Annotated in this window: 53 protein-coding genes and 1 riboswitch (1 of these 54 only partly in view); of the genes, 24 read left to right on the top strand and 29 right to left on the bottom strand. The window is 59.9% G+C overall.

From position 1 onward, the window contains the following. Window positions 1-220: 220 nt before the first annotated feature. Window positions 221-1177, bottom strand: coding sequence for a LysR substrate-binding domain-containing protein (locus HNQ50_RS20635; protein ID WP_184103115.1), 957 nt, complete (start codon window positions 1175-1177; stop codon window positions 221-223). A gap of 115 nt (window positions 1178-1292) precedes the next feature. Between HNQ50_RS20635 and HNQ50_RS20630 the strand changes: the two genes are divergently transcribed. From HNQ50_RS20630 to HNQ50_RS20620, 3 genes are all read left to right on the top strand, one after another. Then, window positions 1293-1613: a DUF2917 domain-containing protein gene (locus HNQ50_RS20630; protein ID WP_184103114.1), complete on the top strand. Its 321-nt coding sequence runs from the start codon at window positions 1293-1295 to the stop codon at window positions 1611-1613. A gap of 21 nt (window positions 1614-1634) precedes the next feature. Beyond that, complete coding sequence (locus HNQ50_RS20625) at window positions 1635-2336, top strand: glutathione S-transferase (RefSeq protein ID WP_184103113.1); 702 nt, start codon at window positions 1635-1637, stop codon at window positions 2334-2336. Window positions 2337-2656: 320 nt separating this feature from the next. Then, window positions 2657-3862 (top strand): acetylornithine transaminase, encoded by a 1206-nt coding sequence (locus tag HNQ50_RS20620; protein ID WP_246428810.1) that lies wholly within the window; start codon window positions 2657-2659, stop codon window positions 3860-3862. 40 nt (window positions 3863-3902) lie between these two features. Here HNQ50_RS20620 and HNQ50_RS20615 read toward each other — a convergent pair whose 3' ends face one another. Next, window positions 3903-4973 (bottom strand): AI-2E family transporter, encoded by a 1071-nt coding sequence (locus HNQ50_RS20615; protein WP_221303296.1) that lies wholly within the window; start codon window positions 4971-4973, stop codon window positions 3903-3905. A 77-nt stretch (window positions 4974-5050) separates the two neighbouring features. On the opposite strand from HNQ50_RS20615, the gene HNQ50_RS20610 reads away from it, so the two are divergent. Next, the gene (locus tag HNQ50_RS20610) at window positions 5051-5602 is read left to right on the top strand and encodes a peroxiredoxin (protein WP_184103112.1); all 552 of its coding nucleotides are present in this window, start codon (window positions 5051-5053) and stop codon (window positions 5600-5602) included. Window positions 5603-5849: 247 nt separating this feature from the next. Here HNQ50_RS20610 and HNQ50_RS20605 read toward each other — a convergent pair whose 3' ends face one another. Genes HNQ50_RS20605 through HNQ50_RS20595 form a run of 3 tightly spaced genes read right to left on the bottom strand, consistent with a single transcriptional unit; the run spans window position 5850 to window position 11678 of the window. Next, on the bottom strand, window positions 5850-7325 hold the full coding sequence (locus HNQ50_RS20605) for an efflux transporter outer membrane subunit (protein WP_184103111.1): 1476 nt from the start codon (window positions 7323-7325) through the stop codon (window positions 5850-5852). After that, window positions 7318-10488 (bottom strand): efflux RND transporter permease subunit, encoded by a 3171-nt coding sequence (locus HNQ50_RS20600; protein WP_184103110.1) that lies wholly within the window; start codon window positions 10486-10488, stop codon window positions 7318-7320. Before HNQ50_RS20600 ends, HNQ50_RS20605 begins: the two co-directional genes overlap by 8 nt. Window positions 10489-10502: 14 nt before the next feature. After that, entirely contained in the window at window positions 10503-11678 is a 1176-nt protein-coding gene (locus HNQ50_RS20595) for an efflux RND transporter periplasmic adaptor subunit (protein ID WP_184103109.1), read from the bottom strand. Window positions 11679-11962: 284 nt separating this feature from the next. Here HNQ50_RS20595 and HNQ50_RS20590 point away from each other — a divergent pair, with 284 nt between their 5' ends. Beyond that, window positions 11963-12607, top strand: a complete 645-nt coding sequence (locus HNQ50_RS20590) for a TetR family transcriptional regulator (protein WP_184103108.1) — start codon at window positions 11963-11965, stop codon at window positions 12605-12607. Here HNQ50_RS20590 and HNQ50_RS20585 read toward each other — a convergent pair whose 3' ends face one another. Next, window positions 12608-12943, bottom strand: a complete 336-nt coding sequence (locus HNQ50_RS20585; RefSeq protein WP_246428809.1) for an antibiotic biosynthesis monooxygenase family protein — start codon at window positions 12941-12943, stop codon at window positions 12608-12610. Between the two features lie 33 nt (window positions 12944-12976). Continuing rightward, complete coding sequence (locus HNQ50_RS20580) at window positions 12977-13828, bottom strand: polysaccharide deacetylase family protein (protein ID WP_184103107.1); 852 nt, start codon at window positions 13826-13828, stop codon at window positions 12977-12979. A 757-nt stretch (window positions 13829-14585) separates the two neighbouring features. On the opposite strand from HNQ50_RS20580, the gene HNQ50_RS20575 reads away from it, so the two are divergent. The 3 genes from HNQ50_RS20575 (at window position 14586) to HNQ50_RS20565 (ending at window position 17105) form a co-directional block, all read left to right on the top strand. Next, entirely contained in the window at window positions 14586-15482 is an 897-nt protein-coding gene (locus HNQ50_RS20575) for a carbohydrate ABC transporter permease (RefSeq protein ID WP_184103106.1), read from the top strand. Beyond that, the gene (locus tag HNQ50_RS20570) at window positions 15479-16324 is read left to right on the top strand and encodes a carbohydrate ABC transporter permease (RefSeq protein ID WP_184103105.1); all 846 of its coding nucleotides are present in this window, start codon (window positions 15479-15481) and stop codon (window positions 16322-16324) included. The genes HNQ50_RS20575 and HNQ50_RS20570 overlap by 4 nt, the downstream gene beginning before the upstream one ends. Before the next feature lie 349 nt (window positions 16325-16673). Then, a complete protein-coding gene (locus HNQ50_RS20565) occupies window positions 16674-17105 on the top strand; it encodes a CHRD domain-containing protein (protein WP_184103104.1) in 432 nt (143 codons plus the stop codon). A 458-nt stretch (window positions 17106-17563) separates the two neighbouring features. Here HNQ50_RS20565 and HNQ50_RS20560 read toward each other — a convergent pair whose 3' ends face one another. After that, window positions 17564-18529, bottom strand: coding sequence for a LysR family transcriptional regulator (locus tag HNQ50_RS20560; RefSeq protein WP_184103103.1), 966 nt, complete (start codon window positions 18527-18529; stop codon window positions 17564-17566). A 180-nt stretch (window positions 18530-18709) separates the two neighbouring features. On the opposite strand from HNQ50_RS20560, the gene HNQ50_RS20555 reads away from it, so the two are divergent. Continuing rightward, entirely contained in the window at window positions 18710-18874 is a 165-nt protein-coding gene (locus HNQ50_RS20555) for a hypothetical protein (RefSeq protein WP_184103102.1), read from the top strand. A gap of 134 nt (window positions 18875-19008) precedes the next feature. Here HNQ50_RS20555 and cobU read toward each other — a convergent pair whose 3' ends face one another. The 7 genes from cobU to HNQ50_RS20520 all read right to left on the bottom strand — a co-directional run bounded on the left by cobU (window position 19009) and on the right by HNQ50_RS20520 (window position 25886). Beyond that, window positions 19009-19575 (bottom strand): bifunctional adenosylcobinamide kinase/adenosylcobinamide-phosphate guanylyltransferase, encoded by a 567-nt coding sequence (gene cobU, locus HNQ50_RS20550; RefSeq protein ID WP_184103101.1) that lies wholly within the window; start codon window positions 19573-19575, stop codon window positions 19009-19011. Continuing rightward, window positions 19572-20147 carry a histidine phosphatase family protein gene (locus HNQ50_RS20545; RefSeq protein ID WP_184103100.1) on the bottom strand — a complete coding sequence of 192 codons (576 nt, stop codon included), beginning with the start codon at window positions 20145-20147 and terminating at the stop codon, window positions 19572-19574. The genes cobU and HNQ50_RS20545 overlap by 4 nt, the downstream gene beginning before the upstream one ends. Continuing rightward, the gene (locus HNQ50_RS20540) at window positions 20111-20872 is read right to left on the bottom strand and encodes an adenosylcobinamide-GDP ribazoletransferase (RefSeq protein ID WP_184103099.1); all 762 of its coding nucleotides are present in this window, start codon (window positions 20870-20872) and stop codon (window positions 20111-20113) included. Before HNQ50_RS20540 ends, HNQ50_RS20545 begins: the two co-directional genes overlap by 37 nt. After that, window positions 20856-21911, bottom strand: coding sequence for a nicotinate-nucleotide--dimethylbenzimidazole phosphoribosyltransferase (gene cobT / locus HNQ50_RS20535; protein WP_184103098.1), 1056 nt, complete (start codon window positions 21909-21911; stop codon window positions 20856-20858). Before cobT ends, HNQ50_RS20540 begins: the two co-directional genes overlap by 17 nt. A gap of 133 nt (window positions 21912-22044) precedes the next feature. Continuing rightward, on the bottom strand, window positions 22045-23907 hold the full coding sequence (locus HNQ50_RS20530; protein ID WP_184103097.1) for a TonB-dependent receptor domain-containing protein: 1863 nt from the start codon (window positions 23905-23907) through the stop codon (window positions 22045-22047). Between the two features lie 171 nt (window positions 23908-24078). After that, window positions 24079-24286: riboswitch (cobalamin riboswitch) on the bottom strand. Between the two features lie 113 nt (window positions 24287-24399). Then, window positions 24400-25557 carry a DUF1700 domain-containing protein gene (locus HNQ50_RS20525; protein ID WP_184103096.1) on the bottom strand — a complete coding sequence of 386 codons (1158 nt, stop codon included), beginning with the start codon at window positions 25555-25557 and terminating at the stop codon, window positions 24400-24402. Further along, entirely contained in the window at window positions 25554-25886 is a 333-nt protein-coding gene (locus tag HNQ50_RS20520) for a PadR family transcriptional regulator (RefSeq protein WP_184103095.1), read from the bottom strand. The genes HNQ50_RS20525 and HNQ50_RS20520 overlap by 4 nt, the downstream gene beginning before the upstream one ends. Before the next feature lie 173 nt (window positions 25887-26059). Here HNQ50_RS20520 and HNQ50_RS20515 point away from each other — a divergent pair, with 173 nt between their 5' ends. Together HNQ50_RS20515 and HNQ50_RS20510 are read left to right on the top strand one after the other, a co-directional pair. Then, window positions 26060-26206: a DUF3096 domain-containing protein gene (locus HNQ50_RS20515; RefSeq protein WP_184103094.1), complete on the top strand. Its 147-nt coding sequence runs from the start codon at window positions 26060-26062 to the stop codon at window positions 26204-26206. 15 nt (window positions 26207-26221) lie between these two features. Continuing rightward, window positions 26222-26494 (top strand): acylphosphatase, encoded by a 273-nt coding sequence (locus HNQ50_RS20510; RefSeq protein WP_184103093.1) that lies wholly within the window; start codon window positions 26222-26224, stop codon window positions 26492-26494. Window positions 26495-26500: 6 nt separating this feature from the next. On the opposite strand, the gene HNQ50_RS20505 is transcribed toward HNQ50_RS20510, so the two are convergent. Further along, entirely contained in the window at window positions 26501-26977 is a 477-nt protein-coding gene (locus HNQ50_RS20505; protein WP_184103092.1) for a WbuC family cupin fold metalloprotein, read from the bottom strand. A 231-nt stretch (window positions 26978-27208) separates the two neighbouring features. Between HNQ50_RS20505 and HNQ50_RS20500 the strand changes: the two genes are divergently transcribed. Together HNQ50_RS20500 and HNQ50_RS20495 are read left to right on the top strand one after the other, a co-directional pair. Beyond that, window positions 27209-28300 (top strand): hypothetical protein, encoded by a 1092-nt coding sequence (locus tag HNQ50_RS20500; RefSeq protein ID WP_184103091.1) that lies wholly within the window; start codon window positions 27209-27211, stop codon window positions 28298-28300. A gap of 35 nt (window positions 28301-28335) precedes the next feature. Continuing rightward, the gene (locus HNQ50_RS20495) at window positions 28336-28644 is read left to right on the top strand and encodes a (2Fe-2S) ferredoxin domain-containing protein (RefSeq protein WP_184103090.1); all 309 of its coding nucleotides are present in this window, start codon (window positions 28336-28338) and stop codon (window positions 28642-28644) included. A gap of 20 nt (window positions 28645-28664) precedes the next feature. On the opposite strand, the gene HNQ50_RS20490 is transcribed toward HNQ50_RS20495, so the two are convergent. The 5 genes from HNQ50_RS20490 to HNQ50_RS20470 form a co-directional block, all read right to left on the bottom strand. Then, complete coding sequence (locus tag HNQ50_RS20490; RefSeq protein WP_184103089.1) at window positions 28665-29912, bottom strand: DUF1479 domain-containing protein; 1248 nt, start codon at window positions 29910-29912, stop codon at window positions 28665-28667. 88 nt (window positions 29913-30000) lie between these two features. Further along, entirely contained in the window at window positions 30001-31170 is a 1170-nt protein-coding gene (locus HNQ50_RS20485; RefSeq protein WP_221303295.1) for a cation diffusion facilitator family transporter, read from the bottom strand. Further along, window positions 31171-32502 carry an ABC transporter ATP-binding protein gene (locus HNQ50_RS20480; protein ID WP_184103088.1) on the bottom strand — a complete coding sequence of 444 codons (1332 nt, stop codon included), beginning with the start codon at window positions 32500-32502 and terminating at the stop codon, window positions 31171-31173. A gap of 80 nt (window positions 32503-32582) precedes the next feature. After that, a complete protein-coding gene (locus HNQ50_RS20475; protein ID WP_246428808.1) occupies window positions 32583-34316 on the bottom strand; it encodes an ABC transporter permease in 1734 nt (577 codons plus the stop codon). 70 nt (window positions 34317-34386) lie between these two features. Then, window positions 34387-34941 (bottom strand): DUF4337 domain-containing protein, encoded by a 555-nt coding sequence (locus HNQ50_RS20470; RefSeq protein WP_184103087.1) that lies wholly within the window; start codon window positions 34939-34941, stop codon window positions 34387-34389. A gap of 288 nt (window positions 34942-35229) precedes the next feature. Between HNQ50_RS20470 and HNQ50_RS20465 the strand changes: the two genes are divergently transcribed. The 4 genes from HNQ50_RS20465 (at window position 35230) to HNQ50_RS20450 (ending at window position 37987) form a co-directional block, all read left to right on the top strand. Next, window positions 35230-35691, top strand: a complete 462-nt coding sequence (locus HNQ50_RS20465; protein WP_184103086.1) for a hypothetical protein — start codon at window positions 35230-35232, stop codon at window positions 35689-35691. A gap of 31 nt (window positions 35692-35722) precedes the next feature. Further along, window positions 35723-36184: a c-type cytochrome gene (locus tag HNQ50_RS20460; protein ID WP_184103085.1), complete on the top strand. Its 462-nt coding sequence runs from the start codon at window positions 35723-35725 to the stop codon at window positions 36182-36184. 666 nt (window positions 36185-36850) lie between these two features. Next, the gene (locus HNQ50_RS20455) at window positions 36851-37381 is read left to right on the top strand and encodes a DUF4337 domain-containing protein (RefSeq protein ID WP_184103084.1); all 531 of its coding nucleotides are present in this window, start codon (window positions 36851-36853) and stop codon (window positions 37379-37381) included. A 144-nt stretch (window positions 37382-37525) separates the two neighbouring features. Then, window positions 37526-37987 carry an Mpo1 family 2-hydroxy fatty acid dioxygenase gene (locus tag HNQ50_RS20450; protein WP_184103083.1) on the top strand — a complete coding sequence of 154 codons (462 nt, stop codon included), beginning with the start codon at window positions 37526-37528 and terminating at the stop codon, window positions 37985-37987. Window positions 37988-38046: 59 nt separating this feature from the next. Here the strand turns inward: HNQ50_RS20450 and HNQ50_RS20445 are convergent, their stop codons facing one another. The 3 genes from HNQ50_RS20445 to ltaE form a co-directional block, all read right to left on the bottom strand. Then, window positions 38047-38379 carry a hypothetical protein gene (locus HNQ50_RS20445; protein WP_184103082.1) on the bottom strand — a complete coding sequence of 111 codons (333 nt, stop codon included), beginning with the start codon at window positions 38377-38379 and terminating at the stop codon, window positions 38047-38049. Window positions 38380-38441: 62 nt separating this feature from the next. Next, window positions 38442-38789, bottom strand: coding sequence for a hypothetical protein (locus HNQ50_RS20440; RefSeq protein ID WP_184103081.1), 348 nt, complete (start codon window positions 38787-38789; stop codon window positions 38442-38444). 117 nt (window positions 38790-38906) lie between these two features. Then, window positions 38907-39938, bottom strand: coding sequence for a low-specificity L-threonine aldolase (gene ltaE / locus HNQ50_RS20435; protein ID WP_184103080.1), 1032 nt, complete (start codon window positions 39936-39938; stop codon window positions 38907-38909). A 313-nt stretch (window positions 39939-40251) separates the two neighbouring features. Between ltaE and HNQ50_RS20430 the strand changes: the two genes are divergently transcribed. Then, window positions 40252-42909, top strand: coding sequence for a family 20 glycosylhydrolase (locus HNQ50_RS20430; protein WP_184103079.1), 2658 nt, complete (start codon window positions 40252-40254; stop codon window positions 42907-42909). A gap of 478 nt (window positions 42910-43387) precedes the next feature. Here the strand turns inward: HNQ50_RS20430 and HNQ50_RS20425 are convergent, their stop codons facing one another. Next, complete coding sequence (locus HNQ50_RS20425) at window positions 43388-44191, bottom strand: HAD-IIA family hydrolase (protein WP_246428807.1); 804 nt, start codon at window positions 44189-44191, stop codon at window positions 43388-43390. 125 nt (window positions 44192-44316) lie between these two features. Between HNQ50_RS20425 and HNQ50_RS20420 the strand changes: the two genes are divergently transcribed. Beyond that, the gene (locus tag HNQ50_RS20420) at window positions 44317-45315 is read left to right on the top strand and encodes a serine/threonine protein kinase (RefSeq protein ID WP_246428806.1); all 999 of its coding nucleotides are present in this window, start codon (window positions 44317-44319) and stop codon (window positions 45313-45315) included. A 338-nt stretch (window positions 45316-45653) separates the two neighbouring features. Continuing rightward, complete coding sequence (locus tag HNQ50_RS20415; RefSeq protein WP_184103077.1) at window positions 45654-48422, top strand: DUF1631 family protein; 2769 nt, start codon at window positions 45654-45656, stop codon at window positions 48420-48422. Window positions 48423-48485: 63 nt separating this feature from the next. On the opposite strand, the gene HNQ50_RS20410 is transcribed toward HNQ50_RS20415, so the two are convergent. The 3 genes from HNQ50_RS20410 to ada all read right to left on the bottom strand — a co-directional run bounded on the left by HNQ50_RS20410 (window position 48486) and on the right by ada (window position 51992). After that, a complete protein-coding gene (locus tag HNQ50_RS20410) occupies window positions 48486-49664 on the bottom strand; it encodes a benzoate/H(+) symporter BenE family transporter (protein ID WP_184103076.1) in 1179 nt (392 codons plus the stop codon). A 580-nt stretch (window positions 49665-50244) separates the two neighbouring features. Then, window positions 50245-50886, bottom strand: a complete 642-nt coding sequence (gene alkB, locus HNQ50_RS20405) for a DNA oxidative demethylase AlkB (RefSeq protein ID WP_184103203.1) — start codon at window positions 50884-50886, stop codon at window positions 50245-50247. 2 nt (window positions 50887-50888) lie between these two features. Then, on the bottom strand, window positions 50889-51992 hold the full coding sequence (gene ada, locus HNQ50_RS20400) for a bifunctional DNA-binding transcriptional regulator/O6-methylguanine-DNA methyltransferase Ada (RefSeq protein ID WP_246428805.1): 1104 nt from the start codon (window positions 51990-51992) through the stop codon (window positions 50889-50891). A 192-nt stretch (window positions 51993-52184) separates the two neighbouring features. Between ada and HNQ50_RS20395 the strand changes: the two genes are divergently transcribed. After that, entirely contained in the window at window positions 52185-52553 is a 369-nt protein-coding gene (locus tag HNQ50_RS20395; protein ID WP_184103075.1) for a hypothetical protein, read from the top strand. Between the two features lie 21 nt (window positions 52554-52574). Here the strand turns inward: HNQ50_RS20395 and HNQ50_RS20390 are convergent, their stop codons facing one another. Then, entirely contained in the window at window positions 52575-53963 is a 1389-nt protein-coding gene (locus HNQ50_RS20390; RefSeq protein ID WP_184103074.1) for an MFS transporter, read from the bottom strand. Between the two features lie 103 nt (window positions 53964-54066). On the opposite strand from HNQ50_RS20390, the gene HNQ50_RS20385 reads away from it, so the two are divergent. The 3 genes from HNQ50_RS20385 to dbpA form a co-directional block, all read left to right on the top strand. Then, window positions 54067-54987, top strand: coding sequence for a LysR family transcriptional regulator (locus HNQ50_RS20385; protein WP_221303294.1), 921 nt, complete (start codon window positions 54067-54069; stop codon window positions 54985-54987). Between the two features lie 108 nt (window positions 54988-55095). Then, on the top strand, window positions 55096-55875 hold the full coding sequence (map, locus tag HNQ50_RS20380; RefSeq protein WP_184103073.1) for a type I methionyl aminopeptidase: 780 nt from the start codon (window positions 55096-55098) through the stop codon (window positions 55873-55875). 50 nt (window positions 55876-55925) lie between these two features. After that, window positions 55926-56240, top strand: the beginning of a protein-coding gene (gene dbpA, locus HNQ50_RS20375; protein WP_184103072.1) for an ATP-dependent RNA helicase DbpA. The gene runs 1077 nt beyond the window's last position; 315 of the gene's 1392 nt are visible here — the first part of the coding sequence; the start codon lies at window positions 55926-55928; its stop codon lies off the right edge, out of view.

Raw genomic sequence — 56240 nt, 5'->3', positions numbered from 1 at the left:
CGCACCAACCGGGCCAAGCACTCAGCAACTGTTCAATAGTCGGGACAAACCCCCGGCTTTCAAGAGCACACAAGCACAAACAAAACGGCGCCCCAACCCCGGCGTTGACGGCAATGCAAGGGGATACACGAAGCTTCAGCAAGCCAGGCCGATAAAGAGAACAGCAAGCGCCTGAATAACAGCAAGACCCTGCGTTTCCAGCGCCCGCAATCCCCCTGAGTCAAGATGTGTTACGGGGGCTTGCGGGTATTTTTTTGTCTGCATCCAGGTCAAAACCACGCAGGACGCTCGCCGGGCAAGCCGCGTATTGCGCCACCTGCGTACTCAGCCAGCCGGAAAAATCCTTGAGTTTGCGCGTACCGTCAGTCCGCCCAGGCCAGGCCAGCCAGTAACCCCGGTTGGGATAGGGCACGACCAGATCGGTCAGTTGCACCAACTCGCCACGCTGCAATAGCCCCGCAACCAAAGACAGGCGGGTCATGGCCACGCCCTGCTCCAGTTTGACCGCCTCGATCAACAGGTTGGAATCATTGCAATGCAGGCCGTCGGGCTCGGCCGCACCGATCCCCGCAGCCTGAAACCATGGTCGCCAGTTTTCGACAGAGCGCAAAATGGTGCTACCCAGAATGGCCTGAGGCGTCTGCGGCAAGTCTCCGCCATTGAAATTGGGCGCGGCCACCGCCACCAGGTGATCCTTGAAGAGGAATTCCTGCTTGAGGTCAGGCCACTGACCATTACCCATGCGGATAGCGACATCGATCAAACCACCGCGCAGATCATCCACCGCCAGATTGGCCCGCAGGCGCACGCGATATTCCGGAAACCGCGCCTGAAAATCCGGCAAGCGCGGCAGCAGCCAGTGCGAGGCAAACGCCGGGATCACGGCAATAACCAACTCATTGGGGCGCGGGCCGGCTTGCACCCATTGCGTGGCCTCGTCGATTTCGGCCAGCGCATTGCGCACTTGCATGGCATAGACGCGGCCTTCGTCATTCAGCGTCAGCCGCTTGCCCTGGCGCGTGAACAGCGGCACGCCCAGAAAATCTTCCAGCGCGCGTAGCTGATGGCTGACCGCGCCGTGTGTCACACACAATTCGTCTGCCGCCTGCACCACAGAACCCAGGCGGGATACAGCTTCAAACGCCCGCAGTGCGGGCAATGGCGGCGATTGGGGCATGGTGCTCACATGTTAGTTTTGCTCACATAAACATCGAAAATATATCGATTTTTATGCCAACGTGCTGCGGATATAGTGACCTCCATGAAACCAATGCCTTTCCTGGAGGCCAGACATGGTGAGCGATACCCGACTGATCCTGCAAAACGGCGCCCTGATGCAGCTTGAACTGCGCAAGGGCTACCGCATCCATTGCGACGAGGGCGAGGCCTGGATTACCGTCACCGGCATCTCACGCGATTTTGTGCTGGCCGGCCACGAATCGCTGGAATTGCCGCCTGGCCGCGCACTGGTCGAGGGCCATGGCACGCTGCGGGTGATCCGCAACCGCCCGCTGCCCCTGCTGGCTACACTGTGGAGCATACGGCAGCTATCACGCCTGGCGCGTCGCTTGCGGCGAGCCCACAGCACGGCCCCGGTCGCGGCTTTGCATTAACCCACGGAGGATGTCCCACTAATGCTTACGCTTTACATCGGCAACAAAAATTACTCGTCCTGGTCGCTGCGCCCCTGGATTTTGCTCACACACCTGGGCGTAACGTTTCTGGAAGTCCCAGTCCAGGTCTGTGGTCGCGGCCCGAACGACACGCACCGCCCGTATTCCGACAATGGCCTGGTGCCCGCGTTGCATGATGGCGATATCCAGGTTTCAGAGAGTCTGGCCATTTGCGAATACGTGGCCGAGCAGTACCCGCAAGCGTGGCCGGCAGACCGGCACGCCCGCGCCGTTGCACGCAGTGTCGCCAGTGAGATGCATGCCGGTTTTGGCAGTTTGCGTGGTGCCATGCCCATGAATGTGAAAGCCCGCGCCCACGGTGGGCCACTGCCTGCGGCGGTCAAGGCGGACGTCGCCCGGATTTGTGAAATCTGGGAAGACTGCCGTAGCCGCTTTGCCGGCAACAAAGGCCCGTATTTGTTTGGCGATTTCAGTGTGGCCGATGCCATGTTTGCCCCGGTGGTGTGGCGTTTCTTTTGCTACAACGTGGACCTGCCGCCCCGTGCTGCGGCCTACCGCGACGCCATGCTGGACCACCCGGCCATGCAAGCCTGGGAGCGCGGCGCGCTGGAAGAAACCATTCATGTCGCACAAAGCGATGCCGCCCTGGCGCAATGGGGCGGCCCGCGTGAAGGTAATTACCTGGTACTGGCCGCAGCCTGAACACCGCCCAGGCGCATCCAGCGTCAGGCAATACTGCGGCACCGCCCCCTGTTTCAGGAGCACAGAAAAATTTGTAGCTACCCCGTTGACATAAACCGCCGTTGCCCGGCACGATAAAAAACATGACTACATTGATCGCCCTCAATCGACGCAACGCGGCCGCCCGAGCCTCCTCGGCCGGCCGTGGCGCGTTGCCATGGGCGAGTCGGATAGCCAGAGCGGTCTAGCACCGCCAACGCCATCACCGACTAGACCAGATCAACGGGCCGCGAGCTGAACAACTCGCGGCCCGTTTTGTTTTGCACTTGCCCACGGAGAAAATGATGCCCAGCCTGTACCGCAACACGTCGTACCTGATGCCCATTACCGAACGCCCACCCGTGATGTTTGTGCGCGGCGCCGGCTCGTATCTGTACGACGAAACCGGCCTTGCCTATCTGGACTGGCTGCAAGGCTGGGCGGTCAATTGCCTGGGCCACGCGCCAGACATCATTGTGGCCGCGCTGGCCCGCCAGGCCAGCACGCTGATCACCGCCAGCCCGGCGTTCCACAACCTGCCCGCCATTGAACTGGCAACCCAACTGGTCCGGCACAGCGTGCTTGATCAAGTATTCCTGGCCAACACCGGCGCAGAAGCCAATGAGGGCGCGGTGAAACTGGCGCGCAAATGGGGGCAATTGCATAAGGACGGCGCGTTTGAGGTGATCAGCTTTGACAAAGCTTTTCATGGCCGCACCATCGCCATGATGTCGGCCTCTGGCAAGCCAGGCTGGGACACGTATTTTCCGCCGCAGGTGCCGGGTTTTCCGAAGGCGCAATTGAATGACCTGGAGAGCGTCAAGGCGCTGATTGGTCCGCAGACCGTCGCCATCATGCTCGAACCCATTCAGGGTGAAGGCGGCGTCAACCCGGCCTCTGTCGCCTTTATGCGCGGCCTGCGTGCCCTGTGCGACGAACACAAACTGCTGCTGATCCTGGATGAAATCCAGACCGGCTGCGGCCGCACCGGCACCTTGTTTGCCTACGAACAATATGGTGTCGAGCCGGATATCATGACGCTGGGTAAAGGCCTGGGCGGTGGCGTACCGATTTCTGCGCTGCTGGCCAAGCAACATTGCAGCGTATTCCAGCATGGCGACCAAGGCGGTACGTTCTGCGGCAACCCGCTCACCGCAGCGGTGGGCAGTGCAGTAGTCAATGCGTTGCTGGCACCGGGTTTTCTGGAAAACGTGGAACTGCGCGGACAGCAATTGCAAGATGGCCTGACCCAGATCAGCTACGACCTGGGCCTTGGCGAAGTACGCGGCACCGGCTTGCTGCTGGCGCTGGAACTCGGCGCCCCGATCGGCGCCGCAGTGGTCGACGCCGCGCGCCGCAATGGCTTGCTGGTCAATGCCCCACGCCCGCACAACCTGCGTTTTATGCCAGCGCTCAACAGCACCGAGCAGGAAATCCGCGATGGCTTGCGGTTATTGCGGCAAACACTGGAACACGTGCTGTGCGGCCAGCAAACTGCAAACGTCTAGCCAGGTGGGTTGTGGCAGGCTGATCCGGCCTGCCACACCGTCAGACGAGGCCGCGCTGTGCCAGTTCGCTCTTGATATACGCGTAGAACACCGGCGCGGCGGCCAGCCCGGCAATGCCGAACATGGTTTCCAGCAACAGCATGGCCAGCAGTAATTCCCACGCGCTGGCATGAATGCGACTGCCCACAATGCGCGCATTCAGGAAGTACTCCAGCTTGTGGATGATAATCAGGAACACCAGCGAACCAATGGCAATCGGCAACGAGTGCGACAGACTGACCACAAAGATCACCGTGTTGGACACCAGATTACCAATCACCGGCAACAGCCCGACGATGAACGCCACCAACACCATGGTCTTGGTCAGCGGCAGATGCACGCCAAACAGCGGCAACACCACCATCAGATACAGCGCCGTAAAAAACGTGTTCAGGGCCGAGATACGAATCTGCGCCACCACCACCTGGCGGAAGGAACACATGAAACGGCGGGTTCTGCAGCGCAAGGCGGCGGCCAGCGGCTTGCTGTTTTCTTCCGGCATGATGTCGTTGATCGCCACCAGCGCCCCAATCACCAGACCAATCAGCGCATGCACAAATACTTTGCCGGCCTGCGCACCAAACAACCGCATTTCAGTCGAATGAGTACGCAGCCAGTCTACTGTCATCTGCCGCGCTTCTTCCGCGTTAGAGGGTAAGTAGTTAGCGAGGCTATCGGGCAAGGTGTTGGATGCGTCATCCAGAATCTGTGCCATTTTCTGGAACAACGCAGATAGCCCGGTTTCACTGCGCACAAAGGCCGAAGCCGCCAGAGACAGCCCAACCATGGCGGCAATGACAATGGCGGCCAGCAGCAATGCCGCCAGCAAACGCCCGCGTGAGCCGCTTGCCAATCGTGACAAGAGCGGCGCAAAGGCGTGGATGAGCATGAACGTGATCATCCCGGCAAACAGCGCCGGAATGAGGTTAAGCAGCAATGAGGCAATGATGAACGCCCCGATGATCAGCAAGGAAGCAATATCAATCTTGCTGCCATACAAGGGCTTGGCGGCTTCTGACATGGTGCGTTGACTCTGTTTGTGGTCGGCAAAACACGGATCGCCGTGCTTCATCACTGTAGCCTGATATAGCTTTAATATGGAGCAAACGGACGATTTCAAGAGCCGCTTTGCGCAACTCAGGAGCAAGCATGCAAAAACGTTACGCCCTTCTCGCCGCTGCCATCATGTTACCCGCCCTGGCACTGGCCGAACTGCCCAACGGTGCAACCGCGCCGGACTTTACCACGCAAGCCTCGATGGGCGGCAAGGTCTACACCTACAAACTGGCCGACGCCCTGAAAAAAGGCCCGGTGGTGCTGTATTTCTACCCGGCGGCATTTACCAAAGGCTGCACCATTGAAGCCCATGACTTTGCCGACGCCGTTGACAAATATCAGGCACTGGGTGCAACCGTGATCGGTGTCTCTGCTGACAATATCGACACGCTGAACAAGTTCTCGGTCTCTGAATGCCGCAGCAAGTTTCCGGTGGCCAGCGACGCCGACCAGAAAATCATGAAGTCCTACGACTCCGTGCTGGCCTTCAAGACCAGCTACGCCGACCGCATCTCTTACGTGATTGCGCCCGATGGCAAGATCATTTACTCCTACCAGGCCATGAATCCGGACAAACATGTGGCCAACACCCTCAAGGCGCTGGAGGACTGGAAAGCCGGCAAGCCGGTGAGTGTGCAGAACTAAGCTGGCTCCGTAACCCGGATGAAACGCCCCTTGGTGGGTGCCCCCACAAAGCCATTGAATGCCATCTTTGGCGGTCGCAGCGGGGCAGCGAGAATCCGGGGTTGCCACGCTAGCAGGAACCTGTGAGCCAGTCACCCCGGCCTGACGGCCTCCGTCCGGGCTACACAGCGGCCCGGCCTGCGACATACGGCCCCACATAAAAAACCCCGCCAAAGCGGGGTTTTTTGTTACATCAGCACGGTCACATTCAAGCAGCCGGGCCCGGCTGCGCCGCTGGCGTACCCGTCGATTCAACCCAGCCGCCCCCCAGCACCTTGTACAAGGTCACCAGATTGTTCAGTCGCGACAGGCGCAAGGTGATCAGGTTTTGTTCGGCGGTGAACAAAGACCGCTGGGCATCCAGCGCGGCCAGGTAGCTATCCACCCCTTTCATAAAGCGCAGGCGGGAGAGTTCATAGCGGTCGCTTTCCGATTGCACCAGCGCTTGCTGCGCGGTGATCTGCTGGTCCAGCAGATTGCGGGCGGCCAGCGCGTCCGACACTTCGCGGAAGGCGGACTGAACCGATTTCTCGTACTGCGCGACGGCGATCTGCTCGCTGGCTTTGCTCACATCCAGCGTGGCCTTGTTACGGCCGGCATCAAAGATCGGCAACGTGATCGAGGGCGCAAAGCTCCAGGCGGTCTGCCCTGCCTTGAACAGGTTGGACAGTTCCGCGCTGGACGTACCATAGCTGCCCGTCAACGTGATGCGCGGGAAAAAATTGGCACGGGCAGCACCGATATCGGCATTGGCGGCTTTGAGCGTGTGCTCGGCCTGCAAGATGTCCGGACGGCGTTCCAGCAAGTCGCTGGGCACGCCGGCGGGCATATCGGTCAGCAGGTTCTGCGTACCGAGTTCTTGCGCCGCAGGCAGGTCTGCCGGCAACGGTTCACCCACCAGCAGTACCAGCGCGTTTTCAGCCTGGGCGCGTTGCAGGGCCGCCGCGGCGGCGGACGCCTGCGCCGTGTTGACCTGCGTACGCGCTGCGGCCAGTTCGATGGCGGACGATGCGCCCACATCAAAGCGCTTCTGCGTCAGATCCAGTGTGTGCTGGTAAGAGCCGAGCGTGTCCTGGGTGAGCTTGAACTGTTCTTCCGCCGCCTGGTACGTCAGGTACTGGCTGGCGACTTCCGACACCAGCGAGATTTGCGAGGCGCGCTGGGCTTCCGTGGTAGCAAAGTAGGTTTCCAGCGCCTCGTTCTTCAGGCTTTGCACACGACCAAACAGATCCAGTTCATACGCGGTGAAACCCAGGTTGGCCGAGTAAGACCCCCCGGTGATTTGCGAACCGGTGCTGGAAAGATCAGCCGGCGTATGCGCACGTGTGCCGCCCGCGGCCGCATTCACGGTCGGGAACAGATCGGCGCGGGAAATCTGGTACTGCGCACGGGCTTTCTCAACCTGCAATGCGGCGACACGGTAATCACGGTTGTTGGCCAGCGCCAGTTCAATCAGCTTTTGCAGGCGCGCATCGGCAAAGAAATTGCGCCAGCCAATATCAGCCGCCAGCGTTTGCTTGTCGCCGGCGGCAGCGGGCGCACTGGCTGTGCCGTAATCGCCGCCAGAGGGGAAGGCACCGCTGACCGGTGCGGCCGGGCGCTGGTAGGTCGGCGCCATGGAGCACGCCGAGAGGGCAACGGCCATGGCCGCTGCCAGCATCAGGTTTTTGGATGGCTTAACCATTGTTGTTTTCCTCGGCAGGTGCATGACCATGCAAGCTGCTATTCGGGTGCAGCGGCGCGCGTTCCTTGACCTTGAACACCTTGTGCACCACTACAAAGAAGATCGGCACAAAGAAGATGGCCAGTACGGTGGCGGTAATCATGCCGCCCGCCACGCCCGTACCAATGGCATTCTGGCTACCGGAACCCGCACCGTTGGCGATCACCAGCGGCAACACGCCCAGAATGAACGCAATCGACGTCATCAGAATCGGGCGCAAGCGCATGCGGATGGCTTCCAGCGTGGCTTCCACCAGACTCATGCCGTTTTCATGCAGTTCCTTGGCAAATTCCACGATCAGAATGGCGTTCTTGGCCGACAACCCGATGGTGGTCAGCAGACCCACCTGGAAATACACGTCATTGGACAAACCGCGACCCGTTGCGGCCAGCAGCGCACCCACCACCCCCAACGGCACCACCAGCATGACGGAGAACGGGATGGACCAGCTTTCATACAACGCAGCCAGACACAGGAACACCACCAGGATAGAGATTGCGTACAGGGCCGGCGCTTGCGAACCAGAGCGCTTTTCTTCGTACGACAAACCCGTCCATTCGTAGCCAATACCCGGCGGCAATTGGGCGATCATGTCTTCCATCGCCTTCATGGCCTGACCCGTCGATTTGCCCGGTGCCGGCGAACCCAACAGTTCGACGGACGATACGCCGTTGTAGCGTTCCAGCTTGGGCGAACCGTATTCCCAATGCGCGGAGGCAAAGGCAGAGAATGGCACCATCTGACCCTTGGCATTGCGCACGTACCAGTTATCGATATCGGACGGCAGCATGCGATACGGGGCATCCGCCTGCACGTACACCTTCTTCACACGGCCCTTGTCGATAAAGTCGTTCACATAGCTCGAACCCCAGGCGGTGGTCAGCGTCTTGTTGATGTCCGACAGCGACAAGCCCAGCGCGGACGCTTTTTCCTTGTCCACTTCCACCTTGTACTGCGGCGTGTCATCCATGCCGTTGGGGCGGACTGCGACCACATCGGTACTCTTGGCCGCCATACCCAGCAACATGTTGCGGGCTTCCATCAGCTTGGCGTGACCGACGTTGCCGCGATCTTGCAGCTGCAAGTCAAAACCGGTGGCGTTACCCAGTTCCAGCACGGCCGGCGGGGCAAAGGCAAAGGCGACGGCTTCCTTGAACTGCGAGAACGCAGCCATGGCACGGCCGGCAATGGCCCCCACTTTTTGTTGCGGCGTGGTGCGTTCCTTCCAGTCTTTCAGGCGGACAAACGCCAGACCCATGTTCTGGCCACGACCGGCAAAACTGAAGCCCGCCACCGAGAACACCGACTCAACGTTGTCTTTTTCATCAACCAGGAAATGGTGTTCCATTTTCTCGATGGTCTTGATGGCCTGCTCTTGCGTGGCCCCCACCGGCAACTGCACTTGCGTGAACAGAATGCCCTGGTCTTCATCCGGCAAGAACGAGGTCGGCAGACGCATCATCAAGAACACCATGATGCCGATAATGACCAGGTAGATGGCCAGGAAGCGGCCCGAACGGCCCAGAATGCGGCGCACGGTGGATTGGTACTTGAGGTTGCCCGCGTCAAACTTGCGGTTGAACCAGCCAAAGAAACCGGTATCGACGGCGTGATGGCCCTTCTCGATCGGCTTGAGAATGGTCGCGCACAGCGCCGGGGTCAAAATCAAGGCCACCAACACCGACAACACCATGGACGACACAATGGTGATCGAGAACTGGCGATAGATCGCGCCGGTGGAACCGCCAAAGAACGCCATCGGCACAAACACCGCAGACAGCACCAGCGCAATACCCACCAGCGCGCCGGTAATCTGGCCCATGGATTTACGCGTGGCTTCCTTGGGCGAGAGTCCTTCCTCGCTCATCACCCGCTCGACGTTTTCCACCACCACAATGGCATCGTCCACCAGCAAGCCGATGGCCAGCACCATACCGAACATGGTCAGTGTGTTGATGGAGAACCCGGCCGCGGCCAGCACGCCAAACGTACCCAGCAACACCACCGGCACAGCGATCGTCGGGATCAGCGTCGCGCGGAAGTTCTGCAAGAACAGATACATCACCAGGAACACCAGCACGATGGCTTCGGCCAGCGTCTTCACCACTTCTTCGATCGAAATCTTCACGAACGGGGTGGTGTCGTACGGGTAAACCACTTTCAGCGACTGCGGGAAATACTTTTGCAGATCGTCCACTTTGGCACGCACGGCGTCGGCCGTTTGCAGTGCGTTGGCACCGGTTGCCAGCTTGATCGCCAGGCCGGAAGCCGGTTTGCCGTTGTAGCGGGTCAGGATGGAATAGTCTTCCCCGCCCAGCTCCATGCGCGCCACATCACGCAGACGCACTTGCGAGCCGTCGGTGTTTACCTTCAGCAAAATGTTGCCAAACTCTTCTGCCGTTTGCAGACGCGTCTGTGCCGTAATGGTGGCATTCAGTTGCTGGCCTGGCACGGATGGCGCACCACCCAGTTGACCGGCCGATACCTGCACGTTCTGCGCCGAAATGGCGTTAGAGACGTCCAGCACGGTCAGTTGATAACTGGCCAACTGGTCCGGGTTCAGCCAGATACGCATGGCGTATTGCGAGCCGAACACGGTGACATCACCCACACCTTCCACACGGCTGATCGGGTCTTTGACGTTGGCGTTGAGGTAATCGCCAAGGTCATTACGCGTCATGCTGCCGTCGGTAGACACAAAGCCCAGCACCATCATGAAGTTCTTGGTGGCCTTGGCAACGCGAATACCTTGCTGCTGCACTTCTTGCGGCAACAGCGGTGTCGCCAGTTGCAGCTTGTTTTGCACCTGCACCTGGGCAATGTCCGGGTTGGTGCCGTTCTTGAAGGTCAGCGTGATGGAAACCGCGCCCGACGAATCGCTCGTCGAGGCCATGTATTCCAGGTTGTCGATCCCGTTCATCTGTTGTTCGATGACCTGGGTGACCGTGTCTTCCACGGTCTTGGCCGACGCACCCGGATAGGTGGCGGTAATGGCCACCGAAGGCGGTGCAATCGGCGGGTATTGCGACACGGCCAGCGTGCGGATCGACAATAAGCCGGCCAGCATGATGACAATGGCAATCACCCACGCAAAAATCGGGCGATCAATAAAAAAACGAGCCATGAGTGGTCTCTCCCTTACTTGGCAGCAGCGGGCGCAGAAGCGTTCGCGTCAACCGTCTTGACTGCCACACCGGGCTTGATCTTTTGCAGGCCGGACACAATCACCTTGTCACCGGCGGAGAGGCCCTTGGTCACCACCCACACATTGCCAATGGCGGTATCTGCCACCACCGGACGCACCTCTACCTTGCCTTCCTGGTTCACCAGCATGACAGTTGCATCACCGCTGGAGGTGCGCTGCACGCCCATTTGCGGCACGGTCAGGGCGTTGTCCTGCACGGCTTGCGACAGACGCGCGCGGACATACATACCCGGCAACAGATCATGATTGGGGTTCGGGAACTCGGCACGCAGCGTCACCATGCCGGTGGTCTGATCCACGGTGATGTCGGAGAACAGCAACTTGCCGGCTTGCGGGTAGATAGAACCGTCTTCCAGCACCAGCTTGACCGGTACCGCACCGTCCACACCCTTGACCTTGCCGGTTTGCAGCGAACGACGCAGGCGCAGTACTTCTGTGCTGGATTGGGTCACATCAACATAAATCGGATCGGTCTGGGTCACGGTGGCCATCAAGGTGGCATCACCCTGCCCCACCAGCGCGCCTTCCGTGACCTGGGCCTTGCCCACGCGGCCAGAGATCGGTGAGGTGACGGTGGTATAACCCAGATTCAAACGCGCGGTTTGCTGGGCGGCTTTGGCAGAGGCCAGATCGGCTTCAGCCTGTTTCACGGCAATCTGGGCGTTGTCATAATCTTGCTTGCTGACCGCCTGCACCGGGGCGAGTTCACGGTAGCGCGATTCTTGCAGCTTGTTCTGCGCCAGCGTGGCATCGGCCTTGGCTACGGCGGCAGTGGCACTGTCAAAGGTGGCTTGCAGCGGCGCGGGGTCGATGCGGAACAGCACCTGACCTGCCTTCACATCACTGCCCTCAACAAAAGTCTGCTTGAGCACGATCCCGGCAGCGCGGGCGCGTACTTCGGCCACGCGCACGGGGTTGACGCGGCCTGGCAATTCGACGGACAGCGGCAGGTTCTGGGATGCAATGGTCACCACCCCAACTTCAGGCGCCTGGCCCGCAGCGCCAGCACCAGCGGCAGGCTTGTCGCCGCACGCGGAGAGGACCGACACCGCAGCCAGCGCGGCCAGGGTCGTTAAACGTAAATGAAACCGGTTCGTGTTTGCACGCATGAGTGCCCCCGCAACATGGAAAATAAAATAATGTGAAGTACGACAGAAGACGGACCAGGCGCCGGCAGTCAGTTACAGTCGCGCTGCCATGCGCAACACCGTCGCCATGGACGGTTTGCTGAAATCTTGAGTAAATCGTAACATACATACATTCGCGAATGTATGTATAACGAATAAATTAATTGTTCAGTAAAGTGTACAACATTTGATAATTTCAATGCGAATCATTTCGGTCGCAGCTAAATTCATCAGTCACTGACCACCCACGGTACGCAAGGTTCGATATGGCCAGAAAAACCAAAGAAGAAGCGGCAGAAACCAGAGCGCATCTGCTGGACACCGCAGAGCTGGTGTTCAGCACCAAGGGCGTGTCACGCACCTCGCTGGCGGATATTGCCGATGCCGCCGGCCTGACCCGTGGCGCCATCTACTGGCATTTCGAGAACAAAGCCGACCTCTTCAATGCCATGGCAGACCGCATCTGCCTGCCGCTGGAACAAGCACTGGAGCCAGATGAATCCGGCCATTACCGCGAGCCGCTGGCCCAGTTGCGGGAAGCATTGATCAAAACGCTGGCCGATACCGACACCGACGCGCGCCAGCGCCGCGGGCTGGATGTGCTTATGAACAAGTGCGAATACACCGAGGACTTGCAAGCTGTGCTGGATCGCCGCCGGGAAGCCATGCTGAACGGCACGCAACGCCGCTGCACGCTGTTGCGCCAGGCCATTGAGCGCGGCCAGTTGCCGCCCGACCTGAATATTGAACGCGCAGACCGTTTGCTGATCGGCGCATTGTGCGGTCTGCTGAACAACTGGCTATTTATGCCGGACAGTTTCAGTCTGAAAGACGAAGCCGCCCCGCTCATCGACGCCCTGCTGGAAACCCTGCAAAACGGCAACGCGTTGCGTCAGCCCCGCCCGGCCTGATCAGCGCTTGCCCCAGGCGCGTTCTACCACGGCAACACGCGCCTCAAAGTGTTCGTACCAATCGAGCTTGCCCTGCTCTTGCGCGACCCGGTGTTCGCCATGCGCGCGCCACTGGCTAATTGCGTCCTGGCTTTCCCAATAAGAGATAGTGATACCAAACCCGTTGGCATCCCGCACGCTCTCCACGCCCAGATAACCCGGTTGTTGCCGAGCCAGTTCCAGCATGCGATCGGCCGTCGCGGCATAGCCTTGCGGGTCTTGATCGTTACGCTGGGAGGTAAACATCACCGCGTAATACGGTGGCTGCGGCGTCTGCGCAAAACCTGAATCAGACAAGATATTCCCCAATCCTGTGTTGTAAAAGAACGGTTACTGATAGGCGTCTTTGATGCCAAGCAACTGATCTACCGTCACAAACTGGTAGCCGGCTTGCTGCAGCCACGGAATCACGGCATCCACCGCCGCCACGGTCTGGTCCCGGTGGCCACCGCCATCATGCATCAATATGATGGCTTCCTCATGAATATATTGCTGGATCCAGCGTTCAATGTGGTGGCGGCCAAACAGCCAGCGATTTTTGTTCCAGTCCTGGGTATCCACCGACCAGAGAATGGTCTTGAGGCCATGCTGGTTCAGTGCCTTGATTTCTTCATCATCGATCTTGCCGTAGGGCGGCCGGAACAAGCGCGGCCGTTTGCCGATCACACGCTGGAAGATGTCCTGCGTCACGCCAATTTGCTCATCCCACCAGAAATCTGCCGCAGTGCCAGAAATATCCGGATGCGTGAAGGTGTGATTACCCAACGTATGCCCCTCCGCCAGCGCCCGGCGCGCCACGTCGTCGTATTCCTGCACGTGTTTGCCGATCCAGAAGAACGTGGCGTGCACGTGATACTTCTTGAGCACATCCAGTAGCGCCGGGGTATACGGACTGGGGCCATCATCAAAGGTCAACGCCACCAGCCGCCGATGGGTTGGCCCTTCCAGAAAAGCCACGCCAGGATTGAGCGCTGCATGCGCGTTCATGTCGGCCAGCGGGGCTTGATCCCAATCATCAATAAACGGCGTGCGCACGTACTGCCGCATCTTGGGCGTGCTGGCCGCCACGGTACTGGCCGGCGGCAATGGCGGCGGCAACCAGTCCCACACTTGCCACGCCACGACGGCCAGCAAACATAAACACACAGCAAAAATGGCTATGAACCTGGCCTTGCGTTGCATGGTCTCGTTTCCGGAAAAATGGACCCGTTTGGGGTCTCGCTTTATTGGGTGCACTGCCAACAGATGCCTGCAGGGTTGATGCGGTTGCGGTTGCGGTTGCGGTTGCGGTTGCGGTTGCGGTTGCGGTTGCGGTTGCGGTTGCCGTTGCCGTTGCGGTTGCCGTTGCGGTTGCCGTTGCGGTTGCCGTTGCGGTTGCCGTTGCGGTTGCGGTTGCCGTTGCCGTTGCTTTTGATCTTCCTCCCCCGTTAAAGCCCAGCGCCGAAGAAGTGGAGGGAGACCTTGGGCTCCCGACCGACTGAGGGCAGCCCGGAGGGCCGCCAGGCTGGGGTCGCCTTTCTTTGGTTCCTTTCTTTGGCGAGGCAAAGAAAGGAACGTGCTCCCGCCACCGCGGGTATCAAATACCTTTCAAACCCGCGCCGCCAGGCGCTAATAACCTGGTTCTCGCCAGAGAACGGAGCCGTTCCGGCTCCAGACTGGCTTCCCGCCAAGGTCGGGAATGACGAGTCCGCAGCAAGGCCAACAGCCCGCACTTTCAAACATCGCCACCCCGGATTCTCGCCTGCGGCGCCATCCGGGCTACGGCGTGGCATCTGCCCCCAACAACTTGCACCCCGCCAGCATGCCGCATCAGCATCCATTTGCCGCCATGCCAATGGCAACACAGCAACCCCGGCAAACAGCCCCCGCCACCAAATCACATAAGATGATCACCGACGCGCCGGCAACAGACCGGCCGCAGTAACCAGAGGATGTCAGCATGGCGCTACCTGGCGTACGGCCCGCAACGGGCTGGCTGTTTGTGGCACCGTTTTGTGTAGTGTTCGCGGTGTTCACCCTGTGGCCGCTGGGCTATAACGCCTGGCTGGCGTTGCATGACTATTTTCTGCAAACGGGCCACACCCAATGGAACGGATTTGCCAATTTTGTGATGCTGACCTGGCCCGAGCGTGAGTTCGGCCCGGCGCTCAAGAACTCCCTCATTTTTCTGGTCCTGGTGCCCATGCTGCAGGTGGGTGGCCTGGGTCTGGCCTTGCTGCTGCACCGCCCGTTCCCCGCTGCCGGCTTGATCCGGGCGCTGTGTTACGTGCCGGTGATCATTGCCATGTCGATTGCCGCAGTGGTGTGGCGGCAGGCGTTTGCGGCGGACGGGCTGGTGAACAGTTTTCTGGCGACATTCGGGATCATCTCGCCCAACAGCCCGCCCCTGTGGTTCAGCCGGGAAAACCTGGCGCTGTATCCGGTCATTCTGTTTGCGTTCTGGAAAAACCTGGGGTTTTACATGGTGCTCTATCTGGCCGGCTTGCAAAGCGTCCCGCGCGAACAGCATGAAGCAGCCATTCTGGATGGTGCCAACCGGCTGGAACGTCTGCGCCACGTCACCTTGCCGGCGCTACAACCCGTGATTTTGCTGTGTACCCTGCTGGCCACCATTTACGCCCTCAAGGCCATGCAAGAGCCGCTTTATCTCACCCGCGGCAGTGCGGACACCACGACCGCCTTGCTGTATGTATGGAACGCCGCGTTCTACGGCCATCAGTTTGGTTACGCCGCTGCGGCCGGGCTGATTGTCACGGTGATCTGCCTGTTGCTGGCGGTATTCCAGTTCAGCTTGCTGGGTGAACACGGCCGCTTGCGCAACGGCGGTGAAGCATGAACCCGGTGCGCCCCGCCCCGCTGTTACTGATCGCCGGCCGCCACACCGGTATTGCCCTGTTTACGGTTTTCGCCATCTTCCCGTTTGTGTGGGCGGGCTCTGTGGCATTGTCGGCAGATACCTCGGCCATGTGGCTGTTCCCGCAGGCGCTGATCCCGCACGACCTGAGCCTGGCATGGGTGGTCCGGGTATTTCATGAAATCCCGCTGCTGATTTATCTGCGCAACTCACTCTGGATTGCCACATTAACCACGGCCGGCGTGCTGTTGCTGGCCATCCCCTGCGGTTTTGCCCTGGCGCAGATTGATTTTCCGGGCCGGCGCACACTGTTTGCGCTGATCATCCTGACCATGATGTTGCCGACGGAAACCATGATCATCCCCAACTTCCTGACCTGCATTCATCTGGGGTTGCTGGACACCTGGACCGGCACCATCGTGCCCAATATTGCCAGCGCACTGGGGGCGTTCATGATGCGGCAAGCCTTTGCCGAACTGCCCAAAGAGACGCTGGATGCCGCACGGGTGGACGGCGCCAGCGAATGGCAGTTGCTCTGGCGCATTGCCCTGCCGCTAGCCATGCCGATGGCCGGCGCGCTGGCAACCCTGACCTTTGTGGCGGCGTGGAATGACTATCTGTGGCCGCAAGTCATCCTGAACAGTCAGGATAAAGTGCCACTGGCGGTGGGCATTTTTCATGACCTGACCGGGCATTTTTCAACCTCCACCAGCCTGTTGATGGCCGCGATCACGGTATCGGTCATCCCCGTTCTGGCGGGCTTTGCGGCGACACAGCGCTATTTTCTGTCCAGCACCCTTGTCCCTGGTCATCAGGCACGTTAAGTCGGCCTGCCGCCTGACAGACAAGTCAGCGTAACGCCGGGTTGGCAGCCAGAAAAAGCGGACTATGCTAAGGAAGCTCTGAACACGTCCTGCCAGGGTTCAGCCGGATCTGATTCAGGAGGAGCTGCAAGGCGTACCCCGCTACCACGGCCACTAGAAGCTCAAGTGGCTTCATGGGGGTGCCCACATGGGGTAAACCGCTGCCGTAGCTGGACTACGGCGAGGATTTACAACGTGGCAGATCGCCTGAAGCAAGCCCGGATAAGCCGGCGTGGACTTGTTCAGCGCTTACCCAAGGCCACAGGCAACAGACCTGACCCCGAATTGAGCACTGACCAGGAGACCTCTCATGCGCCGTCCCGCCCTTATCCTGCTGGCCAGCGTGCTGGCACTGAATGTATCTGCCGCACTGGCCGCCAAAATGACGTACAGCGCCACCCTGAATGCCGCCAGCGAAGTACCGCCCAAAGAAAGCGATGGTACCGGCATTGTGCAGGTGGAATACGACACCGACACCAAAGCCATTAACTACACCGTCAATTACAGCGGCCTCACCGGCCCGGCCACCGCCGCCCACTTTCACGGCCCGGCCGCAGCGGGGGTCAATGCGGGTGTCGCCGTGCCGGTCAAAGGCGCGCTATTGAGCCCCATTGAAGGCAGTGCCACCCTGACCGACGAACAAGCCAAGGACCTGCAAGCCGGCCAGTGGTATTTCAATATCCACACCGCCGCCAACCCGGGTGGCGAGATTCGGGGGCAATTGCAGGAACTGAGCAAGTAAGCGGCACTGCGACCGCCAATAAAAAACGGCCCCCGATGTGGGCCGTTTTTTAATGCGTGATTCGTTGGATGGCCGTTCCTCGGAGTTCGCAGGAACGAGGGGCCGGTTGACCGGGAACATCCCATCTTTGCCAACATTGCAACTGGATTCCCGCCCCGCCGAGGTGGCGAAGCAAAGAAACCAGGGCGGACCCGGCACCCCGGGTATCAAATGCTTTTCGAGCCCGCGCCGTCAGGCGCTAAAAACCACAGCAATATGAACCAGGCCAGCCACCCCGGATTCCCGCCTCCGGCTTCATCCGGGCTACAAAGTGGCACCCGCCAACAAAGGCCACTTGCGGTGACCAGACTGGATTCCGGCGCCAGGGGGCCACCCAGGTCGGGAATGACGAAACGGGATCAACCAGCCGGCAATACGATGCGCCCGTTACGGGCTTCCCACGCAGCACGACGAGCGCCCTACCGACTCTCCGTCACCAACTGCCGTGGCTTGGTCTTGGACTTGATATAGGCCTTCAGCGATTCATCTTCCCACGGGGCCGTATCGCCAAAGTGCTCCACCAGCACATCAATAAACGTCCGCAACTTGGCAGAGATAAACGTCCGGCTGGGATAAACCGCAAATACCGATACCGGCGGACGCGGGTAGTCCAGCAGAATTGGCACCAGCCGGCCGGCGTGGATATGCTCCTGGATCAGAATGGTTGGCTGCACCGTAATACCCAGCCCTTGCAGGGCCGCGCGCACGGCCATCTCGCCATTGTTCACCCGCAGGCGCGGGTTGATGCTGACGGAGAATTTGCCGTCCGGGCCGTCAAACACCCAAGCCGCGCCATTATTGGTGTAGGTGTAGGTAATGCACTGATGATCGACCAGTTCAGAGGCGTCACGCGGCACACCGTGCTTGGCCAGGTACGCGGGGGAAGCGACAAATAAAAGGTTGATCTGCGCCAGTCGCCGCGCCACCAACGACGGATGAGGCGATGCGGAGATGCGCACCGCCATGTCAAAGCCCTCTTCCACCAGATCAATCACCCGGTCAGAAAGGTCCAGATCGATCCGCATTTGCGGATAGCGCGCGTAGTAATCAGCCAGCACCGGTGCCAGGTAATTCACGCTGAACACGGCCGGCGCGCTGATTTTAAGCGTGCCACGCGGATTGACGGCGCTCTGGCTCAACAGGGATTCGGCATCTTCCAGATCGCTGATGGCATGCTGGCAGCGCTCAAAGTACATGGCCCCCGGGCCGGTCAGGCTCAGGCTGCGTGTGGTCCGGTTGAGCAAACGCACACCCAGCCGGCTTTCCAGATGTTTGATGTGTTTGCTGACCATGGCCGTGGACAAGCCACTGCGCTCTGCCGCCGCCACAAAACTGCCCAGTGAGGCCACCTGGCAGAACACTTTCATGCTCATCAGTGTATCCATATTCCTCCCTTGCACCGCCCCTGATAAACCACTCGCTTGCGTTCGTTATTGTTAACCCACGGGAAACAATCAATCTACGTTTTTGCTGTTTATCCGGCCTGAGCCGTTGAATATGATGTCGTTCATGGATGCCACAAGCATAGATGGCACAAAAAAACGCACTACTCTGGAGAACACATCATGGAAAAGCTCGCCAATATCACCTTTGTCGCCCTCGCGCTGGCGGGTGTGGTCGGTGCGGCACATACCGCAGACGGACTGGCGCAATTTGCCAGCGTGCATACTGCCGGTTCGCCCGACCATACTGTGAGCACCCTGACAGGACTCAAGCCGGGCCTGCAATAAGCCCCGGTCACTGAGTGACGCCTGTTTTGCCGTGACCCCGGCGTTACAGGTCGTCAGGGCGGTCAGCCCTCCTCTCTGATCGCCCCAAAAGGCCGCGTTTGCGGCCTTTTGTTTTGCCTGGCACCCACGCGCCGTCACCGGCCAGGGGGTATCTGGCCTTTCATGGCCAGCGGCAAACCCGCCGCAACCCAGATCACGTTATCGCACACGCCGGCCAGCGCCTGATGCAGGCGCCCCGCTTCATCGACAAACACCCGCGTTCCTGCCCCCATGGGGACAACACCCAGGCCAATTTCGTTGCTGATCAGCAGCAATTGCCCCTGGGCCTGCGCGACGGCATCCAGCAGTTGCTGACGCGCCGTCTGCCAGGATTCCGGCAGCACTGGCGCAGCGGCCTCGACCCAGCTCGCATCCTCAGCAAACAAGGCGTGGGAGAGCCACAGCGTCAGACAATCCACAATCACGGTTTGCCCGGCGAGGCAGTGGCGGGCGATGGCCTGCGGCAGCGTCGCCGCGACTTCATGCGTGTGCCAATGGGCCGGCCGTTGTTGCTGATGATGCGCAATGCGGGCCGCCATTTCTGCATCTGTGGCCGTGGCCGTCACCAGCACGGTCACGGCTTGCCCACTGGCCTGGGCCAGCCGTTCTGCCAAGGCGCTTTTGCCGGAGCGTGCGCCGCCCAAGAGCAGGGTTGTTGTCATGGGTAGTCCGTTGTTGGTCCGCCGGGTTGACCCGTGCCGGGCCAGTCCAGCCATTGTATTTCGCCATAGGGCACGGGCTGGGCCAGACAGGCATCCCAGGCACGCGTGCGCGACCACAAGGCGCGAATCACCCCGGCATGCGTGATAGCAATTGCTTCTGGCTGGCCGGCTGCGGCCAGTTCATCGGCCCATTGCCACACCCGCTCTTGCAGATCGGTCAAACCTTCGCCACCGTGCGTGGCCGCGTAGCCTGAGGCGATCCATTCATCCAGCGCCATTGCACCTATTTCATCCCAGCGCCGACCTTCCCAGCGACCAAAATCCAGTTCTTGCAGACGGTCATCCGCCTGCGCGGCGAGGTCCAGCAGTTGTGCCAGTTGCCAGCAGCGGGACAAGGGGCTGCTGTACACCCGCACCGCCCCAGGTAACGCCATACGCAAGGGCTGAATGTCTGCTACACGCGTGGCGTGCGCCAGCGGCAGATCAAGCTGGCCATAACACAGACCTGCCGCGTCCTTGACCGGAAAATGGCGAATCAGCGCAATGCGCACGCGCACCACACCAGATAACACGCCAGCTCAGCCAGTTGTTGCGTCATACCCAGCGTGTCACCGGTATAGCCGCCCAGGGTTCGGGTCAGATAACGCGCTACCGCAAAACGGACGACCAGGCCAGCCAGCACTGCCGCGCCGATCCACAGTGGAGGTAACAACAACAAGGGCAACCCGCCAAACAATACGGCCAGCAACAAGCCGCTACCATTGAGCCGCATCGCCACTGGCCTGGCTTTGCCGGCGGCTCGCACATAATCCAGCGTGCCCAGCAGGCTCACCGCGACCAACCGGCTAAAGCCATGTGCAGCCACCAGTGCGAGCGCAATCTGCATGACCGGTAAGGCCGCCAGGGTTTCCAGCTTGAGCAGCAGACCGACAATCAGCGCAATGGCACCAAAGCTGCCAATGCGGGAGTCATGCATGATCTCCAGCATGCGCTCACGCGTGTAGCCCCCGCCAAAGCCATCCACCGCATCGGCCAGACCGTCTTCATGAAACGCGCCGGTAAGCCAGATGGTGCTGGCCATGCTGAGCGCCAGCGCCACCCGCAGCGGCAAAACCCAGTGCGCTAGCCAGAAAACCCCTGCCCCGATGAGGCCGATCAGCACCCCCACCAGCGGAAAGTACCGCGCGGCGCGGTCCAGGTCATCTGGCAGATAGCCGACCCAGGCCGGGATGGGTATCCGGGTGAAATAACCCAGCGCGCAGAAAAAGTGGCGGAGCGGATTATTCGCTGCGTTCACTCACACCTGCCTCGTCAAACGACGCCATGCGGTTCAACAGATCGACCGCCGCGCGCACCAGCGGCAAGGCCAGCGCCGCACCACTGCCCTCGCCCAGGCGCAAGCCCAGATCCAGCAGCGGGCGGCTGGCGCCCAGATGCAGTAACAACAGACGGTGGCCTTGTTCACCGGAGCAATGACTGAACACGCAGTAACCCAGCACGCCCGGTGCCAGTTTGCTGGCGACCAGTACCGCGGAAGTCACAATGAACCCATCCACCAGGATGGCAACCCGGCGGCTGGCAGCGGCCAGCACAGCGCCGACCAGCATGGCGATTTCCAGGCCACCCAGTGCAGCCAGCGCATCCAGCGGCGCGATGGCATCCGGGTGGCGTGCCAGCACTTGTTCCAGAATGGCGACCTTGCGCGCCAGGCCAGCATCGTCCAGGCCGGTGCCACGGCCGGCACAGGCAGCCACGCTCTCGCCCGTCAGGCGCGCCATCAACAAGGCGGCGGCAGAGGTGTTGCCAATCCCCATTTCGCCCAGCCCGATCAGCGTGACGCCATCGTCTGCCAGTTCATGCACAATTTGCGCGCCGGTTTCAATGGCTTGACGGACTTGCTCCGGCGTCATGGCCGGCGCTTCCAGGCTGTTGGCCGTGCCCTTGGCGACGGGGCGGTCAATCAACAGCGGATGCGGCGCAAAGTCTGCGTTCACACCGGCGTTGATCACCTTGAGCGTCATCTGGTTGCTGTGGCACAGCACGCTGATGGCGGCGCCACCAGCCAGAAAATTGAGCACCATCTGCGGCGTAACTTCCGCCGGAAACGGGCTAACCCCGGCGCGTGCCAGACCGTGATCGGCAGCGAACACCAGCATGGCCGGTTTAACGATCTGGGGGTCAAGCCGTTGCTGGATTGCACCCAGTTGTACGGCCAGCGTTTCCAGTTGCCCCAGGCTGCCCAGCGGCTTGGTTTTGCGATCAAAACGGTGCTGCAATTGCGCGGCAAGCCGGGTATCGAGCGCAGGAATCTCAAATGGGGGGAAAAGTTGTTTCATGGTCATTTTTGTCGTTGTTCGTGGCCAGAGAAAACCGGGGTTTACCTCAGCATAGCGCACCACCCGGCAAAGCAGCGGCCCGGCATCATGCCAGGCCGCAGGTACAGGCTTTTTACATTTACACCGTTAACGCTTAAAAGCCCGCACCGTCATACGACAGGTTTACAAAGTACGCGCGGCCCTGCGTGTTGTAGTTCTTCACCAGTTCATAGGCACGGTCGAACACGTTGTTAACGCGGACACCGGCTTTCCAGTTTTTGCCCAAGGCGTAATCCAGACCCAGGCCGTAGATCACATAACCGCCCATTTCGTTGGCATCTGAATTGGCGGCATCATCAAAGCGCTGCCCCGCGCCTTGTGCATCGGCCACCCAGTGCCACACGCCGGATGTTTGCCCGACGGAGGCGCTGCCAAACAGTTTGGCGCGACGTGGCAACAACAAACCGGCGTTCTGATCAAACGGATTCTGGCGGGTGACGCTGGCCGCCACGTCCAGCGTACCCAGCTTGCCTTGCGTGGAGAGCGTGCCGCCGACAATCTTGCCTTCGCTCAGGTTTTCCGGAATGTAGTTGTTATTGGCATCCAGCACGATCAGATCGCGGATGCGGTTTTCAAAGCCCACCAGCGTGGTGTTCCAGCCATGAGTGTCCCAACGCAGGCCGGCGTCAAACGAACGGCCTTTTTCTGCCTTCAGATTGGGGTTGGCGCAGACATAGCCACAATCAAAATACAGATCGTTGAAGGTGGGCGCGTGAAAGCTGGTGCCGGCATTGGCGGTGAACTGCCAGGCCTGATCAAAGTGGTAGGCATAGCCGATGTTGCCGGTAGTCTGGTGACCGTATTGCGAGTTGTCTTCCAGCCGCACATTGGCTTGCAGGTGGCTAGCACCAAAGTCATCTTGCCAGCCGCCAATGGCCGCTTTGGTGATACGGCCATCCACATCATAGTCAGCCGTGCTGGTCACGGTTTCGTCTACATACTCGGCGGCCAGCAGCCATTTGCCGTAGCTGCTGCTGATGCGGTTTTCCCAGTTCACCTGCTTCTGGCGCGTATCAAAGCGGCTGGTGTAGGGCACAAAGTTGGTGTAATCCCAGGAATCCGCGTGCGACTGGTCTTGCGCCATGCCGACCGTCAGTGTGCTTTGCCAGGCGTCGGTGAACTGGTTGCGACTGTAGACGGCGATATTGCTTTGCGTTTCTCGCGACCATGGATTGGCCGGGAACCCGCCCGAGTCATACGCGGCGTCGCTTTGCACATACAGGCCGCGAATACCCAGTTCATTGGCGTCACCAAAGAAGTGGGAGAGATCAAAGTTGGCGGAGGTCTGGTGATAACCGTCGCGGTCCGGCTCGTAATAGAAGGTATTGGCCGGCTTGGTCAGATTGAAACCGTCGCTTTCCTTGTGGCTAAAGCCCACGGCGACACGGGTATCGTCCGCTGCGGCCGATAAACCGGTGGCCACGCTCCAGGTGCTGTCCGTGCCGTACTCCGTATTGGCCCAGACATGCGGCGCGCCCTGCCCGCGCTTGGTAAAAATCTGTACCACGCCGCCAACCGCGTCAGAACCATACAGGCTGGATGCCGGACCACGCAGGATTTCAACATGATCAATGGCAGAAATCGGGATCAAGTCAAAGTTGGTGCCACCGCTGGTGGCCGTGCCCATACGCTGGCCATCCACCAACACCAGGGTCTGGTTGGCGTTGGCGCCACGGATATACAAACTGGCCGGCTGGCCAAAGCCGCCCGCGCGGGAGAACTGCACGCCGGGCACCGCCGCCAGCGCCTCACCCAACGATTGCGCCCCGGTGGCGGCCAACTGGTTGACGGTCAGCACGGTGACGTCGCTGGACAAGGTATCGGGATTGGTGGCAATGCGGGTCGCAGTGACCACCATGGTTGGCTGGACTGCCGCACTATCGGCCTGCGCCACAGCGGCGGACAAGGCCAGAACAAGCGGCGACAGCCGCCACATACAGAAACCGGATTTGGACATGATGCCTTCCTGAAGCCTGCCCCACGCAGGCGTGCAATGATGGTGTGGAAGACACGCGATGTCGTCACGGCCCTGCTGCGGCGCCCCTCAATACGGAGGATGGCGCTGGCACGGCCGCTGGCGATTTCCCGTCCGGACGCGCCCCGCGCCTTCCGCCTTGATGCGCACCTTGCGTGCGCATTTCGCAAGGCCGGTCTCCGGGCTTGCCGCTCCTGCGTTCGCCTTCCCGACCTGTCGGGTCAGTGGCTTGTCTGAACGCATTCATTGCGGCTTACCGTTGCGGGGGCAGCTCAGGACTGATTGGGCGAGAACGCACAACGCACCTGATTCCCTGTTTCACCTGCCGTTAAAGGCAGGCACCTTGCGAAGGCCCGGATTCTAACAGCATCAACCCAGGCCCGCGAGCGCTAGCATGTATACGGCAGACATAGAACAAAGCCCCCGGACAAATCGTCCGGGGGCTTTGGATCAGACCATGAGCCAGACCGCCGATCAGGCGCGGTTTTCGGCTTCTTTGCCCACGCCCAGCAAATCGAGCTGATAACGCACAAAGCGGCTGACAGTGCGGGCCGTCCAGCGGGCCAGGGCCAGGGTCAGCAACAACACAATGCCGCCAAAGGCCAGCAAAGCCAGACCAATCGGCAACAATTTGCCGGAACTGGCGTCACTGGTATGCAGCACGCGCTCCACCACCTTTTCGCCATCGCTGTCGTCATCGTCGGCATCGACGTCTTCCTTGTTGCCGTTTTTGACGATATGCACGTTCTCCGTAGTGACCTGCTGCGTCGCCGGATCAGTCCGTTCACCCCGGATTGCCGCAGCGGTGGCACGTGCGGAGGCCGCTTCCTGGCGGGCCTTGGCGGCTTCCAGCCGGCCAGCCGCCCTGTCCTTTTCGCCCTCGCCGGTGGCGGCGTCCAGATCTGCCTGGGCTGCGGCTACATCCGCCGCTGCCGCCGCAACGTCGGCATTGGCGGCCGCGCTGGCAGCATGCTTTTTGCCGTGGCGCGTGCTGATATGCACATTGCCTTCACCGCCGGTGATGTTGATTTCGGTTTCGCCGGTTTCCTTGTTGGCGGTGATTTCCACCGAATCACCCTGCTTCTGGTGCTGTTCGATGGCGTTCTTCACCGCTTTGGCGTCTTTACCGACAATCTCCACCCCATTGTCATTGATGGAAATCCGGGCGGTGCCAGAGGCCGCACCCTTGGCATGCGCATGCACCACACTGACTTCATCTTCCGCCGGCCAGCCAAAGGACCACTGCGAGATACCCAGGATGGTGCAGATCAGACCGGCCAGCACCACAGCGCCAGAGAACATGAACCCGGCCGTGAGCAGCAGCAGCCATACCAGCAACGGAATCGCCAGTACAAAGTTGAGTGCGCCAAGACCGGCGTAGGCTGCCACCACTTGCCACAAGGTACGGAACGACTTGCGGTCTTCCCAGTTCTGCAAGCTGGTACGGGCGTTCAATTCTTTGGCAATCCGTTCTGGATCACCCAGGCGTGCGGCGATTTCTTCTTCGCTATGGCCTTCTGCCAGGCCATCCCGGAAAAATTCCTCGTAATCGCCAACGATCTCGTTGACCTCTTTGGGCGGCAGGTGCCCAAGGCTGGCCCGCAATCGCAGCAAAAACGTCTTCTGGTTCATTCCTGCGCTCCCCCGCTATGTTTTCCGTTTAATACACCGTCAACTTCAATCACGAACTCATCCCATTCCTGCCGCATTTCCTTCAGGCTGGCTAGCCCTGTATCGGTCAGACGGTAGTATTTTCGGGATGGCCCGGAGTTGGACTCCACCAGATAGGTCGAGACCCAGTTCTCGTCCTGCAGGCGCCGCATCAACGGATAGATGGTGCCATCACTGATTTCCATGCTGGTGGCCAGCTGGTTGACGATAGCCCAGGCATAGCTGTCCCCCTGTGCCAATACCGCCAGCACACACATGTCCAGCGCACCCTTTTTGAGTTGAGTCTTCATAGGCTGGTTGTTCCCCCTGCGGCCAACGACGCCGCTTGCGTGGTTACTTTATACGACAAGGTATCTTGCATTACAAGTATGGTGATAGCAGTCACGCTGATTTACAACAGGGCTACTTGCTGCCAGGGTGATAGTCACTTCAATAAAAATTCACGCTGCAAAGGAGCAAGTTGATGAATATCCAGTTTTATCTGGGCCCGCTGGCGTCGCTGATTGCCGGCATCCTGATCCTGATCGTGCCGCGGCTGCTCAACCTGATCGTGGCGATTTATCTGATCGCAATTGGCGTGCTGGGTTTGTTTGGCGGCCATTTACACTGAACCGGGGACACCACCATGACGGTCGCCAAACGCTTGCTGGTCCACGGTCGTGTGCAAGGCGTGGGATTCCGGTTTACCACCTGCATTGAGGCCAAGCGGCTGGGCGTGAGCGGCTGGGTGCGCAACCGCCATGATGGCACTGTCGAAATTCATGCTGAAGGTGCCCAGGAAGCGGTCGACGAATTGACGGAGTGGGCCAGCCACGGCCCACCCAATGCACATGTCACCCGGCTGGATATCACCGCCACCACCCCGGAAAACCAGAGCGGCTTTACCGAACGCGCTTAACCCCAATCAGGCGAAGTGGCTGAGCATGAATGTCAGGTAAGCCGCACACTCCGGCGCCCCTTCTGCAGGTGCCCAGGCGGCTTTTTCAGCCTCGGCAATCGGCGTGTATGGGCCCTGTTTACTCTCAAAAAACACGGAGTTGGGTGCGAGCGCCACAATACTGTGAAAAGTACCGGGCTTGATGTTGATGCCCATCGCCGCGCCACCCGCGCTGAGTTCACAGGCCTGCACAACCTTACCATTATCGTCAAAAACCAGGCAGCCAAAACGGCCACTCAGGACAAGGATGGTTTCTTCCTTGACCGCGTCCAGGTGCCGGTGCGGCTGGACATAGGTGCCCGGTTGCAGGGCGTTGAGCATGCGATGGCAGAGGTCTTCATTGGACTGATGGAAGTTGCGGTTTTTGCGCAAACGCGGCGCAGATGCAGCTTCTGCGGCAAGTTGACCCAGCATGTTCTGGTCGATCAACAGGACGTCGGACATGATTGAAAAACTCCAGGCGAAAAAAAACCCGGGGACATTCAACCCCGGGTCCACCAACAACATCTACAAAGGAGAAACTATCAAGACGCAGCTGCTGCATCCCAACAGGCTTTCAAATCTATCGAAATCGTTGGGGATTGTCAAACAATTCAAGGGCCTGGAATTACGATCTTGCAACCCCAGTTGTTACGTACAACAGCGTATAATTTTAACTTTTTGCCAGATACCCTCATGACCCTGCCCGACCCCAGAATGTACCCGCGCGTGAATGCGGCCAATCCGGCCATTCGCGCCCTGATGTCGCTGTTGACCGAACGTGAGGCAGACGCGGTCAAGGCCAAAAGAGAAGCCCTGGAAACACTGGTGCGCGAATTGTTGCAAACCAATGACCATGCGGCTTTGAACGCTGCTTTGACCCAGGCACCTTCGGATAATGCTTACAGCATATTTTGGGATACGCTGCGCGCGACGGTGGAAAAGCCTGATTCTTACAACGAACAGTGGGCCGTGCCCTTTGCCATCCCGCTGATTCTGGTGGCCGGGGTCAAAGGTCAGGCGCAATTGCCAGGACGTTTATCCGATGTGGATGCGGTGCGCGAGCTCCTCAAAAAGCATGGCATTTTCGCCACAGATTCCGATATCTGGCTGTCCGCGCAACTGGCTCACCCGGAGCAACTGGCCCAGGTGAATCCGGCACAACTGGCCCGCTGGCGCGACCAATTGCAATACGCCAGCGGTGGTTTGCCGGTGACATTCCAGGACGCCCCGGTGCCCCTCAAGGATGAAGGCGTATTTGTGCGTTATCTGTTTGGCGTGGCCATCCAGCACAAAGACGCTGCCCCGGCAATCAAGCTGGGCGGCCAGGTGGGTGCCTGGGGGGTGCCGCTAGCGCAGGAACTGGGCAAGCAGTTGCAAACCACTGGCGTAACGCTCTTTACCATTCCGCGCGTACCGCAAACCTGGCTGGCCGCGCAGGAAGCAGGCCGGGTGACGCAACTGGAAACCCAGTTGCAGGTCGCCACCAGCAATGCGCTGCGCAGTATTCGCACCGCTGGCCGTACACCGGTAATTACCGTAGCCGCGCATGATCCGGGCGAAGTCCGCATCACCTTCTGCGGACTGGAAGACGGCGAGCGCTGGGAAGGTTTTGTCTGGCCGCTGGCGCCGCTGGATCGCACCGAACAAGTGGTGGATTTTGTGCAGCAATTGATGGTCGAATGCCAGGTAGACGATGTCCGCATCATCGACACCGTGCAGCCCGACCGCGTGGGTGAACTGCCCTTTTTTGTTACGGCGCACATTGCGCCGGTGGCACATCAATAATCGATCAAGATGCGTCACGGACTCAGGATCCCGTCATGAGCTATTTCAAATATCACGTTTTCTTCTGTACCAATCAGCGCGGCCCGGGCGAGACCTCCTGCAATGATTGCGGTGCAGCCAATATGCAGGCCTACGCCAAAGACCGGGTCAAGGCACTCAAGCTTAATGGTCAGGGCAAGGTGCGCATCAACAAGGCGGGCTGTCTGGATCGCTGTGATGACGGCCCGGTGCTGGTGGTTTATCCGGAAGGCACCTGGTACCGTTATGTTGATGAAGAAGACATCAACGAGATCGTGGAGTCCCACCTGGCCAACGGCAAGGTGGTAGAACGCCTCAAAATCTGAGGCCACCAGGGTATTCGGGCTCAGCCCGGAATACCCAGTTGCCTGCGCCCGAGACCGGTCAGATTGTCCGTCGTGGCGCGGCCGGCAAAGTCAGTCTCAAAATGGTCCGCCGGGAAATCCGGCGGGCTGTTGCCTTCCAGAAAAGCCGGTAGTTGCCGCGCCAGATAAGCGTCGTTCTTGGCGCAGCCCGGTGTGGCGGCAATGTACATCACGTTGCTCCAGCCTGAGCCCTTATGTTCATCTTCCACTGCGTGAATCACGTCGCTATGCCAGAACACCGTGTCCCCGGGTTGCATCAGCGGAATACTGGACAAGGCTGGTTGCAGTACGCCATGCCATTGTGGTGTCAGCGATAAAGCCCGTCCTGGCAACGCGCCACATAAGTCGTCCTCCGGCACATCATCTTGCAAGGCACGTAGCAACACGTAAACCATCGCATTGGCGATGGGGATCAGTTGCAGCGTGCCATCCCCCGGCCCTTGCGCGGTGAGCGCGGTCCAGCCCTGAAACGTGCGGAACATGGAACACACGGCTGGTGATGGAATTTCATTGACTTGCGTGCGCCAGGCCGCATCAAACGGGTCGTACTGTCGCCATTGGCCGCTGAACACGTGGCGGTACACCTGGCGGAATTCCTGATCCAGCCAGCGTTCTACCGACCCGCCGTCGCAATGCGCCGATAAGCCCAAAGACGCCGAACCCGGGGGCCGACGGCGAACCCGGTCGGCGTACACCGGCACTTGATCCGGGTCGAAGTGCTGGCGGCCCTCACTGTGGGTGAGCCACAAACGGTTCAGGAATACGCGGGCCTGGGTCAGCGCTTCAGACTGGCGCGCGGCCACCTGCGGTTGCGACCAGTAAATACCGAAAATCTGCGGTTTGCTGGAAGCCAGTTCACCAAAGTATTTGTCTTCGGCCCGGTGCGCCAGGCGCGCTTCAAACTGATTGTGGTCGACATACCCGGCCAGTTCGTCATTCCACGCGGTGGCCTGCTCCGGGCTGAATACGCGGCGAATGACGCAGGCGCCGCGTGCCTTGATTTGCGCAATGACCTGCGGGCTGACCGTGCCGGCGGCGATATCGGCAAAGGCCAGCTCCGGAATCACCGCAGCGCCCCGCTCCCGCTCGGCCACAATCTGCGCCACGCGTTGGCGCATTTCGTCTTCTACCGCCAGGAAGACATCCCGGTATTGCGGCAGGTTTTGCCGTAACAGGCGTTTGGTTTCGCGGATGGCGCCGGGCAGATCGGCGATATGCAGTGCGGCCATGTGATGGTCTCCAGTCCTGGAGATTCAGCATAGACCGGCGCCAATGATATTCGCATACGATCCTGCCCGATCCTGCGCGTGGTCTGACCTATTGTTCAGTGGCAGTGGGCAATTCGCGCCGCCAGACCGACAAATCCACCGGCACGGCCAGTCGCGCTGACAGAAAAGCGCGCACGGCAAAATCGTCCACACCGGGCGCGGCCGGTTCCAGTTGCATGGCGACGTTGAGTCGGCCATCAATGTAATGGAGCGTGATATCCCACTGCTGCGGATCAAGCCCGGGCAACGCACTAGTCAGAAGATCAAGCACCTGGTCGCGTGAGGGCAATTCGGGGCCAATCGAGGCGATGGCCTCGCGCGGATCAATATGAATCTGCACGTCCAGCACCGGAAAATGCGCCAGCACCGCACTACGCGCCCGTACCGCCACGTTATGGCCTTCACTCACGCTGATGCGTGGCGCGACTTCCAGGTGGGCATCCACCAACGCCATATCCCCCATTTTGCGGGTACGCAGATCGTGGACGTCCAGCACGCCCGGCGTGGAACGCAGCGCTTCCTGGATTTTGTGCACGTCTTCTTCCGGCAAGGCACGGTCCATCAGGTCGTTAAGGGCGTCCCAACTGAAAGACCAGCCCATGCGCCCCACCACGAAGGCCACAATCAGTGCCGCCAGCGGGTCCAGCACCGGAAATCCAGCCAGGTTGCCGCCCACACCCAGCAGTACCACCACGGACGAGGCGGCGTCTGAGCGCGCGTGCCAGGCGTTGGCAATCAGCATGGAGGAGTTGACGCGTTTGGCCTCGCGCAGCATGTAGCGGAACAACGATTCTTTGGCGACGATGGCAATCACCGCCACCCACAGCGCAGACGCATGCACGCGCGCGATGTTTTCGTGGTTCTGGATCTTGCCGACCGCGCCCCACAGCATGCCCGCCGCCACGATCAACAAGATCACACCCAGCGCCAGCGATGCGGCGTTTTCAAACCGGGCATGACCATATTGATGGTCTTCATCAGCGGCCTTGTGGCTATGCTTGTTGGCCAGCAGCACCACAAAGTCGGCAATCAGGTCAGACAGTGAATGCAAACCATCCGCAATCAAGCCCTGCGAGTGCGCAAACACCCCCATCAGAATCTGGCCTGCGGACAACACGATGTTGACCCAGGCACTGACCCAGGACGTGCGCGACGCCACGGCCTGCCGGGTGTTCTCGGTCAGGCGCGGGCTATCTGCGGGGTAATCCGGTCTTTGCAATCAGGACTCCGCCGGCGTTTCGGTTTTTTCTTCTTCGTCATCGTCCGGCTCTGGCAAGGCAATCAGGCCGGTGTGGAAGCCGTATTCGTACACTTCGCCATAACGGCCCCATTCGATCGCCACTTGCAGCACGCGTTCGGCTTCTTCCTGATCCAGCGATTCGCGCAGGAGTTTGAGGAAAGCCTGTTCCGGCAACTCGCCCGATTCGGTCTGCTCCAGGCTGTGGCGGATATGCGCAGCCAGCGGCACATGCGTCAGCAGTTGCTGCCCAAAGATTTCCTGACGCATGGTGTTTTCGGCCTGCACGTAACGGTGACCCAGCGGCGTGATGGCGATATCGCCATGCGCCACTTGCGCCAGCCCCAGCAGTTGCAGCGCTTCGGCCAGCGGCAGCAATTCGTCGTCGGTCAGTTCGGTTTCTTCGCCGAGCGCCGGGAGGTCGGCGCGGCCGTTGAATGGCGGCTCGGACAAGAGTTCCAGCAAGCTTTCCATGCGGCTGACATCGGCTTCCGGCAAACGGTAGGCCAGCGGCAACTCGTGCACGCCTTCGGTCGTGCGGCCGGCGCGGGCGCGGGCCGTCATCAGGGCGTAGACCTCGTCGATCAGGCTGCGTACTTCCACGCTTTCCGGATTACGCGGACGCGGCAAGGAAATCCGCAACTCGGCACGCACCCGGCCCGGATCGCTGGCGAAAATCAGCACGCGGTCAGCCATCAGCACGGCTTCTTCAATATTGTGCGACACCACCAGAATGCCCTTCATGGGCGTCTGCTTGCTTTCCCACAACTCCAGCATATCGTCACGCAGTTGTTCGCCGGTGAGCACGTCCAGCGCGGAGAAAGCCTCATCCATCAACAGGATATCGGGCTCCACGACCAGTGCCCGGGCGATCCCCACGCGCTGACGCATGCCGCCGGACAACTCACGCGGGAGCGCACCGTTAAAACCGGACAAACCAATCAGTTCAATGGCATCTTCCGCGCGCTTTTCACGCTCTTCCTGCGCTACACCGCGCGCTTCCAGACCCAGTTCCACGTTCTGTTGCACCGTCAGCCACGGAAACAACGCAAAGGACTGGAACACCATCGATACGCCGCGAGTCGGGCCGTAAACCGGCTGGCCGCGATATTGCACATCGCCCTTGTCGGCCGAAATCAGCCCCGCCATCAGGCGCAACAGTGTGGACTTGCCCGAGCCAGACTGGCCCAGCAGCGCGACAATTTCACCTTCATGCAAAGTGAAATCCACGTCTTCCAGCACTGCGCGTTGCGAGCCGTCGGCAGAGCGGAAAGATTTGCCGACACCTTTGAGTTCAATCAATGCATTTGCCATTTGTTTTCTCCTCTACGCCGCCTTTGCAGCGTGGGGTTTTGCAGCGATGTTGTTGTTCATTTCCAGCGTCTGGCAAAGACTCAGAAATGCATGCGTTCTTCCGCGATACGGTACAGACGGCGCCACAAGAAGTGGTTCAGGCTCATCACAAACACGCACATCACGCCAATGCCCAGCGCAATGCGCGGAAAGTCACCAATGGCCGTCATGTGGGCGATATAACTGCCCAGACCGTGCGCTTCCAGCGTGGTGTTACCCCAAGTCACATATTCGGCCACGATACTGGCGTTCCAGGAGCCGCCGCTGGCGGTAATGGCCCCGGTGACAAAGCTGGGGAACACGGCGGGCAGCATGTAGCGCTTCCACTTGAGCCAGCCCGACAAACCCAGATTGCGCGCGGCGTAGCGCAGTTCAGTCGGAATACTGGACGCGCCGGCAATCACGTTGAACAGGATGTACCACTGTGTGCCCAGAATGATCAGCGGCGACAGCCAGATATCCGGATGCAGATGCAGTTTGACGATGATCACCACCGCCAACGGGAACATCAGGTTGGCCGGGAACGCCGCCAGGAACTGTGCCACGGCTTGCAGGCGATCCGCCCAGCGCGGGTTCATGCCGATCCATACCCCAATCGGCACCCACACGAGCGCGGCCAGGCCGATCAGGATCATGACGCGGATCAGCGTATAGATACCCAGCAAGAACACGTGCCCGACTTCGCCCAGCCCGACTTCGCTCAGGATGAAATAGCCAAGCCGGTAAATGGCAAACAGCGTCAGCGCGGCAATCACCGCATCAAACACGCGCTCGGCCGTGGCATTGGAAGCCGAGGAACGCGCCATGATGGAGGTGCCGTCGTAATTCTTGCGGAAATACTTGAAGCTGCGATCAATCAGCGCCAGCAACCAGCGCACCGAGCCCTGCATGCGATCGGTACGGCGCAACCAGGTCAAGAGCCAGGAACTTTGCGCCGCGCCACCGCTGGTTTCTTCAAAACGGAACTTGTCCGCCCAGGCCAGCAGCGGGCGGAAGAACAACTGGTCATACAGCAAGATGCCAATCAACATGGCCAGAATGGCCCAGCCAATGGCGTGCAGGTTCTGCGCCTGAATGGCTGACGCGATGTACGAGCCCATGCCCGGCAGTTTGATATCCTGGTTAGAGACAGAAATCGCCTCCGAGGCCACCACAAAGAACCAGCCGCCAGACATGGACATCATCATGTTCCACAACAGGCCCGGCATGGCAAACGGCAATTCAAGACGCCAGAAGCGGTGCCAGCCCGACATCTGGAACACCCGCGCGGCTTCTTGCAGTTCTGTCGGTACGGTTTTGAGCGACTGATACAGACTGAATGCCATATTCCACGCTTGCGAGGTAAAAATCGCAAAAATGGCCGCGCATTCCACGCCCAGCAAATTGCCGGGGAACAAGGCGATAAACCCGGTGACGGTAATCGACAGAAAACCCAGAATCGGAATGGACTGGAGGATATCCAGCAGCGGAATCAGCACTTTCTCTGCCGCCCGCACCTTGGCCGCCAGCGCCGCAAACACGCAAGCAAAGACCAGCGACGCGCCCATGGCAATAAACATGCGCAAGATGGTGCGCAGCAGGTAATACGGCAGATATTCCGGATTCAGCGAAATGGGCAGCGGCTGGCCTACCTGATAAGGCGTTGCCATTTGTGAAGCGCCATAGCCCAGCAGCACCAGCGCCGAGAGCACCAGTGGCAGAAGCGCCCAGTCCCAGCGATTGCCTGTCTCTACCACCTGGCGTGGCAGGTACTGGAAGCGGTTCAGATTCATCATTGTTATTCGACCTTGTTTTGATCCGGCATGGCAAAGCCGGTCTTTTTATCTGTCACCCCGGGCTGGCCGGTCAACCCAACAGGTTGATAATCCAGTCCGGATGCAACTGCCAGCCATTAAAACCGGCCAGCACAAACAGCGCGCCCAGTGCCCCGAAACCCACACTGATCGCCAGCATCCAGCGCAAGCGGGTCAACGCGGTGATCCCGGCCAGCGCCATGGCAATACCCAGCATGGCATCGGCCAGGTCAAACTGGTCGTCACGATAGTTCAGTTTGTTGTAGAGCGCATCCTGGCTTTCTGCGCTGGCCTTCAGCTGCGGCAATTCGGCATTGTAATGCGTGGCTTCCCCGGCCAGTTGCGCGTGGGTCGCAGAGCCCTTGGCCTCTGGCAAAAGCGCAGATAGTAGCAGATCAGTGTTTGCAAGAAGATGAAGCTTCAATTTGGTGGACTGATACTGGTTCCAGGTATCCACAGCCTGCATTTTAGAGAGCTGCATGGCCTGCACAATATTGTCATCCTTGATTTTGGCAATGCCCAGCATGACCGAGAACAACAGCACCGTCAGGCCGACCCACTGATTAAGCCGGCGCTCTCCGGTTTCGAGCGAGACATCCAGATCCATGTGTTCTCCAGACCGTTTAATTGTGAGCGGCAGATATTCACCGTGTCGTCACAACGGCCAGACACGGTCTCTGGTGGACATCGTTCTGTGCATCCCCCTTTTTTTGTGCACCGTGTCATCGGGCCAGGCTGATCCGGCGTTAGTCTGAGTGCAATCCCCTTGGCTTTATCTCACTGGAACGGTGCCTGGCCTTGCCTGTGTACCGTTTTCTTTTAGTCTGCCCGGTGCAGACCCGGTTGCAGACCCGGTTTAATATGCAGGCATGCAAGCCCTTCTTTGCTGTGCCCGATGAGCCCCCACCAACGTCGCTGGTGGGTGCTGCCGTTCGCACTCCTCCTGGCCTTGCAAAGCTGGTTGTGGCTGCATTTACGCCGTGGCGCAGAAATCTTGCTGGCCTGGCCCGTCTGGCGGCGCTGGGGTATGGCTGTCATGCAATGGTTACGCCGGCGCAGCCCCTTTCAGGCCCTGTTGTGCTTTATCATTCCGGTCATCCTGACCAACCCGCCCCGCCTGATTTGCGTGTATCTGCTGGCCAAAGGCCAGTGGCTGGCAGCGAGCGTGTTATATGTCACGCTCAAAAGCCTGGAGTTTGGCTCGGTCGCGCTGGTCGAGCGCGCCTGCCGTCCGGTGTTGCGAACCGTGCGCATTTATCGGCGTGGTTACCTTTTTGTGGCGCGCTGGCGCCGCTGGACCCGCCGACAGTTACGCCCCTGGCGCCGTTGGTGGCGTCAGCGCCGCGCGGCTTTCTGACTACCTCATTGATCACCCCTGGCTCCCGCCCATGAACCTGTTCAAACCTGCCCGTCTTTTGCCTTGTGCGCTGGCCCTGATCCTGCTGATGAGCGCCTGCTCGCATGAAGACCCCAACTCGCCAGTCTATAAGCGCAAACAGGTCTTTAAAGAAATGCTGCGTACCAGCCAGAGCATGCGCGACATGCTGAAAGGCGCCAAAACCTGGGACGCGAAAACCTTTGCGGCCAACGCCGACAAATTGCAGCAACTGGCCAGCCAACCCTGGCCGTATTTTGTAGCGCCTGATCAGAACGACCACAGCAAGACCGACGCCAAAGCCGCTATCTGGACTCACCCGCAAGACTTTCACGCGGCGCAGGACAAACTGCGCGACAACGTCACGCAGCTCAAGGACGTCGCCGCGACTGGCGATGCCGACAAAATCCGGCCCCGGTTCTCTGCCATGGAAGAAAGCTGCACCGCCTGCCACAAGGCGTTTCGGGAGTTTTGAGCGCACATGGCGCTGAAGCAGCTTTTGCCGTTGGGGTTGGGTTGGGGTTGGGGTTGATTTTGCCCTTGTCGTTGTCGTTGACTTTCCTCCCCGGTTAAAGCCCAGCGCCGAAGAAGGGAGGGAGACCTTAGGCTCCCGACCGACGGAGGGGGCCGCCGAGGTGGCGAAGCAAAGAAAGTGACGTGCTCCGGTCACCGCCGGTATCAAATGCTTTTCAACCCCGCGCCATCAGGTGCTAACACACCGCAACGGTGGATTGTCGCTACCGCTCCGAATCCACCCTACGCCTTCAGCAATCTGAACCAGGCCGCCCACCCCGGACTCCCGCCATCGCTTCATCCCGGCTACGAGTGGCACTTGCCAACAAAGGCCACCTGCAGCGGCCAAACTGGATTCCGGCTCAAGGCCGGAATGACGATGCAGTGGCACGGCCCGTACCCCGTGCCCGCAAACATCACCCGCCCACAGACTCCCTTCCTATGTCGCCCGATCTACTGCTTAACCCATCGGGCAGATGAAACGACAAAGACCACCACAGCCCCCTTTGTCATTTGCGCCACAACCGCAACACCTCGTTACAGTCAGACTCCCGCGCGCTCGCCAGAATCTGCCCCGAAACAATCCCCGTTCAACCCAAACGAACATAGATTCGATCGAGATCCGAGCATGAGCGAAGAAAAGAAAGACCCATGGCTGAACTATCTGGCGCTGACCACGGTGATTCTGGCCGTTTGCGCCACCCTCTCCACCTTCAAGGGCGGCGGTTACTCCACCCGCAGCGTGATCAGCCAGGCACAAGCCTCTGATCAATGGGCTTACTACCAGGCCAAGGGGGTCAAACTCAATTTGTACCAGTTGCAGCGCGATAGCCTGGCGTTGCAGCACGACACCTTGCCCGCCGACAGCAAAGCCGCTGCGGCCTATGCCGCCCGCATTGCGGACTATGACGCCAAGGTCAAACAATACGGCGAGGAAAAAGACAATATCCAGTCTTCCGCCCGGGCACTGGAAGCCCAGCGGGACGAGGCCCAGCGCCACGGTAAACCATTTGGCCTGGCGGTGATTTTCCTGCAAGTCGCCATTCTGGTGTCGTCCATCGCCGGCTTGTTCAAGCGCAAGTCCTTATGGCTGTCGGCACTGCCAATCGGCCTGGTTGGCGTGGTGTATTTCCTGGACGGTTTCTTCGTCCTGTTCTGAACGTTCAAACTCCGGATACGCACGGCGGTCGTTTCAAACACCACCGTGCTGCACTGCGCATAGGCAGGGCTGCCCGCCCTGCCTAAACTCGTTCTGATCTCCCGGATATTCCAATCAATAATCTCCAATCATCAGGACTCCTCCATGCGCACGGCCGGCCAATGGTTCAACTCCTACAGCAGTGATCATCGCAACCCCACCAACCAGACCATTCACTGGATTTGCGTGCCGGTGATCTTGTGGTGCGTGATGCTGTGGCTGTGGCTCATTCCCTCACCCACCGGGATTGGCGGTTTCTGGGCGCTGCTGGCGGCTGCCGCTGCTTTGGGCTTTTATACCCAATTGGCCAGTCGCCTTGGTTTTGCCATGTTGTTGTGGCTGGCGCTGAACGCATGGCTTGCACGTGCCGCAGTGGCTGCACTGGGCACGCAAGGCGCGTTCGTGCTGGCGCTGGCGTTGTTTGTTCTGGCGTGGATCGGGCAGTTTGTCGGGCATGCCATTGAAGGCCGGCGGCCCTCGTTCTTTACCGATCTGGCCTATCTGCTGATCGGCCCGGCCTGGCTGATGGGTAAAGCATTGCGCCGTCTGGGCTGGCCGGTGGCCTGACCACACACACAAATGGCCGCATCAGCGGCCATTTTTTTGTCGGATAAATCCAAAGGTGATCAACCCGGGCCAATCTCGCTGCGCAGGTAACCCATGGTGGAATAAATACGCGCCACGACTTCCGCATCAGACGCATGCCGCAGGCGCGGCGGGGTCAGGTCGTCTTCTGAACGCCCGTTGGCGTGACCATTGGGTTTGCTTTCTTTGGTTTGCAGGTGGTCCCGCTCGTGTTCCAGTTCTTTGATCCACGCCTTGATTTGCGGGCCGTGGCGCGTGCGCATTTCGTGCTGGAATTCATCGGTGGGCGGGTCGCGCAGTTCCTGATTGATTTCGATTTCCCAGGCATCAAGCTGGTTGCGGACTTTATCCAGGTCTAGCAGTGTCATACTCATCACTGTACTCCTTGGCAAAAAACCGGGTGAAGCTGTGTGTTTGTCAGGTCGAACGGGCTGGTTCAGCCGTCCGTGTTGAATTCATCGTCGACCATGCGGCGGCATTCTTCCAGTTCGTGTGACTCAGCGGCAGATAGCTGGCCTCCACGCTGTTGGTGGGTCAGCGTGACCAAACGGCGCAAGGCGGTGTCGTGGGCAGAGAGGTGGTAGATCGCACCGTCGACGCCATTTCCGCCAAATACGGTCACCAGGCGGGAGATCATATGGGTCAGCGAACCGCCCTCCGCCAGTAACTCAACCGCCAGGTCACTGCGCGCCCACAAGGGTGGCAGGCCGGCCTGGCGCAACGCGGATTGCAGCGGCGCCAGTTGCCCAAAGGCGTTGCGATCGGCGGACAGGTCTTCTTCCATGCGCAGCTCCTGAAGCGGGAAACGGCCGCCAGCAAAGTCCATTGCGGCGGCCTGCTTCAGTACAGCATGTTGCCCCGACACTCCCCAAGGACGGGCGGACTGTCGGCGCAAAGCGGGTCAGGCAGCCAGCAAGGCCTCAAAGGCATCGGCAATCCGGGCGACCTCGGTTTTGCCGACTTGCCAATGTGTGACCAGGCGCATCAGGCCTTGTTCCGGCGGATTGGCCTTGATGCCGCGTGCCAGCAAACCCGCCATCAGGGCATCCACATCCACCGGGGCGGTCAGGCGGAACCAGACCATGTTGATATCCAGCGCCTCTTCATTGATCTCGATCCCGCGAATATCGCCCAGATGTTGCGCCAGCAAGCGCGCATTGGCATGGTCTTCACCCAGCCGTTGCGACATTTCATTGAGCGCAATCAGCCCTGGCGCAGCCAGCACGCCGGCCTGCCGCAAACCACCCCCCATGAGCTTGCGTTTCTTGCGGGCAATCTCAATAAACCCGGCCTCCCCGACCAGCATGGAACCCACCGGTGCCGCCAGGCCTTTAGACAAACAGAACATCACGCTGTCGGCAAAACGGGCAATATCCCGCGCCGGGACATCCAGCGCCGCTGCGGCGTTGAATAGCCGGGCGCCGTCCAGGTGAACCTTGAGACCCGCCTCTTGTGCGACGTCCCACGCGGCGGCGCTATCGGCCACCGACACCACCTGACCGCCAGAATAGGCATTTTCCAGGCACAGCAAACGGGTGTGCGGCAGGTGGATATCCCCCGCCGGACGAATGCGCCGGCGGATTTCGTCCGGTGCCAGCACACCGCGTGGCGCGGGAATGGGCCGCAGATTCACCCCGGCAATGACCGAGGCTGCCCCCACTTCATGCCAGACAATATGGCTGTCTTCACCGGCAATCACCTCATCACCCTGGTCGCAGTGGGTGAACAGCGCCAGCTGGTTGCCAAAGGTGCCGGTGGGCACAAACAGGGCAGCGTCCTTGCCGAGCACTTCTGCGGCGCGTTGTTCCAGCGCGGCTACGGTGGGGTCATCCCCATAAACATCATCACCCACGGGCGCATTGGCCATGGCGGCGCGCATGGCCGGTGTGGGATGAGTTACGGTGTCACTTCTTACGTCGATCCATTGGGTCATGGTGTGTCCCTGCGCCCCGTGGTCTGCAGACCGGGTACAGCCTGCCAAAGCTTGGTGCGCGAAAGTTCCTTGTCAATACTGGCCTTTTTAATTTGATACGAGGCAACGACAGAGCCAGAAAACCGGCCTACCGTGGTCGTTCTCGCGTTTTACCACGATTGCGGCAAGCCATGCACTCGCCATCTGCCCCTCGCTGAACAGATTCCGTCCGCCCTCTTGTTGCAACTTTGCCAAACGCCTGGACCTGTACGCCCCGCGCCAACCCGCGCCCGGCCGACATCAAATAAAAATCGCACACAGAGGAACAACAACCATGCAGATCAAATCCAGCATTGTGGCCGTTTCAATGGCCTTGTCCGGCTTTGCCCTGGCCGCCACGCCTGACGCCACGCTCACGCAGAACATGGCGCATCAGTTACAGGTGCACTATGCCGTCACCGCCAACGGCCTGCCCGCAGACCTGTGTGGACCACTCGGAGCGGACTGGGCCTCTTGCTACAGCGCCAAGGTCACGCTGACCAACAGCGGCCCCGCCCTTAATGGCAAAAATTGGGAAATCTATTTCTCCAGCATCCGCCGTGTACTCAAGCTCGATACCGACCAGTTCGCCGTTACCCATCTGACGGGTGACCTGTACCGCCTGCAACCCACCGACAAGTTCCAGGGTTTTGGCGCCAACGCCAGCCTCACCATCCCCATGACACTGGAGTACTGGCAAATCAGCGAGTCAGACACCATGCCGCGCTGGTTCGTCAAAGCCGGCTCCGCGCCAGCCCAGGTCATCGCCAACACAGATACGGAAGACGTCAGCCAGTTTGTCGCCCCGCTGGGGAACAACTGGAAGCGCACCGCCAACGACGCCAACGTGCTGATGAATGCCCCCAATCGCTACGCGCTCTATAGCCAGACGCCCACCCTGCCGGCCGAAGCCAGCGCCGGCCGCATTATCCCCGCACCGCTGCAACAACAACTCACCGGTGGCACAGTCACCCTTGCACATGGTTTGCATCTGACGGCCAGTGGCCTGGACAAAACCAGCGTGACGGCGCTGGAACAACGCATGACAGAGCTGGGCGTCAACGGCGGTAGCGGTGCCTTCCCGGTCAGCGTGAAGATTGATCCCGCCGCCGTGCCGCAAGCCGCCCGCAAAGCAGAGGGGTATGCCCTGACCATCACGCCCAAGGGGGCCACCGTCACGGGGGTCGATCAGGCGGGCGCGTTCTATGGGGTGCAATCCTTGTTGTCATTGATGCAAGTCTCCGGCCCAACCTCCCTGCCCGCCATGACCGTCGCGGATGCGCCCCGTTTTGACTACCGTGGTTTCATGGTGGATATCGCGCGCAATTTCCACAGCAAGGCAGCTGTCATGCGGGCCATCGACCAGATGGCGGCCTACAAGCTCAACAAACTGCACATGCATTTGTCCGATGACGAAGGCTGGCGCTTGCAGATTGCCGGGCTGCCTGAACTCACCGATGTCGGTGCCAAACGTTGTCTTGATCTCTCTGAAACCCAATGCCTGTTGCCGCAACTGGGCCAAGGCCCGGATAGCAAAACCGACGGCAGCGGTTATCTGACCCGCAACGACTTTATCGACATACTCAAATACGCCAAGGCCCGCCAGATTGACGTGATCCCGGAATTTGACATGCCCGGGCACTCCCGCGCGGCGGTGGTCTCCATGGAGGCGCGCTACAAAAAGCTGATGGCCGAAGGCAAGACTGCTGCGGCCAATGAATACCGCCTGGTTGATCCGGCCGACACCAGCGAAATCAATACCGTGCAGTACTACAACCGCCTCTCTACCCTCAACCCCTGCCTGCCCTCCACACTACGCTTTGCCGACAAGGTCATGGGCGAAGTGGCCGGAATGTACAAACAGGCCGGTGTGCCGCTCACCACCTGGCATTTTGGCGGCGATGAAGCCAAGAACATTTTCCTGGGTGCCGGTTATACCGAACAAGGCGGCAAAGAAACCGAGGGCAAAGGCCAGATTCCGGCGACGCGGCGCGATCACCCCTGGGCCAAATCGCCGGTCTGCCAGGCCTTGGTCAAATCCGGCAAGGTGGAAAATATTGAACATCTGCCCGATTACTTTGCCACCCAGGTCAACAGCCTCTTGCCCAAATACGGCATTGGCAACTTCCAGGCCTGGCAAGACGGGCTAAAAAATCTGCCCAATGCCAAAGCACTCTCTACCCCCACCCGCGTCAACTTCTGGGACACCCTCTACTGGGGCGGTGCGGACTCTGCCGCACAATGGAGTGCCAAGGGCTACGGCATCGTGATTTCCAACCCGGATTACGTCTACATTGATTTCCCCAATGAGATTGACCCGAAAGAAAGCGGCTACTACTGGGGCGCGCGCTCTAACCCGGTGAAAAAGATCTTCACCTTTGCGCCGGAAAACCTGCCCCAAAACGCAGAGACCTCGGTTGATCGGGATGGCAATGCATTCGAGATCAAATCGGGCGAAATCGCTCCCAGCATCACCGGCATGTCGGCGCAGTTGTGGAGTGAAGCCGTCCGCACCGATGCCAAGCTGGAATACATGATCTATCCGCGTCTGATTGCCGTGGCAGAACGCGCCTGGCACAAGGCCTCGTGGGAGTTGCCGTATCAGGCTGGCACCACGTTCAAGTATGGCGTCACCCAGCACGTCAACAGCAAGGCACTGAATGAGGACTACGCCGTGTTCGTCAACGCCCTGGGTGAGCGGGAAATTCCCAAGCTGGACAAGGCCGGAGTGAGCTATCGGCTACCGATGGTGGGCGCGCGCGTGGTGGATGGCAAACTGGCCGCGCTGGCGGAATTCCCCGGCGTACCGGTGCAGTACTCGCTGGATAACGGCAAGAACTGGCAACGTTACGACGCCGCACATGCCCCGGCGGTGAGCGATGCCACGCAAGTCCAGGTGCGCACGATCAGCCCGGATGGCAAACGCGCAGGTCGCGCCAGTGGCCTGAATTAAGCCAAGGCCCGCAGAACAAAAAGCCGCATCGTTTGATGCGGTTTTTTTATGGGTCACGCTGATCCGTCATTCCGGTCCGCGGCGGCCCCCTTGCGCCGGAATGACGCGGTGGTATGCCCGCATTGCAACCCCGGATTCCCGGACCTTCGGTCCTTCATCCGGGCTACAAAGTGACTTCCCCAGCACCGTAGCCCGGATGGAGCGAAGCGGGAATCCGGGGTGGCGATGTCGGCAAGAATGGTGTTGTACGGTGGGGGTGGGTTTTCAGGTGCGCGGAGGTCGCGAAATGGCCAGCGTTACAACCCCGGATTCCCGGACCTTCGGTCCTTCATCCGGGCTACGAAGTGATTTCCCCAGCACCGTAGCCCGGATGGAGCCGCAGGCGGGAATCCGGGGTGGCGATGTCGGTAGTCTTGATGAATATCAACAAACAAAAAACGACCCGCCGGGGTCGTTTTTTGTTTTGTGGATCAGGCCATTACAAAGCGGCCGGATCAATCTCGCCCACGTGGTTAAAGACGTGGTCCGGCTTGTACGGAAAGGTCTTGATCGACTCTTTGGTACTCACGCCCGACAGCACCAGCGCAGTCGTCATGCCCGCTTCCATGCCGCCCACGATATCGGTATCCATGCGGTCACCAATCATCACCGCGTCATCCGGATGCACACCCAGCTTGCGCGTCGCCAAGGTCATCATCAGCGCGTTGGGCTTGCCGACAATGTAGGGCGTCTTGCCGGTGGCGGCGGCAATAGCGGCCAGAATAGTGCCTGCGGCCGGTTCGTTGCCGCCTTCCACCGGGTCGATCATGTCCGGGTTGGTGCCGATAAACTTGGCGCCCCCATCAATCAGGCGCACGGCCTTCTTGAGTTGTTCGTAGGACAAGCTGGTGGTCTTGCCCACCACGACGTAATCCGGGTTCGACTCCGAAATCGAGAAGCCCACGTTATACAACTCGTTAATCAGACCGCCGCCGCCCACGACGTAGACGGTGGCATTTTGTTTCTGGTTTTTCAGAAACATCGCCGTGGCCATGGCGCTGGTAATAAAGTTGTCTTCAGTCAGACCCTTGATGCCCAGATGTTCCAGCTTCAGTTTCAGGTCCAGCGGGGTTTGCTCTGCGTTGTTGGTCAGGAACAAAAACGGCACATTGTCCTTGAGCAGACGCTGTACGAAATCGTTGGCGCCGGGGATCAAGGCTTTGCCCCGGTAAATCACGCCGTCCATATCTGAAATAATGCTTTTGGTCATGGCTTTGGTCTGTGTGGTGGTTCGGACTTGCATGATCATGCCGTTTTTTGTGATGCTATGGCTTGATCCGCATCGGGTTACGCAAACAGCATGACGCGAAACCGCCTTCTGCCGCAAGTTGCTCGCGGCAACAGCGGGGCGCTGGCATCATGTCAGACATGACCGAGACAGCTGCTACTCCCCCTTTTGCCGGGCTCACGCCCGATTGCGTGCTCAATGCCATCGATGCGTGCGGTTTGCGCACGGATGGTCGCCTGCTGGCACTGAACAGTTACGAAAACCGCGTGTACCAGATCGGCATTGAAGATGCCGCCCCCATTGTTGCCAAGTTTTACCGCCCTGCCCGCTGGAGCGATGCGGCCATTGCCGAGGAACATGCCTTCAGCGCAGAACTGGCCGAGGCAGAAATCCCCGTAGTACCACCGCTCACCATCAATGGCGCCACGCTGCATACTTTTGAAGGCTACCGTTTTGCGGTGTTTACCCGTCGGGGTGGCCGCGCACCGGAACTGGATGATCTGGATACGCTGGAATGGCTGGGCCGTTTTATGGGCCGCATCCACAGTCTGGGCGCGCTTACCCCGTTCCAGTTGCGTCCGGCCATCAACCCGGACACCTTTGGCATTACGCCGCGCCGGTTTTTGCTGGACAACGGGTTTATTCCGGCGGATTTGCGGGAAGCGTGGGAGAGCGTCAGCGCCCAGGCGCTTGATGGCGTCAAGCGCTGCTATGAGCGCGCTGGCGATACCAGCAGTATCCGGCTGCACGGCGATTGCCATGCGGGCAACATCCTCTGGACTGACGACGGCCCGCACTTTGTGGACTTTGACGATTGCCGCAGCGGCCCGGCCATTCAGGACTTGTGGATGATGCTCTCGGGCGAGCGCGCCGATATGACGGTGCAGTTGTCCGCCATCATGGAAGGCTATGAATCCTTTGCCGATTTCAACGCGCGGGAACTGCATCTGGTCGAAGCCCTGCGCACCTTGCGCCTGCTGCATTACAGTGCCTGGCTGGCCCAGCGCTGGGACGATCCAGCCTTCCCCGCTGCTTTTCCGTGGTTCAACACGCAACGTTACTGGCAAGACCGCGTACTGGAACTGCGCGAACAAGTTGCCCTGATGGATGAGCCCCCCCTGCCGTTGCGCGGATTTTGAAGCAGTTGTACCCAGCGTAACGGCACGCGCTGGCTTATCAATGCTCTATGTGTTCTCGCTACCCGTCCCTGTCCATTCAGCCTGAAACTGACAGCACCAAACTGTCGCCTTGCTATACCTTTTGCGTCAGTTGTCGTAGGCAAAACCCCTGATCCCGGTCAACCCTGCACCAAATCGGGGGTTAAGTGGCGGGATTCACAGGGATAAACGGTGTCGTAAGCGACATACACTTTTGTCGGCAACCACTAATAAGTCGCGCAATAAATGCCATTTGCTTACAATACTTGGTACTAACAAATCCAACCACTGACGCCTTTGGCGAAGGGCATACCGAGAAGATGGACCGGAACGCAGTACTGGCGCAAACCCGCAAGGAATTTCTCAAGGCCTTTGCCGAGGCTGTTGATGCGCTAACGCCGGTGTCGATGCAACGGCTCAATGAACTCGCCGACATTGCCGCCACTGCGGCCGACCGCTTTACCCGCTTTGATGCCCGCACCGCCTTGTTCAAACGTGAGGCGGAACTACGCCTGCAAATGAATCAGAAAATGGAAGGCTTGCTCAACCGCGCCTTTCAGACTGCCTACAGCACTTTCCGCCCCTCTTTTGCCGACGCCTTTACCCAGACAACCCTCAGCCTGATTGATACCTCTGCGCAAGACGAAGAAATGCGCATGGATAACATCATGCGGCGTTATCGCAATGCGGCGGAACAGCAACTGCGTGACCTGAATATCCGCATGGCGGTGCTATTTGGCCAGGAAGACATCAAAGAGCGTGAAAACCCGTTCCGCCCTTACCTGTTTACCCGCTGTATTACCCAATCGGTTGAGACCTTGCACCTGGAGGCAGAAACCGCCTCGGTGCTGATTGATCAGTTGGCGTCAGACCTGACCGAGTGGGTCGTGCGCATTTATGAAAGCCTGAATGAACACCTGGCCAGCGAAGGTATTGCCAGCACGCTGCAGTTGAAGATCCGCCGCAGCAAGCCCTCGCCATGGCAGCCAAATCAGCAACAGCCCGCCCCCGCCCATGCACCCGAACACATGGATGGCGGTGCGCATGACGGCAATTTTGTCGGTGAAATGCCCTTTAACCCGGCGGGTCTGGGTATGCCAGGCGGCATGCCCCAGGGTTTTCCCGGCATGCCACAGGGCATGCAGCAAGGCATGCCCCAAGGTATGCCTGGTTTTCCACAGCCCCAATCGGACCGCAGCGATCAGTTGCTGCAGTTTGTGCAGCATGCGCTGGGTCTGGGGCCGGAACCGGCCGCCATGCAGGCACACGCTCAGGGTGGCGGCATGCTGCCTGGCGGCGCACCTGGCATGGGTATGCCAGCGGGTATGGGCATGCCTGGTGGTATGCCCGGCGGCCCCGCGCCTGCGGGCTGGCCGGGTGGCTGGGGTGCGCAAGCGGCAGCGGCTGGCGGTCAATTTGGCGCGGCTGGGGGTGCAGGTGCTGCGCCGGCCTCAGAAGCGCCTCGGCGTAACTGGCTTAGTGCCACACAAGGCGTGGGCGAAGCCTTGCGCAATCTGTTTACCGGCAACGGTCGCGGTGCACCGGCCAGTGATGGTTATGCCGCTGAAGATCACTTGCCCTACCACGATGGCGACCTGGGCGCTGGCATCAGCGGCGGAGGGGGCGGTACGACCTTCCAGCACACCCCGCTGTCTGGCATGGTGGAAGAACTGCAGTACGCAGCCACGCCAACCGTTGACCAGATCATGGACAACGGCCGCATCCGCAACCTGATTCTGGAAGCCCGCTCCCGCCTGGCGGACGTGGCCAAAGACAATTCTGAACAGATGATCATCGATACGGTGGCCATGCTGTTCGAATTCATTCTGAGCGATACCGAAGTACCGGCCGAAGTGCGCGCGCAGTTGGGCCGCCTGCAATTCCTGGTGCTCAAAACCGCCCTGCTGGACCCCCAGTTCTTCACGCAATCGCACCACCCGGCGCGCATGCTGGTCAACCGCATCGGCTCGATCTCGCTGGGTTTGCGCTCGCTGGACCCGACGGGTGAGCGCATCAGCGTTGAAATCCGCCAGATCATTGAAACCCTGCTGGCCGACAAAACCGAAGGTCTGGCCCTCTTTGGCGCCATGCTGGATGAGTTTGACGCCTTTATCGCCCGGGAACTGCGCAATGCCAACTCCGCCGTGGGCAAGGCGGTGGAAGCCATTGAAACGGCAGAAAACCACACGGTGGAATACGCCCGCGTCAGCGGTACGCTGGGTGATGCGCTCTCTGCCTACCGGCTGGACGGCTTTTTGCAAGAGTTTCTGGTCAACGACTGGGCGCACGCCATTGAACGGGCTGGCCGCGTTGATCCGGATCGCGCGCTCAGTTACCGCCTGCTGGTGCCTGATCTGATCTGGAGCATTGCGCCCAAGGTGGGCGCGGGTGAGCGCAAACAATTACTGAGCATGATCCCGGGCATTCTGGCGACCTTGCGCTCTGGCCTGGAAGACTCTGGCCTGCCCCGCGCAGAACAGCAAAAGGTGCTGACCTGGCTGGCGGAATCCCACCGACTGGCACTGTCTGCCACGCATGTTCCCGCGCCAGTGCCACCGGTGGAAATGGTGCGGGAGAACTTTGTACATTTCCTGGCGCCTGAGCCCCAGGAAGACACACCGCAGATCCCGGTCTTTGATCGCCATATGGTGACGGAAGCCATTAACGAACTGGATGTGGAACTCGACCTGATCGACCACATGCTGGAAACGGAAGAACAGCCGTTGCCCCCGACCCCGATCGAGGCCCAAACCACCGCGACGGAAGAAGAAATTGCCCAGGACAAAGCAGTCGATCTGGGCTTGCAAGGCGGCGTGACGGTGGAAGTCAATCTGGACGGCCACCCTTCCCGCGCCCGCCTCGATTGGGTGAGCACCTCATCCACCACGCTGGTGCTGACGATTGAAGGCAATGACAAACCGTCCGTGGTCAGCGTCAAAATGTTCAAGCGCCTGCTGGCTGCGGGCCGCGCCCGCTTCCTGGAAAGCACGCCCTTGTTTGAGCGTGCCATCAACGCGCTGTTGACCTCGGCCGACAAAATGGATTCCGCCCCGGGCAACCCTTTCAATAGCGGCAAAGCGGCCGTGTAACGCCCGCCCAACCCACCCGGAAAAAGCCGGCGATTGCCGGCTTTTTTCATGGGTACACCTGGATCAGTGATGCCGCAGGCGGGCGTTGAGGATGGCAATCGCCAACGCCCCGGCAACCAGCCCCCAAAAGGCAGAGCCAATACCAAACAGCGACGTGCCACTGGCCGTCACCAGGAACGTGATCAACGCGGGCTCGCGCAGGTGATCTTCTTTCATGGCGGTGGCCAGGCTGCCAGCAATGGTGCCGAACAGCGCAATGCCGGCGATCGCCATCACCAGTTCTTTGGGAAACGCTGCAAACAGGGCCCCGATGGTGGCGCCAAACAAACCTGCCAGTAGATAGAACACACCCGCAAACACCGCCGCCAGATAGCGTTGTGCGGGGTCTTCGTGAGCATCTTTGCCCATGCACAAGGCCGCCGAAATGGCCGCCAGATTGACGGCAAAACAGCCAAACGGCGCCAGCAACAACGTGGTCAGCCCGGTCCCGGTCATCAGGGGCGAGACCGGCGTGTCATACCCGTTGGCACGCATGACTGCCACACCCGGCACATTCTGGGAGGCCATCGTCACCACAAACAGCGGAATCCCCACCCCCACCAGCACCTGCCAGGAAAACGCCGGCGTTGTCCAGACCGGCTGGGCCAGTTGCAGATGCACCCCATCCAGATGCAACTGCCCTTGCAGCGCCGCAATCACCGCGCCGATGACCAGTACCAGCAAGACTGCGTAACGCGGCCACATGCGTTTGAGTACCAACCAGGCGACAAACATGGACAGTACCAGCACAAAGTCTGTCTTCATGGCCACAAACACATTCATGCCAAAATGCACCAGCACCCCGCCCATCATCGCCGCCGCCACCGGTAGGGGCAGATGATTCATGACCTTTTCAAACCAGCCCGTCAGCCCGCTGATCAAGATCAACGCCCCACAAAACACAAAAGCCCCTAGCGCATAAGGCAAGGGCACGCCCGACAGCGACGTCACCAGCAAGGCTGCGCCTGGCGTTGACCAGGCCGTGACCACCGGCTTTTTGTAATACAGGCTGAACCCGATACAGGTAATACCCATGGCAAAGCCCAGCGCGGCAATCCAGGACGACAACTGGGCCTGGCTTGCCCCGGCGGCCAGCGCTGCCTGAAACACAATAGCCACCGAACTGGTAAACCCCACCAATACAGTGACGAGGCCGGCGGCAAGCGTAGAGAGCGGAAACGGGCGCGGCAACGACAAGGACATGAAGGAAACCTCTGCGGGCTGGATATGAACTTGATATTACGTTGCCATACGGGAGACGTACCGGTACAGCTTGGGGGGAAAGTGGGCGAACAGAAGTGGTTTTTTGGGTAAGTTGTTAATTCAACGCGCATTCCACGGACTCGCCATTCCGGTCCTCGGCGGCCCCCTTGCGCCGGAATCCAGCACCGTAGCCCGGATGGAGCGGAGCGGGAATCCGGGATGGCCATGTTCACCAGGACTGCATTTTTGCCGACATTGTCACCCCGGATTCCCGGCCGTTGGCCTTCATCCGGGCTACGGTTCCTGGATTCCCGCCTCCGCGGGAATGACGATGTGGTAGGCGTAGTGAATCCATCTTGCGGGCAAATGGCTTGCGGGGTTGGGTTGCCTTTTGATATTGCCGTTGCAGCACCGTAGCCCGGATGGAGCGGAGCGGGAATCCGGGGTGGCCATGTTCACCAGGACAGCGTCTTTGCCAACATTGTCACCCCGGATTCCCGGCCGCCCCGCTCCACCTGTCATCCGGTACATCCAACGGCTTTGTGGGGGTACCCACTCTGCAAAAGCAACAACTACCCCTTCAAAACACCTTCCGGAACGTAATATTGATCCGCAAATTCCCCGTCTCCGGGTGATATCCATCCGCCACCGGCAGCACGCCGTGATAAGCAAACCGCGACGGCCCGCCCCATACCACCACATCCCCATGCTCCAGCCGGTAGCGTGCCGGTTTGTCGGTACGGGCAAGGCCGCCAAACTGGAACACCGCCGGCAAGCCCAGCGAGACCGAGACAATCGGCGCGACACGGTCGTTCTCATCCCGGTCTTGATGCAAAGAGAGACGCGAGCCAGGGGTGTAGCGGTTGATCAGACACGCATCCGGGTCAAAATCGGGGAAACCCGCCGCTTGGGCAGCGCGGCGGGCCAGGTCAGCAAACGAATCCGGCAGCGCCGGCCAGGCCTGGCCGGTTTGCGGATCAATCCCGGCATAACGATAACCACGCGCTTCAGAGGTCCAGCCCACGCGCCCGCAGTTGGTCATGGCCACCGACATGGTGTAACCGCCAGGCGTGACCAGATGGCGGAAAGGCGCAACCGCGGTCACACTGGCCACGTCGTGTAGCAAGGTACTGGCCATGTCACGGGCAAAGCCGCGCAGCAACCAGGCGCCCGGCGCCAGTTGTTCGTCGCCTTGCGCCATGCCGTCAAACAGGTCTGCCATACTCACTCGGTATTCTCCGCTTCGCGCGCCAGCAAGGCCCGTTTGCGTTCTACGCCCCAACGGTAACCCGACAACGCGCCGTCATTGCGCACGACACGGTGGCACGGGATTGCCACCGCCAGTTTATTGGCCGCACAGGCTTGCGCCACGGCGCGTACCGCACGCGGCTGGCCTATGCGCCCGGCAATATCGGCATAACTGGCCGTGCTGCCCGGCGGAATCGCCCGCAAAGCTTGCCAGACCCGCTCCTGGAAGGCCGTACCGCGAATATCCAGCGGCAGTGCCAAACCATGGGCCGGATGATCAACAAAGCCGATCACTTGCGCCATCCATTGTTCAAACCGGGTATCGGCACCGATCAATTGCGCCTTGGGGAAACGATCTTGCAGATCGCGGACCAGTTCATCCGGTTCGTCACCCAGCAAAATACTGCACACACCTTGTTCGGTGGCTGCGACCAGGATGGCGCCCAGCGTGCATTGGCCTACCCCAAAGCGGATGGCCTCGCCCTCCCCGCCACGCTGGTAGCCCTTGGGTTTCATACCCAGCATTTCGGTGGATTTTTCGTAAAAGCGCCCACTGGACCCGAACCCCGCTTGATACAAGGCGTCCGTCACATTGTCAGCGCGTTGCAGCTCGGCCCGCACGCGCCCGGCGCGATGCGCTGCGGCGTATTCGCGCGGGGTTACGCCGGTAATGTCCTTGAACACATGGTGAAAATAGTAACGACTCAGCCCGGCCGCAGCGGCCAGTTGCGTCAATGAAGGCAGGTTCTCGGCGGTTTCGATCAGCCGGCAAGCCCGCGCGACCGCTTCGGCATGCTGGCTGGCGAGCGAATCCTGATCCGGCTTGCAGCGTTTGCAGGCACGCAGGCCGGCGGCTTCGGCCTCGGTCTGGCTGGTGTAGAAATACACATTCTTGCGCAAGGCATGGCGCGACGGGCAGGACGGGCGGCAATACACGCCCGTGGTGCGCACGCCGTACCAGAACAAACCGTCGGCGTGCGTATCCCGCCGCTGGACTGCATCCCAACGTTCGTCGTCATTGATAAAAACCGCGTCCGGCGCGGTATCTGGTTTGGCAGACATGGCAAATTGGGCAGACATGATGGCTCCCGGTTCATCGACACCCGTATGGTCGGTCAATGCAATCCCGGGCGAACTCCGCGCCTTGCTTTCAAATTGAAGGCCAGACGATCCGGTCATTATGCGGCGTTTGCCAGGCTTGTGGTGCGGGCATATGCTTGGTGCATAGACGGGGTCTTTGGTGCAGGCTCTGACTTCAAATGGGGCAAGGTCATGCGTGGCACAAGCATCGTACGGGTTCTGGCGCTCACGGCACTGGTGATCATCGTCGGCCATTATTTCTTTCCGACGCAATGGCTGCACGTCACTGATAACGGTCAGCCAGTACACCTGGTCCCGTTCTGGGCCATGCTGGTGGGTAGCGCGCTGCTGGCGCTATTGCTGGATGGATTGCTGGTTACGCTGTTGATGCTGCTGCTCGCAGGCTCGTCCATGTTGCTACTGGGCCTCATTTTGCTACCCCTGCTGGCCGTGGGTCTGATCATTTGCATGATGCTGCCGCTGTTGCTGCCGGGTGCGCTGTTGGGTCTGTTTGTGGCGGTGATTGTCATGCGCAACAAGGCGCAGCAGCGACGCGCCTGATTGTTCCCCATCTGTCCGGCATCAACCCGCCCGCGTGGCCTGTGCCGGGTTCACGCTGCCCGCCATCCGCATAAAACTCACGCCTGCCGCGCAGATGGCGAAGATTGCGGCCGTCAGCAAACTGCTGCGCGTACCACCCTGCCCAAACAGACCAAACATCAGCGCCACCAGAGATGCCCCCGTGGTCTGGCCCACCAGCCGTGCGGTACCCAGCATGCCGCTGGCGCCGCCGCTGCGATGCGCCGGGGCGGAAGAGAGAATGGCGAAGTTGTTGGGCGACTGGAAAAAACCAAACCCGATCCCGCACAGCGCCATGCGCCAGATGATATCCAGGCTGCCTGGGTTAGCGGGCAACAAGGCCAGCAACAGCAAACCGGCCGCGAACAGCGCCAGGCCAATCCCGCCCAGCATGCCCGGCGAGTATTTTTTCTCTACAAGGCGTCCCGCCAATGGTGCAGTGACCACAATGGCCAGGGGCCAGGGCGTCAGTAACAAACCGGTCTGTGTGGCCGACAGGTTGAGGTTTTCCTGCAAGTAAAACGGCAGCGAGACCATCGCCAGCATCTGCGCACTGAAAGAACAGATGGAGGTACAGATAGACAAGCTGAACAAGGGAATACGCAGTAAATCCACCGGCAGCATGGGCGCACTCAGCGTCAATTGGCGGCGCACAAACAGATAACCCACGGCCAGCGCCATGACCAACATACCCAGCACCAGCGGTTTGTTGGCGTTATGCCCCAGGCCATCAATGCTGAAAATCAGCAAGCCAAAGGTCGCCGCGTTGAGCAACGCGCTTTTCAGATCAAAACCGTGGGTGGCCTTGTGGGCATTGACCGGCAGGGACTTCATGGCGATGACAAACGCCAGCACGCCCAGCGGCAAGTTGATGGCAAACAGCCACTGCCAGTTGGCGACAGCCAGAATACCGGCCGCAATGGTCGGCCCTGCCGCCGAGGAAAGCGCCACCACCAGCGAATTGATCGCCATGCCGCGCCCCAGTTGCTGTTTGGGATAGATCAGCCGCACCAGCGCCGTATTCACGCTCATCAGTGCGGAAGCGCCAAAACCTTGCAAGATGCGGGCAATGGTCAAGGTCAGCAGCGAATCAGACAGCGCACACAATACGGACGTCACGGTAAATACCGCCAGACCAATCTGGTAAATGCGCCGGTATCCGTAAATATCTCCCAGCGAGGCAAACGCCAGCAAAGACACCGTGGTGGCCAGTTGATAAGCGTTCACCACCCAGATGGAGGCCGCCGGGCTGGCATGCAGATCATGGGCAATGGCCGGCAAAGCCACATTGGCAATGGCGCCATCCAGCACGGCCATGCTGATGGCCAGCGCCAGCGTCAGGATGGCCCAATAGCGCGCGGGCAGCGGCAGACCGTTGTATTCGGGTGACATGGATTTCCAGTGGCGATCTGGCGCGCACGCCATTTGATTTCATTGGCAATCAGTCTAGAAAAAACCCGTATTAATGTCGATAATATCAATCGACTCATTTGATATGTTTTACGACTCAATGGAACTACGCCAGCTCCGCTACTTTGTGACAGTGGCCGAAGAACTGCACTTTGGCCGCGCCGCTGAACGCCTTGGCATCACCCAGCCACCGCTCTCACAACAAATCCAGGCGCTGGAACAGGACATGCAGGTGCGGCTGTTTAATCGCACCAATCGGCGGGTGGAATTGACCGAAGCCGGGCGTACCTTTCTGGATCACGCGCGCCGCATCTTGCAGCAACTGGAGTACGCGGTAGAACAAGCCGTCCATGCACACCGTGGAGAATCCGGCGAGTTGCGGCTGGGGCTAACGGGCTCTGCCCCGTATACCGCCGTGTTTGGCCGCGCTATCCACGCGTTTCGGGAACACCATCCGGCCGTGCAACTGACCCTGCGGGAAATGACCACGCCGCAGCAAATCAATGCCTTGCTGGAACGCTGGCTGGATATGGCGGTCATCCGGCCCATTGCCCTGCCCGAATCGCTGGCCGTGCTTGAACTGATGCGCGAGCCCCTGGTGGTCGCCATGCACACCAGCCATCCGGCCGCGCGTAGCCAGCCGACGGACAAGGTGTCGCTGGCACAATTTGCCGACGATGATTTTGTGATGCTGCCACGCGGCATGGGTATTACCATGGCCGATCAGGTCTGGACGCTGTGCCGGGATGCCGGATTTGTACCGCGCGTGGCTCAGGAAGTGCGTGAAACCTCGACCCAGGTGGCCTTGATTGCCGCCGGTTTCGGGGTGGCTATCCTGTCAGCGCTGCAGCAGCGCATCCAGGTGGAAACCGTCACCTACCGCACCATTGCCGACCCCGCCGCACAAACGGCGGTCTGGCTGGCATGGCGACGCGAAAATCCGCCACCGCTGGTGCGTGCCATGCTTGATATTGCGCGGGCAGAAGTACGCAATGCGGGTGGATAAACAGCCCGCCTGGCCCCATCTGGTGAAAAGGCTGTATATCCCGCCCGACTCACGGGATAATTGCAGGTATAGCAAGTTGCCAAACCCGCCATGACTTAAAGGATCACAATGGCCATTACCCTCAAGACACCCGAACAGATCGAATCAATGCGCGTGGCCGGCCGCCTTGCGGCGGAAGTACTGGAAATGATCAGCGAGTACGTGCAACCGGGTGTCTCGACGGAAGAACTGGACCGGCGTTGCTTTGAGTACATCACCAAGGTGCAGAAGACCATTCCGGCCAATGTCGGTTATCACGGTTTTCCCAAAACCTTGTGTACCTCGGTCAACGGCGTGGTCTGTCACGGGATTCCCAGCCCCAGGGAAATCCTCAAGGATGGCGATATCGTCAATATCGACGTCACGGTGATCAAGGATGGCTGGCACGGCGACACCAGCCGCATGTTTTACGCCGGCACCCCGTCCAATGCCGCCCGCAAGCTGGTCGATACCACCTTTGAAGCCATGATGGCCGGTATTGAAGTGGTGCGCCCTGGCGCCACCCTGGGCGACGTGGGCCACGCCATTCAGACTCTGGCGGAAAGCCGTGGTTATACGGTAGTACGCGAATACTGCGGTCACGGCATAGGCCGGGTGTATCACGAAGAACCGCAGGTGTTGCATTACGGCCGCGCGGGCACCGGTTTGCGCCTGAAAAAAGGCATGACCTTTACCGTTGAGCCCATGATCAATGCGGGCGAAGCCGGCGTGCGTTCACTGGCCGATGGCTGGACCGTAGTGACGCGCGATGGCTCGCTGTCGGCCCAATGGGAACACATGATTACGGTGACGGACGACGGGTTTGAAATCCTGACGCCGTGGCCGGAAAACTTTACTTATCAAGGGTGAGCGTTGCTGGCGCCGCCCTGTTCTACCCCACCCCGTTTCAAGGATTGCCTGTGAAGAGCAAAGCCCCTTTTTCTGCGTTGCCGCTCTCTGCCGCGCAACTGGCCAACCTGGCCAGCCTTGATTATCAAGAGATGACCGACATCCAGGCCAAAAGCCTGCCGCTGATTCTGGATCGCAAGGATGTCATTGCCCAGGCCAAAACCGGCAGCGGCAAGACCGCGGCCTTCGGGCTGGGGTTGTTGCATAACCTGAACCCGACGCTGTTTGCCATTCAGGCGCTGGTCATCTGCCCCACGCGGGAACTGGCTGACCAGGTGGCCAAGTCGCTGCGCCAACTGGCGCGGCACATGGACAACATCAAGATC

Origin of the sequence: Silvimonas terrae, from assembly GCF_014202765.1 — a bacterium.
Lineage (GTDB): Bacteria > Pseudomonadota > Gammaproteobacteria > Burkholderiales > Chitinibacteraceae > Silvimonas > Silvimonas terrae.
The sequence above is the reverse complement of the archived record's forward strand: the minus strand, read 5'-3'. Positions and strand labels throughout refer to the sequence as shown.

Excerpts from the sequence above, each read along its gene's own strand:
- HNQ50_RS20395 (WP_184103075.1), top strand. The coding sequence starts at position 52,185 with ATGCGTGGCACAAGCATCGTACGGGTTCTGGCGCTCACGGCACTGGTG.
- HNQ50_RS20605 (WP_184103111.1), bottom strand. The coding sequence starts at position 7,325 with ATGGTTAAGCCATCCAAAAACCTGATGCTGGCAGCGGCCATGGCCGTT.
- HNQ50_RS20570 (WP_184103105.1), top strand. The coding sequence starts at position 15,479 with ATGAACCCGGTGCGCCCCGCCCCGCTGTTACTGATCGCCGGCCGCCAC.
- alkB (WP_184103203.1), bottom strand. The coding sequence starts at position 50,886 with ATGGCAGACCTGTTTGACGGCATGGCGCAAGGCGACGAACAACTGGCG.
- HNQ50_RS20630 (WP_184103114.1), top strand. The coding sequence starts at position 1,293 with ATGGTGAGCGATACCCGACTGATCCTGCAAAACGGCGCCCTGATGCAG.
- HNQ50_RS20455 (WP_184103084.1), top strand. The coding sequence starts at position 36,851 with ATGAGCGAAGAAAAGAAAGACCCATGGCTGAACTATCTGGCGCTGACC.
- HNQ50_RS20515 (WP_184103094.1), top strand. The coding sequence starts at position 26,060 with ATGAATATCCAGTTTTATCTGGGCCCGCTGGCGTCGCTGATTGCCGGC.
- cobT (WP_184103098.1), bottom strand. The coding sequence starts at position 21,911 with ATGAAACAACTTTTCCCCCCATTTGAGATTCCTGCGCTCGATACCCGG.
- ada (WP_246428805.1), bottom strand. The coding sequence starts at position 51,992 with ATGTCTGCCCAATTTGCCATGTCTGCCAAACCAGATACCGCGCCGGAC.
- HNQ50_RS20555 (WP_184103102.1), top strand. The coding sequence starts at position 18,710 with ATGGAAAAGCTCGCCAATATCACCTTTGTCGCCCTCGCGCTGGCGGGT.
- HNQ50_RS20450 (WP_184103083.1), top strand. The coding sequence starts at position 37,526 with ATGCGCACGGCCGGCCAATGGTTCAACTCCTACAGCAGTGATCATCGC.
- HNQ50_RS20620 (WP_246428810.1), top strand. The coding sequence starts at position 2,657 with ATGATGCCCAGCCTGTACCGCAACACGTCGTACCTGATGCCCATTACC.
- HNQ50_RS20595 (WP_184103109.1), bottom strand. The coding sequence starts at position 11,678 with ATGCGTGCAAACACGAACCGGTTTCATTTACGTTTAACGACCCTGGCC.
- HNQ50_RS20430 (WP_184103079.1), top strand. The coding sequence starts at position 40,252 with ATGCAGATCAAATCCAGCATTGTGGCCGTTTCAATGGCCTTGTCCGGC.
- HNQ50_RS20590 (WP_184103108.1), top strand. The coding sequence starts at position 11,963 with ATGGCCAGAAAAACCAAAGAAGAAGCGGCAGAAACCAGAGCGCATCTG.
- HNQ50_RS20425 (WP_246428807.1), bottom strand. The coding sequence starts at position 44,191 with ATGCAAGTCCGAACCACCACACAGACCAAAGCCATGACCAAAAGCATT.
- HNQ50_RS20410 (WP_184103076.1), bottom strand. The coding sequence starts at position 49,664 with ATGTCCTTGTCGTTGCCGCGCCCGTTTCCGCTCTCTACGCTTGCCGCC.
- HNQ50_RS20525 (WP_184103096.1), bottom strand. The coding sequence starts at position 25,557 with ATGAACCAGAAGACGTTTTTGCTGCGATTGCGGGCCAGCCTTGGGCAC.
- HNQ50_RS20530 (WP_184103097.1), bottom strand. The coding sequence starts at position 23,907 with ATGTCCAAATCCGGTTTCTGTATGTGGCGGCTGTCGCCGCTTGTTCTG.
- HNQ50_RS20505 (WP_184103092.1), bottom strand. The coding sequence starts at position 26,977 with ATGTCCGACGTCCTGTTGATCGACCAGAACATGCTGGGTCAACTTGCC.
- ltaE (WP_184103080.1), bottom strand. The coding sequence starts at position 39,938 with ATGACCCAATGGATCGACGTAAGAAGTGACACCGTAACTCATCCCACA.
- HNQ50_RS20580 (WP_184103107.1), bottom strand. The coding sequence starts at position 13,828 with ATGCAACGCAAGGCCAGGTTCATAGCCATTTTTGCTGTGTGTTTATGT.
- cobU (WP_184103101.1), bottom strand. The coding sequence starts at position 19,575 with ATGACAACAACCCTGCTCTTGGGCGGCGCACGCTCCGGCAAAAGCGCC.
- map (WP_184103073.1), top strand. The coding sequence starts at position 55,096 with ATGGCCATTACCCTCAAGACACCCGAACAGATCGAATCAATGCGCGTG.
- HNQ50_RS20560 (WP_184103103.1), bottom strand. The coding sequence starts at position 18,529 with ATGGATACACTGATGAGCATGAAAGTGTTCTGCCAGGTGGCCTCACTG.
- HNQ50_RS20390 (WP_184103074.1), bottom strand. The coding sequence starts at position 53,963 with ATGTCACCCGAATACAACGGTCTGCCGCTGCCCGCGCGCTATTGGGCC.
- HNQ50_RS20610 (WP_184103112.1), top strand. The coding sequence starts at position 5,051 with ATGCAAAAACGTTACGCCCTTCTCGCCGCTGCCATCATGTTACCCGCC.
- HNQ50_RS20465 (WP_184103086.1), top strand. The coding sequence starts at position 35,230 with ATGAGCCCCCACCAACGTCGCTGGTGGGTGCTGCCGTTCGCACTCCTC.
- HNQ50_RS20500 (WP_184103091.1), top strand. The coding sequence starts at position 27,209 with ATGACCCTGCCCGACCCCAGAATGTACCCGCGCGTGAATGCGGCCAAT.
- HNQ50_RS20565 (WP_184103104.1), top strand. The coding sequence starts at position 16,674 with ATGCGCCGTCCCGCCCTTATCCTGCTGGCCAGCGTGCTGGCACTGAAT.
- HNQ50_RS20420 (WP_246428806.1), top strand. The coding sequence starts at position 44,317 with ATGACCGAGACAGCTGCTACTCCCCCTTTTGCCGGGCTCACGCCCGAT.
- HNQ50_RS20495 (WP_184103090.1), top strand. The coding sequence starts at position 28,336 with ATGAGCTATTTCAAATATCACGTTTTCTTCTGTACCAATCAGCGCGGC.
- HNQ50_RS20460 (WP_184103085.1), top strand. The coding sequence starts at position 35,723 with ATGAACCTGTTCAAACCTGCCCGTCTTTTGCCTTGTGCGCTGGCCCTG.
- HNQ50_RS20475 (WP_246428808.1), bottom strand. The coding sequence starts at position 34,316 with ATGATGAATCTGAACCGCTTCCAGTACCTGCCACGCCAGGTGGTAGAG.
- HNQ50_RS20480 (WP_184103088.1), bottom strand. The coding sequence starts at position 32,502 with ATGGCAAATGCATTGATTGAACTCAAAGGTGTCGGCAAATCTTTCCGC.
- HNQ50_RS20575 (WP_184103106.1), top strand. The coding sequence starts at position 14,586 with ATGGCGCTACCTGGCGTACGGCCCGCAACGGGCTGGCTGTTTGTGGCA.
- HNQ50_RS20510 (WP_184103093.1), top strand. The coding sequence starts at position 26,222 with ATGACGGTCGCCAAACGCTTGCTGGTCCACGGTCGTGTGCAAGGCGTG.
- HNQ50_RS20415 (WP_184103077.1), top strand. The coding sequence starts at position 45,654 with ATGGACCGGAACGCAGTACTGGCGCAAACCCGCAAGGAATTTCTCAAG.
- HNQ50_RS20385 (WP_221303294.1), top strand. The coding sequence starts at position 54,067 with ATGTTTTACGACTCAATGGAACTACGCCAGCTCCGCTACTTTGTGACA.
- HNQ50_RS20440 (WP_184103081.1), bottom strand. The coding sequence starts at position 38,789 with ATGGAAGAAGACCTGTCCGCCGATCGCAACGCCTTTGGGCAACTGGCG.
- HNQ50_RS20520 (WP_184103095.1), bottom strand. The coding sequence starts at position 25,886 with ATGAAGACTCAACTCAAAAAGGGTGCGCTGGACATGTGTGTGCTGGCG.
- HNQ50_RS20615 (WP_221303296.1), bottom strand. The coding sequence starts at position 4,973 with ATGAAGCACGGCGATCCGTGTTTTGCCGACCACAAACAGAGTCAACGC.
- HNQ50_RS20600 (WP_184103110.1), bottom strand. The coding sequence starts at position 10,488 with ATGGCTCGTTTTTTTATTGATCGCCCGATTTTTGCGTGGGTGATTGCC.
- HNQ50_RS20625 (WP_184103113.1), top strand. The coding sequence starts at position 1,635 with ATGCTTACGCTTTACATCGGCAACAAAAATTACTCGTCCTGGTCGCTG.
- HNQ50_RS20490 (WP_184103089.1), bottom strand. The coding sequence starts at position 29,912 with ATGGCCGCACTGCATATCGCCGATCTGCCCGGCGCCATCCGCGAAACC.
- HNQ50_RS20445 (WP_184103082.1), bottom strand. The coding sequence starts at position 38,379 with ATGAGTATGACACTGCTAGACCTGGATAAAGTCCGCAACCAGCTTGAT.
- HNQ50_RS20635 (WP_184103115.1), bottom strand. The coding sequence starts at position 1,177 with ATGCCCCAATCGCCGCCATTGCCCGCACTGCGGGCGTTTGAAGCTGTA.
- HNQ50_RS20470 (WP_184103087.1), bottom strand. The coding sequence starts at position 34,941 with ATGGATCTGGATGTCTCGCTCGAAACCGGAGAGCGCCGGCTTAATCAG.